The 56,604-nt window shown below is 67.9% G+C and carries 48 protein-coding genes (1 of these 48 only partly in view); 14 read left to right on the forward strand and 34 right to left on the reverse strand.

Annotation, left to right across the window (positions count from 1 at the left end; all coding sequences use genetic code 11):
- The 4 genes in view from pstB to BLR51_RS14740 are tightly spaced (at most 3 nt apart) and all read left to right on the forward strand, a layout consistent with a single transcriptional unit that may run on beyond the window.
- On the forward strand, positions 1–645 hold the 3' portion of the coding sequence (gene pstB, locus BLR51_RS14725; RefSeq protein ID WP_089848283.1) for a phosphate ABC transporter ATP-binding protein PstB. It extends 153 nt beyond the left edge of the window; the window shows 645 of its 798 coding nt (coding positions 154–798); its start codon lies off the left edge, out of view; the stop codon is at positions 643–645.
- Positions 646–648: 3 nt separating this feature from the next.
- Positions 649–1,383 (forward strand): phosphate signaling complex protein PhoU, encoded by a 735-nt coding sequence (gene phoU, locus BLR51_RS14730; protein ID WP_089848285.1) that lies wholly within the window; start codon positions 649–651, stop codon positions 1,381–1,383.
- A 3-nt stretch (positions 1,384–1,386) separates the two neighbouring features.
- Entirely contained in the window at positions 1,387–2,076 is a 690-nt protein-coding gene (gene phoB / locus BLR51_RS14735; protein WP_089848287.1) for a phosphate regulon transcriptional regulator PhoB, read from the forward strand.
- Entirely contained in the window at positions 2,063–2,791 is a 729-nt protein-coding gene (locus tag BLR51_RS14740) for a winged helix-turn-helix transcriptional regulator (RefSeq protein WP_165616828.1), read from the forward strand. Before phoB ends, BLR51_RS14740 begins: the two co-directional genes overlap by 14 nt.
- 15 nt (positions 2,792–2,806) lie before the next feature.
- On the opposite strand, the gene BLR51_RS14745 is transcribed toward BLR51_RS14740, so the two are convergent.
- The 6 genes from BLR51_RS14745 to ehuB are packed head-to-tail and all read right to left on the reverse strand — an operon-like array spanning position 2,807 to position 7,433.
- Complete coding sequence (locus BLR51_RS14745; protein WP_165616829.1) at positions 2,807–4,012, reverse strand: MFS transporter; 1,206 nt, start codon at positions 4,010–4,012, stop codon at positions 2,807–2,809.
- Complete coding sequence (locus tag BLR51_RS14750; RefSeq protein WP_089848293.1) at positions 4,009–4,308, reverse strand: ArsR/SmtB family transcription factor; 300 nt, start codon at positions 4,306–4,308, stop codon at positions 4,009–4,011. The genes BLR51_RS14745 and BLR51_RS14750 overlap by 4 nt, the downstream gene beginning before the upstream one ends.
- Before the next feature lie 59 nt (positions 4,309–4,367).
- Complete coding sequence (gene ehuA / locus BLR51_RS14755; protein ID WP_089848295.1) at positions 4,368–5,144, reverse strand: ectoine/hydroxyectoine ABC transporter ATP-binding protein EhuA; 777 nt, start codon at positions 5,142–5,144, stop codon at positions 4,368–4,370.
- Positions 5,141–5,833: an ectoine/hydroxyectoine ABC transporter permease subunit EhuD gene (ehuD, locus tag BLR51_RS14760; RefSeq protein ID WP_089848297.1), complete on the reverse strand. Its 693-nt coding sequence runs from the start codon at positions 5,831–5,833 to the stop codon at positions 5,141–5,143. Before ehuD ends, ehuA begins: the two co-directional genes overlap by 4 nt.
- A gap of 3 nt (positions 5,834–5,836) precedes the next feature.
- Positions 5,837–6,517: an ectoine/hydroxyectoine ABC transporter permease subunit EhuC gene (gene ehuC, locus BLR51_RS14765; RefSeq protein ID WP_230796493.1), complete on the reverse strand. Its 681-nt coding sequence runs from the start codon at positions 6,515–6,517 to the stop codon at positions 5,837–5,839.
- A gap of 55 nt (positions 6,518–6,572) precedes the next feature.
- Positions 6,573–7,433 (reverse strand): ectoine/hydroxyectoine ABC transporter substrate-binding protein EhuB, encoded by an 861-nt coding sequence (gene ehuB, locus BLR51_RS14770; protein WP_207543634.1) that lies wholly within the window; start codon positions 7,431–7,433, stop codon positions 6,573–6,575.
- A 195-nt stretch (positions 7,434–7,628) separates the two neighbouring features.
- Between ehuB and thpD the strand changes: the two genes are divergently transcribed.
- Positions 7,629–8,573 carry an ectoine hydroxylase gene (thpD, locus tag BLR51_RS14775; RefSeq protein ID WP_089848301.1) on the forward strand — a complete coding sequence of 315 codons (945 nt, stop codon included), beginning with the start codon at positions 7,629–7,631 and terminating at the stop codon, positions 8,571–8,573.
- 361 nt (positions 8,574–8,934) lie between these two features.
- On the opposite strand, the gene BLR51_RS14780 is transcribed toward thpD, so the two are convergent.
- From BLR51_RS14780 to BLR51_RS14795, 4 genes are all read right to left on the reverse strand, one after another.
- Positions 8,935–10,725 (reverse strand): TRAP transporter permease, encoded by a 1,791-nt coding sequence (locus tag BLR51_RS14780; RefSeq protein ID WP_089848302.1) that lies wholly within the window; start codon positions 10,723–10,725, stop codon positions 8,935–8,937.
- Between the two features lie 69 nt (positions 10,726–10,794).
- Positions 10,795–11,745, reverse strand: coding sequence for a TAXI family TRAP transporter solute-binding subunit (locus BLR51_RS14785; protein WP_089848304.1), 951 nt, complete (start codon positions 11,743–11,745; stop codon positions 10,795–10,797).
- 89 nt (positions 11,746–11,834) lie between these two features.
- Positions 11,835–14,390, reverse strand: a complete 2,556-nt coding sequence (gene secD, locus BLR51_RS14790; protein WP_089848306.1) for a protein translocase subunit SecD — start codon at positions 14,388–14,390, stop codon at positions 11,835–11,837.
- A gap of 89 nt (positions 14,391–14,479) precedes the next feature.
- Positions 14,480–14,875, reverse strand: coding sequence for a hypothetical protein (locus BLR51_RS14795; protein WP_131821819.1), 396 nt, complete (start codon positions 14,873–14,875; stop codon positions 14,480–14,482).
- Positions 14,876–14,962: 87 nt separating this feature from the next.
- Here BLR51_RS14795 and hutG point away from each other — a divergent pair, with 87 nt between their 5' ends.
- Genes hutG through BLR51_RS14810 form a run of 3 tightly spaced genes read left to right on the forward strand, consistent with a single transcriptional unit; the run spans position 14,963 to position 17,895 of the window.
- Entirely contained in the window at positions 14,963–15,760 is a 798-nt protein-coding gene (hutG, locus tag BLR51_RS14800; RefSeq protein WP_089848309.1) for an N-formylglutamate deformylase, read from the forward strand.
- Entirely contained in the window at positions 15,757–17,154 is a 1,398-nt protein-coding gene (locus BLR51_RS14805) for a formimidoylglutamate deiminase (protein WP_089848311.1), read from the forward strand. The genes hutG and BLR51_RS14805 overlap by 4 nt, the downstream gene beginning before the upstream one ends.
- A 3-nt stretch (positions 17,155–17,157) precedes the next feature.
- Complete coding sequence (locus BLR51_RS14810) at positions 17,158–17,895, forward strand: IclR family transcriptional regulator (RefSeq protein ID WP_089848313.1); 738 nt, start codon at positions 17,158–17,160, stop codon at positions 17,893–17,895.
- Here the strand turns inward: BLR51_RS14810 and BLR51_RS14815 are convergent.
- The 8 genes from BLR51_RS14815 to chvE form a co-directional block, all read right to left on the reverse strand.
- Positions 17,892–20,396: a cation:proton antiporter gene (locus BLR51_RS14815; RefSeq protein WP_089848315.1), complete on the reverse strand. Its 2,505-nt coding sequence runs from the start codon at positions 20,394–20,396 to the stop codon at positions 17,892–17,894. The two genes, BLR51_RS14810 and BLR51_RS14815, sit on opposite strands and share 4 nt — an antisense overlap.
- Before the next feature lie 111 nt (positions 20,397–20,507).
- Positions 20,508–21,557: an aldose epimerase family protein gene (locus BLR51_RS14820; RefSeq protein ID WP_089848317.1), complete on the reverse strand. Its 1,050-nt coding sequence runs from the start codon at positions 21,555–21,557 to the stop codon at positions 20,508–20,510.
- A complete protein-coding gene (locus tag BLR51_RS14825; RefSeq protein WP_089848320.1) occupies positions 21,550–22,479 on the reverse strand; it encodes a Gfo/Idh/MocA family protein in 930 nt (309 codons plus the stop codon). Before BLR51_RS14825 ends, BLR51_RS14820 begins: the two co-directional genes overlap by 8 nt.
- Complete coding sequence (locus BLR51_RS14830; RefSeq protein ID WP_089848323.1) at positions 22,476–23,351, reverse strand: SMP-30/gluconolactonase/LRE family protein; 876 nt, start codon at positions 23,349–23,351, stop codon at positions 22,476–22,478. Before BLR51_RS14830 ends, BLR51_RS14825 begins: the two co-directional genes overlap by 4 nt.
- Positions 23,351–25,099: an L-arabinonate dehydratase gene (gene araD / locus BLR51_RS14835; protein WP_089848325.1), complete on the reverse strand. Its 1,749-nt coding sequence runs from the start codon at positions 25,097–25,099 to the stop codon at positions 23,351–23,353. Before araD ends, BLR51_RS14830 begins: the two co-directional genes overlap by 1 nt.
- Positions 25,100–25,162: 63 nt before the next feature.
- Positions 25,163–26,395, reverse strand: a complete 1,233-nt coding sequence (gene mmsB / locus BLR51_RS14840; RefSeq protein WP_242656748.1) for a multiple monosaccharide ABC transporter permease — start codon at positions 26,393–26,395, stop codon at positions 25,163–25,165.
- A gap of 19 nt (positions 26,396–26,414) precedes the next feature.
- Positions 26,415–27,932, reverse strand: a complete 1,518-nt coding sequence (gene mmsA, locus BLR51_RS14845) for a multiple monosaccharide ABC transporter ATP-binding protein (RefSeq protein ID WP_089848329.1) — start codon at positions 27,930–27,932, stop codon at positions 26,415–26,417.
- Positions 27,933–28,008: 76 nt separating this feature from the next.
- Positions 28,009–29,073, reverse strand: coding sequence for a multiple monosaccharide ABC transporter substrate-binding protein (gene chvE, locus BLR51_RS14850; RefSeq protein ID WP_089848331.1), 1,065 nt, complete (start codon positions 29,071–29,073; stop codon positions 28,009–28,011).
- 127 nt (positions 29,074–29,200) lie between these two features.
- On the opposite strand from chvE, the gene BLR51_RS14855 reads away from it, so the two are divergent.
- On the forward strand, positions 29,201–30,130 hold the full coding sequence (locus BLR51_RS14855; protein WP_089848333.1) for a LysR family transcriptional regulator: 930 nt from the start codon (positions 29,201–29,203) through the stop codon (positions 30,128–30,130).
- A 3-nt stretch (positions 30,131–30,133) separates the two neighbouring features.
- Here the strand turns inward: BLR51_RS14855 and BLR51_RS27735 are convergent, their stop codons facing one another.
- Both BLR51_RS27735 and BLR51_RS28475 read right to left on the reverse strand, forming a co-directional pair.
- Positions 30,134–32,854, reverse strand: a complete 2,721-nt coding sequence (locus tag BLR51_RS27735) for a beta strand repeat-containing protein (protein WP_089848335.1) — start codon at positions 32,852–32,854, stop codon at positions 30,134–30,136.
- Positions 32,855–32,946: 92 nt separating this feature from the next.
- Entirely contained in the window at positions 32,947–35,445 is a 2,499-nt protein-coding gene (locus BLR51_RS28475) for a calcium-binding protein (protein WP_278184862.1), read from the reverse strand.
- 412 nt (positions 35,446–35,857) lie between these two features.
- Between BLR51_RS28475 and BLR51_RS14870 the strand changes: the two genes are divergently transcribed.
- Both BLR51_RS14870 and BLR51_RS14875 read left to right on the forward strand, forming a co-directional pair.
- Entirely contained in the window at positions 35,858–36,487 is a 630-nt protein-coding gene (locus BLR51_RS14870; protein WP_089848340.1) for an isochorismatase family protein, read from the forward strand.
- Positions 36,484–37,359 carry an isocitrate lyase/PEP mutase family protein gene (locus BLR51_RS14875; RefSeq protein ID WP_089848342.1) on the forward strand — a complete coding sequence of 292 codons (876 nt, stop codon included), beginning with the start codon at positions 36,484–36,486 and terminating at the stop codon, positions 37,357–37,359. Before BLR51_RS14870 ends, BLR51_RS14875 begins: the two co-directional genes overlap by 4 nt.
- Positions 37,360–37,395: 36 nt before the next feature.
- Here BLR51_RS14875 and BLR51_RS14880 read toward each other — a convergent pair whose 3' ends face one another.
- The 12 genes from BLR51_RS14880 to BLR51_RS14935 all read right to left on the reverse strand — a co-directional run bounded on the left by BLR51_RS14880 (position 37,396) and on the right by BLR51_RS14935 (position 49,622).
- Entirely contained in the window at positions 37,396–38,430 is a 1,035-nt protein-coding gene (locus tag BLR51_RS14880) for a LacI family DNA-binding transcriptional regulator (RefSeq protein ID WP_089848344.1), read from the reverse strand.
- Between the two features lie 85 nt (positions 38,431–38,515).
- Positions 38,516–39,235 carry an SDR family NAD(P)-dependent oxidoreductase gene (locus tag BLR51_RS14885; RefSeq protein ID WP_089848346.1) on the reverse strand — a complete coding sequence of 240 codons (720 nt, stop codon included), beginning with the start codon at positions 39,233–39,235 and terminating at the stop codon, positions 38,516–38,518.
- Positions 39,232–41,157, reverse strand: a complete 1,926-nt coding sequence (locus BLR51_RS14890) for a TRAP transporter permease (protein ID WP_089848348.1) — start codon at positions 41,155–41,157, stop codon at positions 39,232–39,234. Before BLR51_RS14890 ends, BLR51_RS14885 begins: the two co-directional genes overlap by 4 nt.
- Positions 41,158–41,249: 92 nt before the next feature.
- On the reverse strand, positions 41,250–42,197 hold the full coding sequence (locus BLR51_RS14895) for a TAXI family TRAP transporter solute-binding subunit (RefSeq protein WP_089848350.1): 948 nt from the start codon (positions 42,195–42,197) through the stop codon (positions 41,250–41,252).
- Positions 42,198–42,288: 91 nt separating this feature from the next.
- Positions 42,289–42,906 carry a 3-isopropylmalate dehydratase small subunit gene (leuD, locus tag BLR51_RS14900; RefSeq protein WP_089848352.1) on the reverse strand — a complete coding sequence of 206 codons (618 nt, stop codon included), beginning with the start codon at positions 42,904–42,906 and terminating at the stop codon, positions 42,289–42,291.
- Positions 42,903–44,312 carry a 3-isopropylmalate dehydratase large subunit gene (gene leuC / locus BLR51_RS14905; RefSeq protein ID WP_089848354.1) on the reverse strand — a complete coding sequence of 470 codons (1,410 nt, stop codon included), beginning with the start codon at positions 44,310–44,312 and terminating at the stop codon, positions 42,903–42,905. The genes leuD and leuC overlap by 4 nt, the downstream gene beginning before the upstream one ends.
- Positions 44,313–44,328: 16 nt before the next feature.
- Positions 44,329–45,075: a maleate cis-trans isomerase family protein gene (locus BLR51_RS14910; RefSeq protein WP_089848356.1), complete on the reverse strand. Its 747-nt coding sequence runs from the start codon at positions 45,073–45,075 to the stop codon at positions 44,329–44,331.
- A 146-nt stretch (positions 45,076–45,221) separates the two neighbouring features.
- Entirely contained in the window at positions 45,222–45,968 is a 747-nt protein-coding gene (locus BLR51_RS14915) for a maleate cis-trans isomerase family protein (RefSeq protein ID WP_089848358.1), read from the reverse strand.
- Positions 45,969–45,993: 25 nt separating this feature from the next.
- A complete protein-coding gene (locus BLR51_RS14920) occupies positions 45,994–47,190 on the reverse strand; it encodes an FAD-dependent oxidoreductase (protein WP_089848360.1) in 1,197 nt (398 codons plus the stop codon).
- 39 nt (positions 47,191–47,229) lie between these two features.
- Positions 47,230–48,117 (reverse strand): MBL fold metallo-hydrolase, encoded by an 888-nt coding sequence (locus BLR51_RS14925; RefSeq protein WP_089848362.1) that lies wholly within the window; start codon positions 48,115–48,117, stop codon positions 47,230–47,232.
- Positions 48,118–48,151: 34 nt separating this feature from the next.
- On the reverse strand, positions 48,152–48,955 hold the full coding sequence (locus BLR51_RS14930; protein WP_089848364.1) for an SDR family NAD(P)-dependent oxidoreductase: 804 nt from the start codon (positions 48,953–48,955) through the stop codon (positions 48,152–48,154).
- Positions 48,948–49,622: a GntR family transcriptional regulator gene (locus tag BLR51_RS14935; RefSeq protein WP_165616830.1), complete on the reverse strand. Its 675-nt coding sequence runs from the start codon at positions 49,620–49,622 to the stop codon at positions 48,948–48,950. Before BLR51_RS14935 ends, BLR51_RS14930 begins: the two co-directional genes overlap by 8 nt.
- 334 nt (positions 49,623–49,956) lie before the next feature.
- On the opposite strand from BLR51_RS14935, the gene BLR51_RS14940 reads away from it, so the two are divergent.
- From BLR51_RS14940 to argC, 3 genes are all read left to right on the forward strand, one after another.
- The gene (locus tag BLR51_RS14940; RefSeq protein ID WP_165616831.1) at positions 49,957–50,904 is read left to right on the forward strand and encodes a TAXI family TRAP transporter solute-binding subunit; all 948 of its coding nucleotides are present in this window, start codon (positions 49,957–49,959) and stop codon (positions 50,902–50,904) included.
- A 51-nt stretch (positions 50,905–50,955) separates the two neighbouring features.
- Positions 50,956–52,869, forward strand: a complete 1,914-nt coding sequence (locus tag BLR51_RS14945; RefSeq protein ID WP_089848370.1) for a TRAP transporter permease — start codon at positions 50,956–50,958, stop codon at positions 52,867–52,869.
- A gap of 136 nt (positions 52,870–53,005) precedes the next feature.
- Complete coding sequence (argC, locus tag BLR51_RS14950) at positions 53,006–53,983, forward strand: N-acetyl-gamma-glutamyl-phosphate reductase (protein ID WP_089848372.1); 978 nt, start codon at positions 53,006–53,008, stop codon at positions 53,981–53,983.
- 58 nt (positions 53,984–54,041) lie between these two features.
- Here argC and BLR51_RS14955 read toward each other — a convergent pair whose 3' ends face one another.
- Together BLR51_RS14955 and BLR51_RS14960 are read right to left on the reverse strand one after the other, a co-directional pair.
- Positions 54,042–55,541 (reverse strand): aldehyde dehydrogenase, encoded by a 1,500-nt coding sequence (locus BLR51_RS14955; protein WP_242656739.1) that lies wholly within the window; start codon positions 55,539–55,541, stop codon positions 54,042–54,044.
- A 6-nt stretch (positions 55,542–55,547) separates the two neighbouring features.
- A complete protein-coding gene (locus tag BLR51_RS14960) occupies positions 55,548–56,315 on the reverse strand; it encodes an SDR family NAD(P)-dependent oxidoreductase (protein WP_165616832.1) in 768 nt (255 codons plus the stop codon).
- Positions 56,316–56,604: the final 289 nt, after the last annotated feature.

The following is a 56,604-nucleotide window of genomic DNA, read 5'->3' on the forward strand; positions in this document are numbered from 1 at the left end:
TCGGGCTGCGGCAAGTCCACCTTCCTGCGCTGCCTGAACCGGATGAACGACACCATCGACATCTGCCGCGTGCAGGGCCTGATCGCGATCGACGGGCAGGACATCTATGACAAGCGGGTGGACCCGGTCCAGCTGCGCGCCAAGGTGGGCATGGTGTTCCAGAAGCCGAACCCCTTCCCCAAGTCGATCTATGACAACGTGGCCTACGGGCCGCGCATCCACGGCATGGCCAAGAACAAGGCCGAGCTGGACGAGATCGTGGAAAAGGCGCTGCGCCGCGGCGCCATCTGGAACGAGGTCAAGGACCGCCTGCAGTCGCCGGGCACCGGGCTTTCCGGCGGGCAGCAGCAGCGTCTGTGCATCGCCCGCGCCGTGGCCACAGAACCCGAAGTGCTGCTGATGGACGAACCCTGTTCGGCGCTTGACCCCATCGCCACGGCTCAGGTCGAGGAGCTGATCGACGAGCTGCGCACCAACTATTCGGTGGTGATCGTCACCCACTCCATGCAGCAGGCGGCCCGCGTCAGCCAGAAGACCGCGTTCTTCCATCTGGGCAATCTGGTGGAATACGGCGAGACCAGCAAGATCTTCACCAACCCTGTGGACCCGCGCACGGAATCCTACATCACCGGACGGATCGGATAAGCCATGAGCGACCTCAAACAACACATCGCCTCTGCCTTCGACCGGGATCTGGAGGGGATTCAGGCCCAGATCCTCAAGATGGGCGGTCTGGTCGAGGTGGCGATCCACGACGCCGCCAAGTCGCTGGAAACCCGCGACGAGGAACTGGCCGAACAGGTCCGCTCCGGCGACAAGGCCATCGACGTTCTCGAAGAGATGCTGAACGACGAGGCGGCGCGGGTGATCGCGCTGCGCGCCCCCACCGCAGGCGACCTGCGGGTGGTGCTGTCGGTCATGCGCATGTCTGCCAACCTTGAACGGATCGGCGATCTGGCCAAGAACATGGCCAAGCGCACCAGCGTTCTGGCGCAGCTGCAGCCCATCGGCAGCTCGACCTCGGCGCTGCGCCGCATGGCCCGCGACGTGGAGCACATGCTGAAGGACGCGCTCGACGCCTATATCAAGCGCGACGAGGCGCTGGCCCGCGACGTGATCGACCGCGACAGCGACGTGGACCAGATGTACAACACGCTGTTCCGCGAATTCCTGACCTTCATGCTGGAGGATCCGCGCAACATCACCTCCTGCATGCATCTGCATTTCATCGCCAAGAACATCGAACGCATGGGGGATCACGTCACCTCCATCGCGGAACAGGTGGTGTTCCTGACCTCCGGCGCGCTTCCCGTGGAGGACCGCGTCAAGGGCGACCGCACCTCGTCGGATCCGAAGCTGTCGACCGATTTCGAACTGGAGTAAGACATGCCCGCCGATCAACCGACGGTGCTGGTGGTCGAGGACGAGGCGGCGCAGCGCGAAGTGCTGCGCTACAACCTCGAGGCGGAGGGATTTCGTGTCGCCTCCGCCGGCAATGGCGAAGAAGCCATGGTCCTGCTGGATGAGGAAAATCCAGACGTCATCGTGCTGGACTGGATGCTGCCGAACCTGTCGGGCATCGAGGTCTGCCGCCAGATCAAGACCCGCCCCGAAACCCGGGGCGTGCCGGTCATCATGCTGTCGGCCCGGTCCGAAGAAGTGGACCGGGTGCGCGGGCTGGAAACCGGCGCCGATGACTATGTGGTCAAACCCTATTCCCTGCGCGAACTGATGGCGCGGGTGAAGGCGCAGCTGCGCCGGGCCCGTCCCGCCGCCGCCGGGCTGCGGCTGGAATTCGAAGACATCGTGCTGGATGCCGAAACCCATCGCGTGACGCGCGGCGGGCAGGAGCTGAAGCTGGGGCCGACCGAATTCCGCCTGCTGTCCACCTTCATGGAAAAACCGGGCCGGGTCTGGTCGCGCGAACAGCTGCTGGACCGGGTCTGGGGGCGCGACATCTATGTCGACACCCGCACGGTCGACGTGCATATCGGTCGGCTGCGCAAGGCGCTTGGCGTGCATGGCGGCGAGGATCTTCTGCGCACCGTGCGTGGAGCAGGGTATGCACTGGGATGACCCCGGTCTCATCCTCGCCCCTCTGACCACGGACAGGACGGGCGGCGCCCTGATCCTGTCCGCCGACGCGACAGTGCCCGGGGCGGTGGCCTCGGCGCTGGTGCTGGCCGGATTCCGCCCCGGCTTTGAACGCGATCCCGACCGGGCGCTGGCCCGGATCGCCACCGAAAAACCCGATCTGGTGCTGTGCGTCATGGCGGATCTGGGCCGCGATCCGCGCGAGCTTGCCGCCCAGATCGATGCCGCGCGCGCAACCGAAACCCTGCCGCTGCTGGCCCTGACCACGGACGCGGTCAGCTGCGCGCGCATGGCCCGGCTTGATCCCGCCTGCACCGAGGCCGAGGCCTTTCTCAACATCCGCGCGCTGGTCCGCCGCGAACGCCCCGCCTCGCTGCGCGGCACGCGGCAGTCGGGCCGGTTCGAACTGGACGAGGGCCGGTTCCGGATCAGCTATGACGGGCGGGTCGGCAGCCTGACCAAGATGGCGCTGTGCCTGCTGGGGCCGTTCTTTGACGTGCCCGATGCGGTGTTCGACCGTGCGACGCTGGAAAAGCTGGCCTTTGGCACCCGCAGCTGGGAAGAGGGCGCGCGCAACATCGACGCCTATGTCAGCCGCGTGCGCCGGGCCATCCGGTCGCAGCTGGGCCATGACCCGATCCGGTCGGTGCGCGGCATCGGCTACCGGCTCAACCACGATCCGGCGCCGGGGCTCTGACCCGCGCCGCCCGCGTCAGGCGCTGACCGTCAGCGCGCCCGCCCGGTCGATCTGGCGGCGCAGCATCACCAGCGCCAGCACCCCCGCCAGCGCCACGGCCAAGGCTGCGCAGATCGCGGCCTGCGCCCCAAGCTGCGCCATGGCCCATGCAAACAGGAACGGCGCCGAGGCCCCCAGCACGCTGCGGATCGCGGCAAGCCGTCCCAGCCGCTGCCCCAGCCCCGTCACCCCGAAGAGCGCCACCGGCACCGATCCGCGCACGATGCTGGACAGGCCCCCCCCGGCCCCGAAACACAGCGCAAAGGCAAAGGCCAAGAGCCCCGCAGGGCCCGGCACCAGCAGCAGCGCCAGCGCCACCGGGATCGCCGCCGCCGACACCACCGCCACCTGCAGCGGGTGCAGATGCCGCCACAGCGTCGCGTCCACCAGCCGGATCAGCACCTGCGCCGGACCCATGACCATGGCGGCCAGATAGGCGGTCTCTCCCAGCCCCCGCGCCAGCAGCACGGGCACCAGATGCACGCCAAGCGCCGAAATCGCCATGCCGGTCAGCGCAAAGCTGAGCCCCAGCAGCACGAAGGCCTGCCGTGCCGCCGCACCGGTCAGTGGCGGCGGCAGCGACAGCGGCGGTCTGACGACGGGCTGCGGCGCGGCCTCCCGGCGCGGACGGGCGGCCAGCGCCAGATGCAGCGGCACCGCGATCCCCAGATGCAGCGCGGCAAAGATGCCCTGCGCGCCGCGCCAGCCCAGATGGTCGACCAGCCAGCCGGTCAGCGGCCAGAACAGGGTCGAGGCAAAGCCCGCGATCAGCGTCAGCCGGGTGATGGCGCGGCGGGTGTCCTGCGGCTGGCGCTGCGCCAGCGTGGCAAAGGCCGCGTCGTATAGCACGGTAAAGCTCAGCAGTTCGATCAGCAGCAGCAGCGCGCCATACACCGGCAGCGACGGCGCCAGCGCCAGCGCCGCACTCAGCCCCGCCATCAACAGACTGCCCGCCGCCATGACCCGGGGCGCGCCCATGCGGTCCAGAAGCCCGCCCAGCCGGGGCGCCGCCAGCCCGCCCAGAAGCAGCCCCGCCGACAGCAGACCAAAGAGCAGCGGCTCGCTGACGCCAAATTCCTGCGCCACAGCGGGGGCCATGATCGGAAAGGCGTAATAGAGCGAGCCGTAGCCGATGATCTGCGTGACCCCCAGCGCCGCGATCATCGCCAGCGGCGATCTCATGCCCGGTCCCCCGCATCGACGCAGCATTCCGCCGCCAGATCCGCCAACAGCCCCTGCATCACCGGGTAGTTGGCGCGGCACAGCACGGTGGTGCCCTGCCGCTCCTGCAGGATCAGCGCCACCTGCACCAGCGCGCGGCAATGATGGCTGAGCGTGGAGCCGGGGATGCCCAGCTTGTCCTGCAGCTGCCCCATGCTCAGGCCCGGATCGCCCGCGCGCACCAGCAGGCGGTAAATCCGCAGCCTTGTGGCATTGCCAAGCGCGCCCAGCCGGGCGGCGGTCAGGTCGAAATCCATGGGCGGCGCTCCTGTTTCGGTATTTCTAGCAATATCGAAACAGGGCGCAAGCCCGCATCTCAGCCGTCAAGCACGGCGCGCAGGAATTCCTGCGTGCGCGGCTGCTGCGGCGCGGTGAACAGATCCTCCGGCGCGCCCTCTTCATGCACCGAGCCCTTGTCGATGAAACACACCCGGTCCGAGATCTCGCGCGCGAAGCGCATCTCGTGGGTCACCAGCAGCATGGTCAGGTCATGTTCATAGGCCAGCTTGCGGATCACCTCCTGCACCTCGCCCACCAGTTCCGGATCAAGCGCGGAGGTCGGTTCGTCAAACAGCAGGATGTCGGGGCGCATGGCCAGCGCGCGGGCGATGGCGACGCGCTGCTGCTGGCCGCCCGACATCTGGTGCGGGTATTTTTCGGCGTGATCGGACAGCCCCACCATGTCCAGCAGACCCATGGCGCGGTCCTTGGCCTCGGGCTTGGACAGGCCCAGCACCTGCACCGGGGCTTCGGTGATGTTGCGCAGCACGGTCATGTGCGGGAACAGGTTGAAGCTTTGGAACACCATGCCCAGCTTGCCGCGCATCTTGTGCAGATGCGCCTCTGACGCAGGTTTCAGCGTGCCATCTCCGGCTTTTTCGTGCCAGAGCGGTTCGCCATCCACCCAGACGGTGCCGTCGGAGATATCCTCCAGCGTCATCAGGATGCGCAGGATGGTGGATTTGCCCGACCCCGAAGGGCCGATGATGGTGACTTTCTCGCCGCGGCTGACGGTGAAATCCAGCCCGTCCAGCACGGAGATGTCGCCAAACCGCTTGGCCACCTTGTCAAATCGGATGATGGGGTCGGTCATTTCAGCGGGATTCCCGTCTTTGGCAGCGCCCGGTCCAGACGCCGCACGCCCTGCGCCGCAACCAGCGTCAGGATCAGATACAGGCCGCCCACCATGGAGAGCGGCACGAGATAGTTGAAGGTCCGGTCGCCGATAATCTTGGCGACGTTCAGCATCTCCAGCACGGTGACCACCGACAGCACCGGCACGTCCTTCATGATGGAGACAAGGTAATTGCCCATGGCGGGCACGATGCGCGGGATGGCCTGCGGCACCACGATGCGGCTGAAGGTCCGGCGCGGCGCAAGGTTGAGCGCGCGCGCGGCCTCATGCTGGCCGCGCGGCACCGCCTCGATCCCGGCGCGGTACACCTCTGACAGATAGGCCGAATATTGCAGCCCCAGCGCCACCGCCCCGGTCAGGAAGGCGGGCAGGATGATGCCGAATTCCGGCAGCACGTAATAGAGGAAGAAAAGCTGGATCAGCAGCGGCGTGTCGCGCAGGAATTCCGAAACCCCGCGCGCGGGCCATGACACCAGCCGGGAGGGTGCGGCCTTCAGCGCGGCCAACACCAGCCCCAGCACCATGGCGATGGCAAAGCCAAGCACGGTGGCCTGCAGCGTGACCCAAAGCCCGCGCATCAGGATCGGCAGGATCGACACCGCCAGCGTCCAGCCGTTGGTCGTGTCCCATTCAAAGCCAAAAAGCATGTGTTACCTCTGTGCGGGGCGCCAGCGGCCCACCATCGACGACAGCCCGCGCATGAAGGCGGTCAGCACCAGCGCCATGCCGAAATACATCAGCAGAACAAGCGTGTAGATGGTGGTGCTGTCTTGGGTGTAATTGCGCAGCTGTTCCGCCCGCATCGCCAGATCGGCGAGCGAGATCAGCGACACCAGCGCCGTGTCCTTCAGGTTCTGGATGGCCAGATTGTCGAAGGGCGGCATCATCTCGGGGATGGCCTGCGGCAGCGCGATGCGGAACAGGGTCTGGCGCGGGGTGAAATTCAGCGCGCGGGCGGCCTCGTATTGCTGGCGCGTCACGGCCTGCACCGCGCCGCGCACCACTTCGGCGCCATAAGCCCCGATATTCAGCGACAGCGCCAGAATCCCCGCCGTGACCGGCGGCAGCCGCAGGTTGATGCCGATGGCCTGCCCCACCAGCGGCAGGGCGAAATACAGCCAGAACAGCTGCACCAGCAGCGAGGTGCCGCGGAAAATCTCGATATAGGCGACGGAAAGCCCGCGAACGGCGGCGTTGCGCGCGAGCTTGCCCAAGCCTGCGGCAAAGGCAAGAAGCGCGCCAAAAAGCGTGGACCAGACGGTCAGCTGAACGGTCACCCAGGCGCCCTGCCCCAGCACGGGCAGGTAATCCAGCCAGGTCATCTCATCCATAAAGGCATATCCTCAAAAGTCGTCCGGGCCGGCGCGGGGCCGGCCCGGCGCTGGCTTACATGGCCTCGGCGGCGCACAGATCCTCGGTGGCGCGGGTGCCGGATCCCTGCACATCCGCGTCGGAGAAGCCGTAGGAGGTCAGGATTTCCGCCCATTCCTCGGTTTCCTTGAACGCGGTCAGCTCTTCGTTCACCGCGTCGCGCAGCGATTCGGAGCCTTCGGCAAAGGTGAAGGCGCCCCAGCTGCGCACAGGCTCGCCGCCGATGACGGGGTCGGTGAACTCTGCCGCGCCTTCCACCTGATCGGATTTGTCGGCAAGGCTCGCCACGGTCAGGCTGGTGGCGGCATAGGCGTCCGCGCGGCCCGTCGACACGTTGGAAATCGCGTCGGAATTGGCGGCCAGCGTCACCATGCGGTCCTCGGGCACACCCAGTTCCTGCAGCATTTCCAGCTGGTCGGCACCCGCCATGATGGCGACGGTCAGGTCGTCATTCTCCGCAAAATCGGAAAAGGCGTGGATGTCCTTGGGGTTGCCAGCCGCGACCAGCAGGCCCTCGCCATAGGAGGTGTTGGGCTCGGAAAACAGCACGCTTTCACAGCGTTGCGGCAGCACGGCCATCTCTGCGGCGACCATGTCGAAACGGTCCGCCTGCAGGCCGGGGATCAGCGAGGAGAAATCGGTGGTCACCCATTCGATGTTCTCGACGCCCAGTTCTTCCATGATGTGCTTGGCCACGTCCGGACCCGCACCCTGGGCGTTGCCCATGGGGTCGACAAAGCCATAGGGGATCTCGTTGGCGACCGCGATGCGGATGGTGCCGCTGTCCTGAATTTCCTCCAGCGTGGCGGCGGACAGCGCGGTGGTTCCCAGCAGGACAGACCCGGCAGCGAGGGTGGCAAGACGTTTGATGGTCAAAGCATTTTCTCCCAGATTGTTTGTTTTCATGCTGAATAACCTATAGTGTATCTAAGCAATGTCAAAGCGGACCCCGGATTTTTACCCGGCGCCCCTTGCGACAGGGGCCGGATTTGGCGTCCGGGGACCGACTTTGGACAGCGCGGGCAGGCCCAAGGGCCGCCCGGCGCAAGCAGTCTAAAAGGAGGAAACCCCATGAACGTCACAACCGGACCCGCGCAGTTCACCGATCCCGACGCCTACCCCACCCGCCTGCCCGATGCAGAGCGGATGACGGCCCGGCGCGACCCGGTGCTGTGGTCCGACTGGACGGACAAGGCCCCCGTCTCCCGCGAGGAGGCGGAGTTTTACGCCGAAAAAGGCTATCTGGTGCGGCGCGACCTGTTCACCCCCGAAGAGGTGCGGCTGCTGATCGACACTTCGGCGAAGCTGCGCGCCAATGGCCAGCAGATCCGGTCAGAGGATCTGGTGACCGAACCCGGATCGGATGCGGTGCGCACCGTGTTCCGGCTGGACGAGCATGACGCGCTGTTCGCGCGGCTTGCGGCGGACAGCCGTGTGGCCGATGTGGCGCGGTTCCTGCTGGGGGATGAGGTCTATCTTCACCAGAGCCGCCTGAACTACAAGCCGGGCTTCACCGGCAAGGAATTCTACTGGCATTCCGATTTCGAGACTTGGCACGCCGAGGATGGCATGCCCCGGATGCGCGCGGTGTCGGCCTCGGTGCTGCTGACCGACAATTCGGCGCTGAACGGGCCGTTGATGCTGATCCCCGGCTCGCATGGCCGGTTCATCGCCTGTCAGGGCGAGACGCCGGAGGCGAACCACGAATCCAGCCTGAAGAAGCAGGAGGTCGGCGTGCCCTCGCAGGCGGTGCTGGAACAGCTCGCGGCAGAGGCGGGCATCGATGCCGCGACCGGCCCGGCGGGCACGGTGATCTTCTTTGAATGCAACACGCTTCATGCGTCCAACGGCAATGTCACGCCGTTTCCACGCTCGAATGCGTTCTTTGTCTATAATGCCGTGTCGAACCAGCCGAAGGCCCCGTTTGCGGCAAGCGCGCCGCGTCCGGCCTTTCTGGCGCATCGGGGGGAAGCTTCACCCCTCCGCGTGGTCAGCGGCGACCTCTGTCGCGGCTGACGGTGGGGACGGATGGTGGGGGCCTGTCCCCTGCCCCTGCCTGCGGCCTGCAGCGCCCTTGGGGCGCGGGCCGCAAGGCCTCAGCAGTCTTGGTCGTTCTGGTTGCGGCGCGAGAAATAGTCCTGAGCAAACTCGACAGCGGCAGCAACGGCGATCAGGGCAACAAGGATTTCAATGTAACCAGTCATTTGCGTCTTCCTCTTAATCAGTGTCGTCTTCTGAGGATGAATATAGACAGGCGCCCTGTCTTGGGCGAGCGGGCGGAGGGATCGTTTCTAAACCCGGTGGAATAATCCCCTACCCCAAAGGATAGGGTCCGCACCCCTTCCGCCCAATTAACTGCGTCAAATCAGGCAGATAGTCAGATCCACAGCCCCAGAAACGCCACAATCATGCCACAAACGATCAGGCCCACGCGCATCGGCCACGGCCTGCGCCCGATCAGCCCGTGCGACAGCAGCGCCAGACCCAGCGCGAGCCGGGCAAAGGCGAACAGGGCCAGCGCGGGATGGCTGGTCAGTTCCAGCACATGGGGGTTGGCGATCATCCCCAGCGGAATGATGTAAAGCCCGACGCCAAGCGCCATGGCGGTCAGCGCCACCTTGACCCAGCTTTCCCCGATCATCCCCGCCGCGATGAACACCGCGCCGCAGACCGGCGGCGTGATGGTCGACAGCAGCGCGAACCAGAACACGAACAGATGCGCCTGCAGAGGCTCCAGCCCCAGCTGCGTCAGCGCGGGCCCCGCCACCGACACGCAGATCACATAGGCGGCGGTGGTCGGCACCTCCATGCCCAGCACCAGACAGGCGAGCGCGGTCAGCAGCAGCGACGGCCAGAGCAGCCCGCCCGAGCCTGACAGGATCAGCGAGGTGATCTTGACCCCCAGCCCCGTGACCCCCAGCACCCCGATCACGATCGACGCACACAGGATGATGGCCGCGATCATCGACACCTGCCGCGCCGAGGCGAGCAGCGCCAGCCCCAGCCGCCTGCGGGTTTCGGCGGCATCGAACCTCAGCCGGGCATTGGTCAGCAGCAGCACCGCCCCGGCGAGGATCGCGAGACAAGCGGCATATTGCGGCGTGTATCCGGCGGCGAACATGCCCAGCATCAGCACGGTGAAGGGCACAAGGAAGAACAGCGAGGTGATGACCACGTCGCGCCGCGCGGGCTGGTCGCCCGCCTCGATCCCGCGCAGGGGATAGCGCGAGGCATAGGCGTTGATGCCGACCCAGACCGCCCAGAAGTACAGGATGGCGGGCAGGATCGCCGCCGCCATGATCTGCGTATAGGGCGTGCCGGTCAGCTCGACCATGACGAAGGCGCCCGCCCCCATCAGCGGCGGCATGATCTGCCCGCCGCTGGAGGCCACCGCCTCGACCCCCGCCGCCAGCCGCTTGGGATAGCCGAGCCGGGTCATGGCGGGCAGGGTGATGGCGCCGGTGGAGGCGACATTGGCGCTGGCCGAGCCGGAGATGGAGCCGAAAAGCGCCGAGGAGATGACAGAGACCTTGGCCGCCCCCCCGGTCAGCCGCCCCGCCGCGGCGGCGGCAACGTTCATGAAGCCCTGCCCGGCCTCGCCCGCGTTCAGCACCGCGCCGAAGATGACGAAGATCGACACCACCCCCACCGACACGGCGGTGAGCGAGCCCCAGATGCCGCCTTCGGCAATGGTCATGGTGCCAAGGAACGAGGCCATGGGCAGCCCGGCATGGCCGAATTCGCCCGGAATGTGCTGGCCCCAGACCGCATAGGCCAGCGCCGTCACCGCCACGATGGGCAGCGGCCAGCCGATGGCCCGCCGCGCCGCCTCGATCACCGTGGCGAGCAGCACCACCGCGACGCCGATCTGGAACGGGCTTTCCAGAAACCCGTACTGATCGCCCAGCATGTCATGGTTCAGCGCCACCCACAGCGCCGCCGCCATGCCGAAGCCGGTCAGCACCGCGCCGGTGACCAGCGACAGACCGCGCGCCCCGAACAGGAAGATCCACGGCAGCACCACCGCCAGATGCAGCGGGCGGCTGACGAGGTTGGGCACCAGACCCCAGAAGATCAGCCCGATATGGTAGATCACCAGCAGCGCCGCCGCCCCGATCCAGAGCCCGCGCCCCAGCGGGCTGCGCGGCAGATCCTGTTCAGGCCCCATGCCCGTTCCTTTCGCAATAAAGGAGGGGCCGGACAGATGCCCGGCCCCCTGTTTCTCTCCGCGCCGCGCTTACTTCTGCGCGTCGGCGACCGGCATCCCGGCCTCTTCGTAATAGCGCACGGCACCCGGATGCAGCTTGCCGCGGACATTCTCCAGCAGCTGCGGGTTGACGCTGGTCCACCATGCGGATTCTGCGCCCATGCGTTCCTTTTCCTCCCAGAAGGTGCGGGTCATCTGATAGGCGGTGTCCTCGTCCATCTTGGTGGTGGCATAGGCGACCACGGGCAGCGAGGTGGTGACCACGTCGCTGTCCTGCCCGGCATAGGTGCCCGCCGGAATGACCAGCTTGGCGCTGCCCGCCTTGGCCAGCTCCTCCTCGGTCATCGACAGCAGGGTGACGGGGACCGACGCGGCAGCCTCCACCACATTCGGGGCGGGCCAGCTTCCGGCGGTCACGAAACCGTCGATCTGGCCGTTCTGCAGCGCGGGCACGGCGTTGGACAGTTCCACATCCGCGATCTCCACCTTGCCGTCCAGACCAAAGGCGGTGAGGTATTTCGCCCCTTCGCTGGCGCCGAAGCTGCCCTTGCCCAGAAGCAGGCTGTGGCCTTCAAGCCCGGCATAATCGGTGACACCGCTGTCGGCGGACATCACGAAATGCATGGTCAGCGAGGGCAGCGGGAACAGGGCGCGGATCTCGTCAAAGGCGGGGTTGCCCTTGCCGTCAAAGGCGCCGGTGCCGGACTGCGCGGCGGCCACCAGCGCGGGCGGGCTGGTGAAGACGTAATCGGCGCCGCGCGCGCGCACCTCCATCACGTTCTGCTGGCTGCCCTGGCTTTCCTCGACGGTGACGCTGATGGCGCCATCGGTGCCCGCCTTCATCGCCTCAGCCACCTGCACGCTCATCTGGTAATAGGACGACCCGGTCTTGGCCGCCTTGAACGTCACCCGCGTTTCCGCCTGCGCGGGCAGCGCCAGCACCAGACCCGCCGCCAGCGTGGCCTTGAAAAGATGTCGCATCCCCTGATCCTCCCTCGGAAATTCTGCGGCGGACTAGAACACCGCAGCCGCGCCGGGGTCAAGGCAAAGCCCCCGGCGCGGTGCGGGGCTCAGATGCGGCTTGCCGCCAGCCCTTCGGGGGTGGCGGTGTCGGGGGTGGCGGGGCGCGCACGCGGCACGCCCAGCATCAGCACGATGTTCTTGGCCACATAGATCGACGACCATGTGCCCACCACCACGCCGAAGGTGATGGCGAAGACAAAGGCGCGGATCACGTCGCCGCCCAGCACCAGCAGCGCCACCAGCGCGATCAGCGTGGTGAGCGAGGTCATCAGCGTGCGGCTGAGCGTTTCATTGGCCGAGAGGTTGAGCAGGTCGCGCAGCGGCATCACGCGGTATTTGCGCAGGTTCTCCCGCACCCGGTCAAAGACCACCACCGTGTCGTTGATGGAATAGCCAAGGATGGTCAGCAGCGCCGCCACGATGGGCAGATCGAAGCGGATCTGGAACAGCGCGAACACCCCCAGCGTCACCACCACGTCATGCACCAGCGCCGCCACGGCCCCCAGCGCGAACTGCCATTCGAACCGCGCCCAGACATAGATCAGGATGCCCAGGGTCGCCGCCCCCACCGCCAGCAGCGCCGTGGTCATCAGCTCCCCCGACACCTTGCCGCCCACGGTTTCCACCGAGGTGAAGCTGACCCCGGGATCGGCTGCGGCCAGCGCGGACTGAATCTGCGCCAGCGTCTGCGGCGGCAGCGCCTCGTCCCCCGGCTGTGCCTCGATCCGCAGCGTGGCGACATGCTGGTCGGCGGCGAAGCCCGGATCAAAGATCTGGGTGATGGTCACATCGCCCAGATCCAGCGGCGCCAGCGCCTGCCGCCAAGTGCCGATGTCCAGATCCTGCGTGGTTTCGGCCCGGATCGCGGTGCCGCCCTTGAAATCGATTCCCAGATTGAGCCCCATGCTGAAGATCAGGAAGACCGACACCACGACCGCCAGCGCCGAGGCGCCGAAACTTGCCCATTGCCAGCGGAAGAAGTTGAACGTGGTCTGCGCGGGCAGCCACGCCAGCACGCCCCTCAGATGCAGGGTGCGGGGGCGTCGCCATTCCAGCCAAGCCTGCAGGATCAGCCGGGTCAGCCAGACGGAGGTGAACATCGAGGTGAGGATCCCCAGCCCCAGCGTCACCGCAAAACCCCGGATCGGCCCCGAGCCCAGCCAGAACATCAGCGCGGCGGTCAGAAGCCCGGTGACGTTGGAATCGAGGATGGCGGAAAAGGCGTTGCTGAACCCGCCCATCACGCCTTTCCATGGCGAGGCGCCCTGCCGCAGTTCCTCGCGGATGCGTTCAAAGATCAGCACATTGGCATCCACCGCCATGCCCATGGTCAGCACGATGCCCGCGATCCCCGGCAGGGTCAGCGTGGCCCCCACCAGCGACAGCAGCCCCACCAGCATGCAGAGGTTCAGCACCAGCGCCGCCGTGGCCACCAGCCCGAAGCCGCCGTAACAGGCCAGCATCAGCGCGCAGACCGCGACAAAGCCGGTGATCGCGGCCAGCCCCCCGGCCTGAATGCTGTCCTGCCCCAGTTCCGGGCCAACGGTGCGTTCTTCCAGAAACTGCAGCTCCGCTGGCAGCGCGCCCGCGCGCAGCAGCGTGGCAAGCTCGGTCGACTGGTCGATGGTGAACTGGCCGGAGATGATGCCCGACCCGCCGGGAATATGGCTCTGGATCACCGGGGCGGAGATCACCTGATCGTCAAGCACGATGGCGAAAGGCTCGCCGATATGGGCGGCGGTGAACTCGCCAAAGGCCCGCGCGCCCGCGCTGTCAAAGCGGAAGGTCACGGCGGGGCTGCCGTTCTGGTCGAAGCTCGGCTTCGAATCCACCAGCTCCTCGCCGGTGACCACGGCGCGCGGATCGAGCGTATAGCTGGTCTGCGGATTCTCCGCCGAAGGCAGGGTCAGGCTGTCCGGCGCCGCCTTCGGCAGCACGGGGTGAAAGGACAGATGCGCGGTGGTGCCGATCAGCGATTTCAGCGCCTCGGCACTGTCGAGCCCCGGCACCTCGATCAGGAGGCGGTCTTCGCCCTGCCGCAGGATGGTGGGTTCGCGGGTGCCCGCCTCGTCGATGCGGCGGCGCACGATTTCAAGGCTCTGCGCCATGACCCGGTCGGTCAGCGCGGCCAGCCCCGGTTCGGTGAAGGCGACGGTCAGCCGCCCGTCCTTGGCGCTGACGCTCAGCTCGCCGCTGCCGTCGCGCTGCACCAGATCGCGCGCCACCTGCAGCGCGGCGGACATGCCCTCGGGCGCGGTGACGGCCACCGACAGCGTGCCCGCAGGCGCCTCGAGCCGGCGCACCGGGCCCAGCTGAGCGCGCAGCGGGCGCAGCCCGTCACGCAATTCGGGCCAGAGCGCGTCCATCTGGCGGGCGGCGACGCTGGTCACGTCCACCTCCGCCAGCAGATGCGCGCCGCCGCGCAGATCAAGGCCAAGGTTCACCAGATCATCGGGCAGCCAGCCCGGCCAGATCTGGCTTTGGGTCTGGGCGTCATGTGACGCCTCGACCCGGGTGTAAAAGGCATTGGGCAGCGCCAGCCACAGGCACAGCGCGCAGACGCCCCAGAGACAGAGGCGTTTCCACAACAGGATACGGTGCATGAGTTCATCCTGAACGCGCCCCGTCCGCACGCGGCGGCGGGGCTATGACATGAGAATGACGCCCCTTGGGGCGCCGCAAAGGTCAGCGGTCAGGCGAAGGGGGCGGCGCGGGGCGGATGCGCGCGGGGCCGGGTGGCGGGGCGCGGCGCGTCCTGTGGGACCGCGCCCTCGGGCCGCGTCAGGGCAAGCGCCACCTCCTGCACCCGGGGCGCAGGCAGCAGCGCCAGCGGCCCGGGCTGGGGCCCCTTGGCAGGCGTTTCGGCGGAACGGGCGCGCAGGCCCGCCTCGCCCATGCCCGACAGGCTTTCCCCGGAAAGCAGCGTGGCAAAGCGCGCCCCGTCGCGCGCGGCGTCAGGGCGGCTGTCCGACAGCAGCGCCAGCGCAAGCACCGCCAGCAGGGACAGGACTGTCCGCAAGGGCTGGGCAAAGGAGGCGAGGGCGCTGCGCATGGCGGATCCTTTCCACGCCGCGCGGGCAAAGTCCATCACGCTCCGCAGGGTTCAAGCTGTCGTGATGCTTGACGGCAGATTTTCGCGGGTGAATACTGTGTTTCGGATGCGAAAGGATGCGCGATGACCCCGCTTTATGACCGGATCGCGGGCGACGGCCCGATCCTGCTGAACGTGCCCCATGCCGGCACCGACCTGCCCGAGCCGCTGCGGCAGCGCCTGCGCCCCGACGCGCTGGTGCTGCGCGACACCGACTGGCACATGGACCAGATCGCCCGCGAGGTGCTGCCAAAGGGCGCAAGCCTGCTGGCCGCCCGGCCCTCGCGCTATGTGGTCGATCTGAACCGGCCCCGCGATGACGTGCCTTTGTATGCGGGGGCGACCACCGGGCTGATCTCCACCATCGATTTTGACGGGACCCCGCTTTACCGCGACGGCGCCGAGCCGGACGAGGCCGACCGCGCGCAGCGGCTGGCGGAGGTCTGGGATCCCTATCACGCCGCCCTTGCCGCCGAGATCGCGCGCATCCGTGCCGCGCATGGCTATTGCCTGCTGCTGGACGTGCATTCGATCCGCGCCCATGTGCCGCGCCTGTTCGAAGGCCGGCTGCCCGACCTGAACCTTGGCACCAATTCCGGCGCCGCCTGCGCGCCTGCGCTGTCCGATGCCGCCTTTGCCGCGCTGACGCAAAGCGGGCTGTCGGCGGTGCGCGACGGGCGGTTCAAGGGCGGGTTCATCACCCGGCATTACGGCCAGCCGCAGCAGGGCGTGCACGCGCTGCAGATCGAGATCGCGCAGGACTGCTACATGCTGGAAAGCCCGCCATGGACCCTGCGGCCCGAAGGGGCCGAGCATCTGCGCGGCGCGCTGCGCGGGCTGCTGGCGGCCATGGCGGGATTCACCCCGGAGGGCGCGGCATGACCCGTCTGGCCGGTGCCCATCTGAAACAGGCGCTGACCCCAGAGGGCTGGCAGCGCAACCTGTCGGCGGAGTTTGCCGCCGATGGCACCATCGCCACGCTGGTGCAGGATGACAACCCGCGCGGCCTGCCGGTTTATGACAACCCGGTGGTGCCCGGCATCACCAACCTGCACAGCCACGCCTTTCAATATGCCATGGCGGGCCTGTCGGAGGTGCGGCGCAACCCGGTGGACAGTTTCTGGTCATGGCGCGACATCATGTATTTCTTCGCGCTGACCCTGTCGCCCGAGGACATGCGCGCCATCGCGGCGCGGCTTTATCTGGCGCTGCTCAAGGGCGGCTATACCGGGATCGTCGAATTTCACTATGTCCATAACGATCTGGACGGCAGCCCCTATGCCCGCCCCGAAGAACTGTCGCTGGCGATCTTCGACGCAGGCGAGCAGACCGGGCTGGAGCTGACGCATCTGCCGGTCTTCTACGCCCATTCCAATTTTGGCGGCCTGCCCCCCACCGACGGGCAGCGGCGCTTCATCACCGATGCCGACCGCTACGCCGCGCTGCTGCAGGCGCTGGCGCCGCGCGCGGAAAGGGCCGGGCACCGGCTGGGGATCGCGCCGCATTCGCTGCGCGCCGCCACGGCGGAGGACATCGCGCGGCTGATGGATCTGCGACGCAGCCTGCTGCCGGGCTGTCCGGTGCACATCCATGTCGCCGAACAGGTCAAGGAGGTGGAGGATGCGCTGGCTTTCGGGCAGCGCCGCCCGGTGGAGATGCTGTTCGATCACGCCCCCGTCGATGAGGCATGGTGCCTGATCCATGCCACCCATCTGTCGGATGCCGAGGTGAGCCGGATCGCCCGGTCGGGCGCCGTGGTGGGGCTGTGCCCGATGACGGAATCCAATCTGGGCGACGGCATCTTCCGCGCGCCCGACTATCTGGCGCAGGGCGGGCGGTTCGGCATCGGGTCGGATTCCAACATCGCCACCTCTGCCGCGCGGGAACTGGAACAGCTGGAATACAGCCAGCGCCTGCGCGACCGGCAGCGCAACGTGCTGGCCGCCGAGACGCAGCCGCATGTGGCCGCCAACCTCTGGACCCGCGCGGCGGCGGGAGGCGCGCAGGCGGCGGGGCGTCCCATGGGCGCGCTGGCCGTGGGCGGCATGGCAAGCTTTGTGGAACTGACCAGCCCCGAACCCGCCGCCATGGCGGTGGTGGGTCGCGACATGGCGCTGGATTACCACGTCTTTGCCGGGCGCGGGCTGCATGTGGGCGATGTGGTGGTGCGCGGGCGCCGCGTGCTGAGCGCGGGCCAGCACCCGGAGGAGGAGGCGATCCTGCAGGGCTATGCCAAGGCGATGGCCCGCATCGGCACGCGGCTGGACGCGCGCTGAGCCATGGCGCGCGAGGCAGACTATCGCGCCAATGCGCTGGTGCGGGGGCTGGCGATCCTGCAGGGCTTCACCCCGCGCCAGCCGGAACTGACCCTGTCAGAGATCGCGGCAGGACAGGGCATCACCAGCTCCGCCGCCTATCGCGTGGTGGTGACGCTGGAACAGGAAGGCTATCTGGCGCGGCAGGGCAACCGCTACCGGCTGGCGGCGCGGGTCATGGATCTGGGCTATCGCTATCTGGGCTCGCTCGATGTCTGGGATCTGGCGCGCGCCCCCGCCGAGGCGCTGCGCAACGCCACCGGGTTCACCGTGCATGTGGCGGTGCTGCAGGGGACCGAAGCCGTCTATATCCACCGCGCGCTGTCGGAGCGGGCCATGGTGTCGAACGTGCCGGTGGGATCGCGGCTGCCCGCCTGCCAGACCACCATGGGCCGGGTGCTGCTGTGTGATCTGCCCGGGGCCGAGCTTGACGCGCGGTTCGCGGGCTATGCGTTCGGCCCCGCCCCCGACAGCCTTGCCACGCTGAAGGCATGGCTGGCCAAGGACCGCGCCCGGGGCCATGTGGCGCAGGCGTCGGATCTGGCGCCCGGCACCTTTGCCATCGCCGCCCCGATCCGGTCGCGGCAGGGGCGGCATGTGGCGGCGATCAACCTGTCCGGCCATGTCTCGCAGCTGGGGGCGGAGCCTGCGCTGGTGGCGCAGGTGCGCGCGGCGGCGGATCAGATTTCGGGGCTGCTTTAACCGTCTTCGGGCAGCAGCGCCTGCAGGTCGAGCCCGCGCTTCTGCCCGCTGTCGCGCACCGCCTGCCGCAGCTTGGGGCTGCGTTTCAGCAGCCGGACAAACCGCGTCTCGTCCAGTTCCAGCAGGGTCGAGGGCGCGATCGCCCGCACATGCGACTTGCGCGGCCGCGCCATCAGGATGGCCAGCTGTCCGCACATCTCGCCGCGTCCCAACCGCCATGTCTGGCCTGCGGTTTCCTGTTCCAGCGCGCCGGAGGCGATGAACCACACGCTTTTCGGCGGGCTGTCGCGGCGGATGATGACATCGCCGGGCCCGACATAGCGCGCGCGCAGCACCCGCGACAGGCGGCGCAGCTCGCCCTCGTCCAGATCGGCGAACAGCGGAAACTGCCGCACCAGTTCGGTGCGCTGCACATCCAGATCCAGGGGCGGGCGCCGTTCGGCGCGGGTGCGGCGCGCGGCCAGATCCTGCGTCAGCGCGGTATAAAGCTCGGGCCCGATCAGCCCGTCCTCGCGCATCGTGGCATATTCGCGCTCCTCCAGCCGCAGGGCGGTGCGGCGGATGAAGCGGCGCTCCAGCTCTTCGGCGTAACCGGGATATTGCAGGCGCAGCGCGTCGAGCGCGGTTTCCGCCGCCTCCTGCCGCCGGGCCAGCAGATCATGCAGCAGATCGGCGACGCGGCGGCCATGGATGCGGCGGATGCGCCCGTCGATGAATCCGTCCAGATCGCGCAGGATCAGCCGCTGCGACAGCAGCAGATCGAAGCGGTCCGCCGTCATCCGCGCCAGCGGGCCAGAAAGCCGCAGCCGGTTATGCGCGAACAGCGCCGAGCGCAGCGCGGGACCATAGGCCAGCGCCCGGCGCGCGGCGCGCTGATAGCCCAGCCTGCCGCCGCTGCGCGCGCCCTCGATCAGCCGGTCGCAGTCGCCAAGCGCGGTCTGCGCCAGCCGCAGCGACAGGGTGCGGTCGCGGATGCGCTGCGTGGTGGCATCGCGTTCCGCCCCCGCCAGCGCGATCAGCCCCAGCGTCACCCGGTCGCGGTCAAGGATTTCGCGGGCATCCTCCGCCGCCTCCACCGCCTTGTCGAGCCGGGCGGCAAAGCGTTTCGCCTCGCCGCGCACGATGTCGCGGTCCAGCTCATAGGTTTCGGTGGTGCGCGCCACTTCCTCGCGCACGGTCTGCAGGGCCACGGCGATGACCTGATCGCTCAGCGCCTGATCCAGCGGCGCCAGCCGGTCCAGCCCCAGCCTGCCGATCACCCAGCGCAGCGAGGTGCCCTGCACGATCAGCGTGAACAGCGTGAACCCGGTGGCAAGGATGCCGACCACGCGCTTGATCTCCAAAGGCACGCGGAAACTTTCGGTGACCGCCAGCGCCAGCGCCAGCGTGACCGCGCCACGCAGCCCGCCCCACAGGATCGCGGCGCGGTAGGGCCGTTCCACCTCGGGCGACAGGCGCAGGCGGCAGAGCAGCGGCAGCAGCCCGAACAGCACCACGGCGCGGGCGGCGATGGCGGCGCCCACCACCACGCCGACCAGCAGCAGATCGCTCCAGCGCACGTCATCCAGCAGGCGCGGGATCAGCAGCGCGGCAAGGATGAAGATCAGCGCGCCCGCCCAATGCGCCAGCAGATCCCAGACCTCGTTGAGGTTGGTCCATGCGGCGGGCGGCATCCGCCCCGGCGCCACGAGGTTCAGCGTCAGCCCCGCCGTGACCACCGCGATCACCCCCGAGGCGCCGAAAAGCTGTTCCGACGCGACATAGGCCAGATAGGGCAGCGCCACCGACACGCTGATCTGCGCGCGTTCATATTGCGCCAGCCCCGACATGGCGATGACGCCCGCCTGCGCCATGACCCAGCCGGTCAGCGCCCCCGCCCCCAGCAGATAAGGGAACCGCGCCAGCGCGCTGCCCAGCGTCGGATCCGGCACGCCCATCATGACAAAGCCCATGAACAGCCCGAACAGCGCAATGGCGGCGGCATCGTTGAGCAGGCTTTCGCCTTCGATGATGCGGACCAGACGGCGCGGGGCCGCGATGGAACGGAATATGCCCACCACCGCCGAAGGGTCCGTGGTCGACACGATGGCGCCGACCAGCAGGCAGGCCATCAGCGGCAGCGTGCTGGTATAGGCCAGCGCATAGCCCACCCCCAGCGTGGCCACCACCACGGCCACCACCGCCAGCACGAGGATCGGCACCCAGTCATCCAGCATCCGCCGCAGGTTCATGCCCAGCGTTGCCTGAAACAGCAGCGTCGGCAGGAAGACATAGAGGAAGACGTTGGACCGGATCGGCAGGTTGATGATGACCTCGGCCACCGGGTTCAGCGCGTCGGTGATCTCGGTCTGCAGGAAGAAGATGGCACCGCCGCCGATGAGGATGCCCAGTAGCGCCAGAATCGCGCTGTAGGGCAGGCGCAATCGGGCCGCCAGCGGTTCCGCCGCCGCGATGACAAGAAACAGACAGGCAATGACAGCGGTGACAAGAACGACATCCATGCCGATCTGATACTGCGCCTTTGCGCCTCAGAGAACAGGGTTTTGCCGAATATTTCGTGATATGTCAGCGGGCTGGCGAAAGGGCGCGCAAGCGCGCGCGCCCCTGCCCGCTCAGGGGGCGGGAAAGCTCAGATCCAGCCGGGTTTCGGCGCGGTCGCCGGGGCGCAGCACCGGATCGGGCGCACCCCAGTCGGCGGGCATGTTCACGGCATTGGGCCAGTGCTGCGGTTCCAGACAGATGGCATCATGACGGCGCGGCGCGTGGCCCGCCTTGCCGGGCACGGATCCGTCCAGATAGTTGCCGGTATAGACCTGCAGCCCGGGCAGGTTGGTGTGCATCACCATGCGCCGCCCGCTGACCGGGTCGGTCAGTTCGATCCGGTCGCCGTCAAGACACAGGCAATGGTCATAGCCCACCAGCGCCCCCGACCGCATCGCGGTCAGCGGCATCCGCCCCTCGCGGAAATCGAAGGGCGTGGCCCCGACCGAAGCAACGCCGGTGGGCAGGCTCAGATCATCCACTGGCAGATAGTGCGCGGCGGGCACGGTCAGCCGCATTTCCAGCGCGGAATTGGGCCGCGTCACCAGCGTGGCAACCCCGGCCAGCGCAAAGAAGCTGTGATTGGTCAGCGACACCGGGCAGGGCGCGTCGCCTTCGGCCTGCAGCGTGATCGTCAGCCGGGGCGTGCCCTGCGGATCCTCGCGCAGCGCGTAATGCGCCGTCACCCGCAATTCGCCGGGAAAGCCCTGATCGCCCTCGGGGCTGACCAGCCCCATCACCACCTCATCCTCGCCCATCCCCAGCAGCGTCCAGTTGCGGCGGTCGAACCCGTCCGGCCCGCCATGCAGGGTGGTGCTGCCTTCGTTGGTCAGAAGCTGGTGGTCGGCCCCGTCCAGCGTGAAGCGCCCGCCCGCGATGCGGTTGGCGACCCGGCCCACCGTCGCGCCGTAAAAGCGGCGATGCGCCAGATAGGGGGCAAAGTCGTCATGGCCCAGCACCACATCCTGCAGGTCGCCGTTGCGGTCGGGCAGATCCAGCGACTGCAGCGCCGCGCCATAGGTCATCACCCGCGCCGTCACGGCGCCCGCGCGCAGCGTGATGCGGGTGACCGGGCTGCCATCGGGCATATGGCCAAAAGTCTCGGAGACGGGATCAGTCATGGAAAGGCTCCGTCATCTGGCGTTCCCCCAGCAGGAAGGCATCGGCCACCAGCTGCAGCGGCGCCAGATCGACATCGCGCTGCCCGGCGGCGATCAGCTCGGCGAAGCGGGCGTAAAGCCTGCGGTATTCGCGATCTTCGGCGCTGATCCGCGCCGCGCCATCGACAAAGAGCTTGGCCCCGCCTTCGCGCAGCAGCACCTCCGGCCCGTCGGTTTCCACATGGATGTCCCATGTCTGCGGCCCGGTCTGGCGCCAGTCAAACTCTGCCTCGACCGGCGCGCCGCGGCTGGTCTGCAGGGACAGGCGCGCGGCGATGGGGGCCTGACAGTTTTCCGGCACCTCCAGCAGCGCCGACAGCGGAAAGACCGGATCGGGCAGGATGCGGGTCAGGATCGACAGCGCGTTGATGCCGGGATCAAAGACGCCCAAGCCCCCCGCCTGCCAGATCCATTGCTGGCCCGGATGCCAGTGCCGCACATCCTCTTTCCAGTCGATGCGCACGCGGCGGATCGTGGCGCCTGCCAGCAGCGCGCGGGCCTCTTCGACCGCGGCCGCCTCGCGCGAATGCCATGTGGCGAACAGCGTGACGCCCTGCGCCTGCGCCAGCCGGTCCAGCGCCATGACCTCGGACACGCTGGCGCCGGGGGGTTTTTCCAGCATCACATGCTTGCCCGCCCGCAGGGCCGCGGCGGCCTGCGCAAAACGCCCCTGCGGCGGGGTGCAGAGCGAAACGGCGCCCAGATCCGGCTCTGCCGCCAGCATCGCGTCGATGTCGGCATAACCGGGCAGACCGTCAAGGCTGGCATTGCGGCTGGCGATGGCGGCCAGACGGAAGGCGGGCACATCTTCGAGCGAGGGCAGATGCTGGTTGCGGGCGATGGTGCCAAGCCCGACAAGGCCCAGCGGGATGGCATGCGTCATGGTCTGTCTCCGGTGAGCAGAAAGGCGGGTTCGGCGCGGCCCTGTCCGGCCTGCGGCAGCGCAAAGGTGGCCCCCGACAGCGGATGTTCGGCCCGCGCGGCATCGGTCAGCCCCTGCGTGGCAGAGGTGACGTAAAGCGTGGTCAGATCGGGGCCGCCAAAGGCGGGGCAGGTGCTGTGCGGGGCGGGCAGCGTGACCCGGTCCCCCAGCGTGCCGTCCGGGCTGACCCGGATCACCGCACCCTCCCCCCAGAGCGCGACCCAGAGCGTGCCCTCGGCATCGGTCACCGCCCCGTCGGGCGCGAGGCCAAGGCGCGAGAAATCCACCAGCACCCCCGGCGCCTTGACCGGCCAGCCATGGTCATCCAGCCGGAAGCGGTAAAGCAGCCCGGCGGCGGTGTCGGCGAAATAGGCGCGGCTGCGGTCGGGGGCAAAGCAGATGGCATTGGGGATCGAAAGCCCCGCCGCCAGCCGCCGCAGCTCACCCTGATGAAAGCGGTAGAGCGCGCCCGCCCCGTGTTCGGCGGATTTGCCCATGGTGCCGATCCAGAACCCGCCCCACGGATCGCAGCGCCCGTCATTGGACCGGGTGACGGGATTGTCCGCCTCCAGATCCACCAGCGGCGTCAGCGCGCCGTGGCGCAGATCCAGCACCAAAAGCGCGCTGTCAGAGGCGACCAGCAGGCGGTCGCGGTCGATCCATGCGGCGGCGGAACACATCTGCGGCAGCGCAAGATCATGCCGCGCGCCGCTTTCCGGATGGTGCGACAAGAGCCGCCGTCCGGTGATGTCGAACCAGAACAGTTCCTGCCGGAGAGGGTGCCAGAGCGGCCCCTCCCCCAGCGCACAGATCCTCTGGTCGAAAGGCTCCATCAGTGGCTGTCCTTGCCCACGTCATTGCCCCGGCAGCCGCGCAGGAAATCCAGATCCGCGCCGGTATCGGCGCCCGACACATGCGCCTGATGCAGCCACGCATAGCCGCTGGCGGGCAGGTCATGCGACGGCGCCCATGCCGCCAGCCTTTCGGCCAGCTCTGCCTCGGGGATGTCCAGATGCAGGCGGCGGTTCGGCACGTCGACCTCGATCATGTCGCCGGTGCGGACCACGGCCAGCGGCCCCCCGGCGGCAGCCTCGGGCGAGGTGTGCAGGATCACCGTGCCATAGGCGGTGCCGGACATGCGCGCGTCGGAAATGCGCACCATGTCGGTGATGCCCTTGCGCAGCACCTTGGGCGGCAGGCCCATATTGCCGACCTCGGCCATGCCGGGATAGCCCTTCGGCCCGCAGTTCTTCAGCACCATGACGCAGGTCTCGTCGATCTCCAGCGCCTCGTCGTCGATCTTGGCCTTGTAGTCGTCGATATCCTCGAACACCACGGCGCGGCCGCGATGGGTCAAAAGGTGCGGCGAGGCGGCGGAGGGTTTCAGCACCGCGCCCTTGGGCGCCAGATTGCCCTTCAGCACGGCGATGCCGCCCTGCGGGGTCAGCGCGCGGTCCAGCGGCAGGATCACGTCTTCGTTGTGGTTGACCACATCCTTGACCTCGTCCCAGATGGTCTGGCCCGACACGGTCAGCGCGTCCTTGTGCAGCTGCCCGCCCTCGCCCAGCCGTTTCAGCACGACGGGCAGGCCCCCGGCGTAGAAGAATTCTTCCATCAGGTATTTGCCCGAGGGCATCAGGTTGACGATGGTCGCCACGTCGCGGCCGCAGCGGTCCCAGTCTTCCAGCGTGATGTCGACGCCGACGCGCCCCGCAAGGGCCAGCAGGTGGATCACCGCATTGGTGGATCCGCCGATGGCGCCATTGGTGCGGATGGCGTTTTCGAACGCCTCCTTGGTCAGGATGTCGGAGGGTTTCAGATCGTCCTTGACCATCTGCACGATGCGCCGCCCCGACAGCTGCGCCATGACGCGGCGGCGGCTGTCCACCGCCGGGATCGCGGCATTGCCCGACAGCGCCATCCCCAGCGCCTCCGCCATGGAGGCCATCGAGGACGCGGTGCCCATGGTGTTGCAGGTGCCCGAGGAGCGCGACATGGACTGTTCCGCGTCAAGGAATTCGTCCTGAGTCATCTCTCCGGCTTTGACCATCTCCGAGAATTTCCACAGATGCGTGCCGGATCCGACCCGCTCGCCCTGGAAATAGCCGTTGAGCATCGGCCCGCCGGTCACCACGATGGAGGGCACGTCGCAAGAGGCGGCGGCCATCATCAGCGACGGCGTGGTCTTGTCGCAGCCGACCAGCAGCACGGCGCCGTCGATGGGCTGGCCGCGCAGCTGTTCCTCGATGCTGAGCGCGGCAAGGTTGCGGAACATCATCGCCGTGGGGCGGAAGGTGTTTTCCGAGGCGCTGAACACCGGCACCTCGACGGGGAAACCGCCCGCCTCCCAGACGCCCGCCTTCACCTTTTCGGCCAGTTCGCGCAGATGGCCGTTGCAGGGGGTCAGATCCGACCAGGTGTTCAGGATGCCGATGATCGGGCGCCCGTCGAACAGGTCATGCGGATAGCCCTGATTTTTCAGCCAGCCCCGGTGATAGATCGTGTCGCGCGAGGTGCCGGAATACCAGTGCGTGGACCGCAGCTTGCGCGGCCATGGGGCGGGGGTGAAGGTCTTGGACATGGGTGCTCCGGTAAGGAGGGACCGGGACAGGAGTCCCGGCCCGTGAGATCGGGCAGGCGGGGGTCAGCCCTGCTTCTGCCGGTTGTAGACGTCGAAGATCACGGCGGCGAGCAGCACCAGCCCCTTGATCATCTGCTGGTAATCGATGCCGATGCCCATGATCGACATGCCGTTGTTCATCACGCCCATGATGAAGGCGCCGACCACGGCCCCCACGATCTTGCCAGAGCCGCCGGACATGGAGGCCCCGCCGATGAACACCGCCGCGATCACGTCCAGCTCCATGCCGAAGCCCGCCTTGGGGGTCGCGGTGTTGAGCCGCGCGGCAAAGACCAGACCGGCCAGCGCCGCCAGCACGCCCATGTTGACGAAGGCAAGGAAGGTCAGCCGTTCGGTCTTGATCCCCGACAGCTTCGCCGCCTTGCGGTTGCCGCCAAGCGCGTAGATGCGGCGCCCGATCACGGTTTTCTGCGTGACGAAGGCATAGATGATGATGAGCACGCCCATGGTGACCAGCACGTTGGGCAGGCCGCGGAAGGTGGCGATCTTGTAGCTGAGAAACAGCAGCGCCCCCAGCACGATGATGTTGCGCACCCAGAAGAAATTGATGGGCTCGCCTTCGATGCCATAGGCCTTGTCGCGGGCGCGTTCGCGCAGCCCCAGCCAGACGATGACGGTGGCCACGATCACGCCCAGCCCCATGGCCAGCACGTTGAAATTGCGCACGCCGAACAGCTCTGCCAGACCCGCCGTCGCCTCGCGCGGCAGGATGTCGGGCACGAAACCGGTGGACAGCAGCTGGAATTCCGCCGGGAACGGCCCCACCGACTGGCCCTGCAGCAGCAGCAGGGAGGCGCCGCGGAACACCAGCATCCCCGCCAGCGTCACGATGAAGGACGGGATCGCCCAATAGGCCACCCAGTAGCCCTGCGCCGCGCCGATCAGCCCGCCCAGCACCAGCGAGGCGAAGATGGTCACCGAAATCGGCATGTCCCATTCCACCACCATGACGGCGGCAAAGGCCCCGATGAAGCCCAGGACCGAGCCCACCGACAGGTCGATATTGCCCGACACGATGACGATGAGCATCCCCAGCGCCATGATGATGATGTAGCTGTTCTGCAGGAACAGGTTGGTGATGTTCACCGGGCGCAGCAGCGTGCCGCCGGTGACCACCTGAAAGAACGCCATGATCGCGATCAGCGCGAACAGCAGCCCGTATTCGCGCATGTGGCGCCGCAGATAGGAGCGCAGGCCCTGCGGCTCTGCCTGTCCCGTGCCCTCTGCCGTGTGCATGGTCATAACCCTGCTCTCCTTATTCCGACACGATGAGCGACATGATCCGCTCCTGGCTGGCCTCGGCGGCGGAAAGCTCGCCCACGAAGGCCCCTTCGTTCATCACATAAATGCGGTCGCACATGCCCAAGAGTTCGGGCATCTCCGACGAGATCATCACCACCGCCTTGCCCTGTGCGGAAAGGTCGTTGATGATGGAATAGATTTCGTATTTCGCGCCCACGTCGATGCCGCGCGTGGGTTCGTCAAGGATCAGCACCTCGGGGCTGGTGAACAGCCACTTGGCCAGCACCACCTTCTGCTGGTTGCCCCCCGACAGGTTGCCCACCTCCTGCATCACCGAGGGCGTGCGCGTGGCCAGCGCCCGGCGGTAGCGTTCGGCCACCTCGGTCTCCTCGGCCTCGTTCAGCACGCCGCGCGCCGACACGCCGTCCAGATGCGCCAGCGTGGTGTTGAAACGGATGGTCTCGTCAAGGATCAGGCCCAGCGTCTTGCGGTCCTCGGTCACATAGGCAAGCCCGGACTTGATGGCGCGGTCCACCTTGGACACGTCCACCGGCTGGCCATGCAGCCGCACCTCGCCCGAGATGCCGCGCCCCCAGCTTTGCCCGAAGATCGACATCGCCAGTTCGGTGCGCCCCGAGCCCATGAGCCCGGCGATGCCCACCACCTCGCCCGCGCGGACGTTGAAGGAAATGTCGTGGATCACCTGCCGTTCGGCATGTTCGGGGTGCCAGACGTTCCAGTCCGCCACTTCCAGCACCGTTTCCCCCGCATGGCGGGGCCGGTCGGGATAGCGCTGCGACATGTCGCGCCCCACCATGTCGCGCACGATCTGGTCTTCTTCCAGACCCTGCGCCGCATCCAGCCGCGACACCGCCATGCCGTCCCGGATGACGGTCACGGTATCGGCGACATAGCGGACCTCGTTCAGCTTGTGGCTGATGATGATGCAGGTGACGCCCTGCGCCTTCAGCTCCAGCATCAGATCCAAGAGCTTGCGGCTGTCGTTTTCCTGCAAGGCCGCGGTCGGCTCGTCGAGGATCAGCAGCTTCACGTCCTTGGACAGCGCCTTGGCGATTTCCACCAGCTGCTGCTTGCCGACGCCGATGCTGTCGACCAGCGTGCCGGGCGCGTCGCGCAGCCCGACCTTGGCCAGAAGCTCCTCGGTGCGGCGGAAGGTTTCCTGCCACTGGATGACGCCGCCGGTCTGGCGTTCGTTGCCCAGAAAGATGTTCTCGGCGATGGACAGCTGCGGGACCAGCGCCAGTTCCTGATGGATGATGACGATGCCGCGATCCTCGCTGTCGCGCAGGGTGCGGAACTGCGCCAGCGCGCCGTCATAATGGATTTCGCCGTCATAGCTGCCTGCGGGATAGACCCCCGACAGCACCTTCATCAGCGTGGATTTTCCGGCGCCATTCTCGCCGCAGATGGCGTGGATTTCGCCCTTGCGGACCGAGAGATTCACCCGGTCCAGCGCCTTCACCCCGGGAAACTCCTTGGTGATCTCGCGCATTTCCAGAAGCAGCGTCATGGGGTTGCCTGTCCTTGCGCCCCGGACCCGCGCCGGGGATGGGGGACTCCGCCCGCAAGGGGCGGAGCCTTTGGGATCACTTGATCTGGTCTTCGGTGTAATAGCCCGAGCCGATCAGACGCTCTTCCCAGTTCGACGCGTCGACGGGCAGCGGCTCCAGCAGGTAGGAGGGCACGACCTTGACGCCGTTGTCATAGGTGGTGGTGTCGTTGACTTCGGGCTCGGAGCCTTCCATCACCGCGTTGACCATGCCCACGGTGACGCGGGCCAGTTCGCGGGTGTCCTTGAAGATCGTCGAATACTGCTCGCCGGCAAGGATCGACTTCACGGACTGCACTTCGGCATCCTGACCGGTGACGATGGGCATCGCCAGATCGCCGGAGCCATAGCCCACGCCCTTGAGCGAGGAGAGGATCCCGATGGACAGGCCGTCATAGGGGGCGAGCACGCCGTGCACGTCCTTGTCGGTGTAGTTGGCGGACAGGATGTTGTCCATCCGCGCCTGAGCCACGGCGCCGTCCCAGCGCAGCGTGCCGACCTTGTCCATGCCCATCTGGCCGGACTGCACCACGATGTCGCCCGCGTCGATCAGCGGCTGCAGCACGGACATGGCGCCATCATAGAAGAAATAGGCGTTGTTGTCGTCCGGGCTGCCGCCGAACAGTTCCACGTTCCACGGCTTGCTGTCGGGGAAGCGCGATTCCAGACCCTCGACCAGCGAGGTGGCCTGCAGCACGCCGACCTTGAAGTTGTCGAAGGTGGCGTAATAGTCCACATCGCCGCTGTCGCGGATCAGCCGGTCATAGGCCACGATGCGCACGCCGGAGGCGGCGGCATTGGCCAGCGCGTTCGACAGGGTGGTGCCGTCGATGGCGGCGATCACCAGCACGTCGACGCCCTTGGTCACCATGTTCTCGATCTGCGCGAGCTGGTTGGGGATGTCATCCTCGGCATATTGCAGATCGGTGGCATAGCCCGCTTCTTCAAGCTGCTTGACCATGTTGTTGCCGTCGTCGATCCAGCGCGCCGAGCTTTTGGTCGGCATGGCGATGCCCACGGTGCCCTTGTCCTGCGCGAAGGCCGGAGCGGAGATCGCAGCAAGGCTGACCGCGAGCGCGCCCGCGAGTTTCTTCAGTTTCATCGGTATCCTCCCTAGGGGCCGCCCTCACGGCCCGAGACTCCCTGACGGGGTGACGCCGTTTTAGCCTTGCGCGACATACCGACCAAATACCAATATCGGCAATCTGTATAACAGAAAGGATATGCACATGGCGGGATCGCTGACCGACCTCCGGCCCGCGCAGGCGCGGCTGATCGCGGCCATCGCCGATCACGGGCAGCTGCAGGTGGCGGCCTCGCTCTGCCGGATGACCCAGCCTGCCGCGTCGCGGCTGCTGACCGATCTGGAACGCCAGCTTGGCACCAAGCTGTTCCAGCGCACGCCCAAGGGGATGGAGCCCACGCCCGCGGGCGCCCTGCTGGCCCGGCACGCGCGGCGGCTGCAGCACGATCTGGCGCGGCTTGCCGATGATTTCACCGACCTGCGCACCGGGCGCGGCGGCGTGGTGCGGGTGGGGGCGGTGACCGGCCCCGCGCTGGGGCAGCTGGTGCCTGCGGTGCAGCAGCTCAAGACGCAGACGCCCTCGGTCGACGTGTCGATCGAGGTGGCGCCCTCGCTGACGCTGGTGCAGGCGCTGGACCGGGGGGAGCTGGATTTTGTGCTGGCCCGGCTGCCGCCGCAGATGGACGAACAGGATTTTGTCGTGGAACCCGCCCGCGACGAGATCGTGCAGCTGCTGGTGCGGGCCAGCCATCCGCTGCTGGACCGGGGTCCGGTGGGCATGGCGGCGCTGCGCGACATGCGCTGGATCCTGCAGGTGCGCGGCGCGCCGATCCGCAACGCCATCGACACCGCCTTTCACGATGCGGGGCTGGCAGCGCCGCAGGACGTGATTTCCACCTCCTCGCTGCTGGCGATCATCGCGCTGCTGAAAGACAGCGACGCCGTGGCGCCCATGTCCAAGGAGGTGATCGACCTGATGCTGGAACCGCCCGTCTCTGCCGATCTGCGGCGGCTGGAACTGGACCGGCTGCTGACCGTGGCGCCCTATCTCATCATGCAGGCGCGCGGGCGGGTGCTGCCGCGCGCCGCCGAACGGCTGCTGCTGCTGGTGCAGGCCAGCATCCGCCAGATGTGAGGGTCAGAAGATCTCGATATCCGCCGCCGTCACCTGCGCGTTCTGCTCGAACGTCGCGACCAGAATCTGGTCGGCGGCCCCGGTGCCATCGGCATCGAACCAGAGCTGCCCCGAGGCGCGGTCAAAGATGAAGCGGTCATCGTCCTCCTGCGCCCGGGGTCCGGCCACGAACAGATCCGCGTCCAGCAGCCCCGCCGCCAGCCCGCCAAAGAGCGCGCCCTTCATCTTCAGAAGATCGCCCTCGTTCGCCTCGTTCACGTTGAAATCGATGATGCGGTCGACATTGCCCGCCCCCGGCGCGCGGTCGAAAACGAAACTGTCGGCGCCGCCCTGCCCGTTGAGCGTATCGCGCCCCTCGCGCCCGGCAAGGGTGTTGGCAAAGGGCGTGCCGACAATGGTGTTGGCAAGCCCGTTGCCGATGCCGTTGACCGCCACCACATCGCCCGCCGAGCTGCGCACCACCTGCAGGAACAGGTTTTCCACATTCGCCTCCAGCGCGTGAGAGCGGAAGGCGCGCACGGTGTCGATGCCCTCACCGGCCAGTTCCACCGCCGTGTCGCCGGGGGCGCGGATGAAATAGGTGTCGTTGCCCAAGCCCCCCACCAGCGTGTCGACGCCGCGCCCGCCATCCAGCAGGTTGTCCATGGCATTGCCGGTGATCACATTGGCCAGCGCATTGCCCGCGCCCAGCACCGCCTCTCCGGTCAGGGTCAGGTTTTCCACCCGCACCGCGTCCAGCCGGAAATCGATGCTGGCCTCGATCGTGTCGGTGCCGGTGGCGCCGCGGCCTTCCCGCACCTGATCGCCGATGTGATCGACGCGGTAAAGATCGCCGCCATCGCCGCCCACCAGCACATCCGCCCCCGCGCCGCCATCCAGCGTGTCGGCCCCGGCGGACCCCACCAGCGTGTCGTCAAACTCCGTGCCCTCCAGCCCCTCGAAGCCCGACAGATGCAGCAGGCCGGTGGCTTCGGCGGTCGGCTGCTGCGCCGTGCCCTGCGGGGTCAGCGACAGGCTGACCGCCGCACCATACCCCGCCAGCGACAGCGTGTCGGCGCCCGTGCCCCCCAGCAGCACCATGCGCGCGGCGGCATCGATGGGCGCCAGCGTCACGCGGTCATCCCCCTCGCCCAGCGACAGGCTGCCCAGACCCCGCGCGCCCAGGCTCACCACATCGTCGCCGCCGCCCAGCTGGACCGCCCCCGCGCCCCCCGTCAGCACCAGCGTGGTGCTGGCGCGGCCCGTGACCTGCAGGCTGCCGACATAGCCTGTGGCGGCGATGTCCTGCACCGTGCCGTCGCCCGACAGGGTGATCTGCTGCGCCCCGCCCGCCCCAAGGCGCAGCGTGTTGTTGCCCAGATAGGAGTAGACGGATTCGACATTGCCGCCCGCCGTGGTCAGCACATTGTCGCCCTGCCCCAGCTTCAGCATGAAGATCCGCGCGGTGCCGCCCAGCACCACCGTGTCATCGCCATCGCCCATCTGCAGGCTGTTGATGCGCGCAGCGCCCCCCAGCGTGACCGAATTGCCGCCATGGCCCAGCTGTGCGGTGTCGATCCACGCATCGTCGCGCAGCGCCAGCACCGCCCCGCCCCATGTGGTCAGGCCCGACAGGCTGGCCTGCGCCGTCAGGGTCACGCTGTCGCGCCCGTCGCCCAGATCGGCGCTGCCCACATAAGACGCGCCCTCCAGCAGCAGGGTGTCGGCGCCGCCATAGCTCAGCACCTGATTGACCTGCGCGCTGTCCGACAGGTGCAGGCTGTTGTCCCCCTCTCCCAGCTGCAGGCTCTGGCTGCGGCCGGTGCCGGTATAGCGCGCGGTATCATCGCCGCCAAAGGCGGTGACCGACCAGACAAAGCTGCCCGCTGCCACCTCCAGCAGGTTGTCGCCGCCGCCAAGCTGCGCGGCATTGGCGCTGCCGCCGCTGCGGATCTGCAGCGTGTCGTCGCCCTCTCCCAGCCCCAGCTGGTCGACAAAGCCGCCCGCCACCACCACCCGGTCGCGCCCGCCGCCCAAGGCCACCGCCCCGGCAGAGGCGCCCGCCGCCACCGTCACCACGCTGTCGCCCGCGCCGCTGACCGAGGCGGCAAACCCCGCCATCACCGCCAGCGTATCGCTGCCGGTGCCAAGGCTGACGCTTTGCGCGCCCGCGTTCAGCGTGACCGTGTCATCGCCATCGCCGGTGACCAGCGCGCCCAGAAAGCCGCTGCCGCCGATATAGGTGTTGTCGCCTTGCCCCATGCGGACCGAGCCCAGAAACCCCGCCCCGCCGCGCAGCAGGTCATCGCCAGCGCCAAGGCTGACCGACCCGACGCTGCCCGCGCCGGTGGTGATGTCATGATTGCCGTCGAACAGGTCGATGGCGCTGACCGGCTGGTCGCCGGTGCGCAGCGTCACGTCGCGGTCGCCGCCGGTGATGAACCGCACCTGCGTGGCCTTCAGCGTGATGTCCTGCGCGGCGCCGCCCAGATCCAGCGTGGTGATGCGCCGCGTGCCGCTGGCACTGTCGGTCAGCGTGACGCGGGTCTGCGGTTCGGCATCGGTGCGCAGGCGCAGCAGCCCGATATCCCAGTCGCCGGTCAGATCCAGCGTCACGCGGTAGGACGCATCGCCCAGAAACCCCGCCAGCGACAGCGCGTCGATATTGCCCGCCGTCCAGGGCGTGGTGGTGCCAAAAGCGCTGACCGGAGTGACGCCGTCCAGCGCAAGAGTTGCCGTGGCCATGTGGTCCGTCTCCCGCAGGGTGCCGGGGCTGCCTGCCCCTGCGGGGATAATGCCCGGATTTTCCAGACATTCGAGCCCCTATCGACGGGGCGTCAGACGAAGAAGATGTCCTCTGCCGTGACCACGGCCCCCTGATCGAAGGTCATCAGCAGGGTCTGCGCCCCGCCGCCGCTGCCATCGGCATCATACCAGAGCCGCCCGCTTCCCGCGTCAAAGATGAAGCGGTCACTGGCATCCAGCGCACGATCCCCCGCCACGAACTGCGACGGCGCAAGCCCGCCCGCCCCGATCCCGTCGAAGAGCGCGCTGCGGAACAGCAGGCTGTCGCCCTCATCCGCCGTGTTGGTGTTGAAATCCAGAATCCGGTCGACATTGCCCGCACCGGGGGCGGAGTCGAAGACGAAGGTATCGGCCCCCGCCTGCCCGCGCAGCGTGTCATTGCCCTCGCGGCCGGCGATCACGTTGTCATAGGGATTGCCGATGATGACATTGTCGAGCGTGTTGCCGATGCCGTTGATCTGCACCGCCTCCCCCGCCTGCGTCAGCACGCTTTGCAGATACAGCCGCTCCACATGCTCGGGCAGCAGGGTGGAGCGGAACGCCTTGACGGTATCGGCCTCCCCGCCGCCCGCCGCCTCCACCACCGTGTCGCCGGGGCTGCGCACCAGATAGGTGTCATTGCCCGCGCCCCCGATCAGCCTGTCCACGCCCTTGCCGCCGTCAAGGATGTTGGCGCCGCCATTGCCCCGGATGACATTGTCGAGCCCGTTGCCGATGCCGCGCACATCCGCCGTGCCGGTCAGCACCAGATCCTCGATATGCTGGCGGCCCATGAGGAAATCGACGCTGGAATAGACGGTGTCATGCCCCTCCCAGCGGTAGCTTTCCGCCACCCGGTCGCCCGGATTGTCGACATAGTAGGTATCCGATCCGGGCCCGCCATTCAGGATGTCAGCCCCCGCGCCGCCGATCAGCACGTCATCGCCCGCATTGCCGTACAGCGTGTCATTCCCCGCCTCGCCCTGCAGGGTATCGTTGCCCTCGGCGGCGTGCAGCGTGTTGCGCCCGGCATTGCCGATCACGAGATTGTCCAGATCATTGGCCACGATCACCGCATCGGCGCTGCCGGTCAGCTTCATGCGTTCCACCGCAGCACCGCGCAGGTTCATGGACACGGTGCCAAAGGCGCGGTCGATGCCCTCGTGCTCCAGCCGTTCCACCACCACATCGCCGGGATGGTCCAGATAATAGATGTCGCCGCCATCGCCGCCCACCATCACATCGGCGCCCGCCCCGCCGTCAAGCCGGTCTTCGCCGGTGGTGCCAAGCAGCAAGTCATCACCCGCGCCGCCCTCTGCCCGCGCGCCGTCGCCGGTCAGCCGGATCAGGTCGCTGGCCGGAGTGCCGGTCACATCCTCCCCCGACAGGCGGCTGTCGGGCAGCGCGCCAAAGCGGAACACCGCCGCATCCTGACCGCCGCCCGCCTCGCCCAGCGTCTGCGCCACGATCACGCCGCCCCCCGGACGCGCGGTCAGCGCCACGGGCCGCAGGTCACGGCCCAGCGGGCTGTCATCGGCAGACAGATCTCCCGCCTCATAGGACAGCAGCACCGCCCCGGCCGTGTCGCGCCAGTCCAGCACCGTGGCATAACCGCTGGGAAAGAAATCGTCGAAGCTTTCATAGATCGGCTGCTGCCACAGCAGGGCATAGCTGTCCGGCCCGGCGGCGGCGATGTCGAAGGGCGTGCTGTCATAGAAGCCCACCTCCAGTTTCGGGGTGGCGGCGCTGCCTTCCGCGTCAAACCGCTGCCAGTAGGTGCCGCCATAGAGGCTGCCCCAGAACGCCGCAAAGCTGCCATCCGGGGCCGCCGCCACGCTGGGGTCATAGGCGCCGCTGCCTGCAACCTCGAAGGGGAAATCGCCGGTGATCTCGATCCGGTCGCCGACAAAGGCGCCGCTGGCATCAAGCCGCTGCAGATAGGCATTGGTCAGCGCGGAGCTGGTGGCCGTGTCATCCTCGGTCGTCTCGGTATAGGCGATGACAAAGCCGCCGCCCGCCAGTTCGGCCATGTCGCTGATCCGGTAATCGGCACCGTCCATCTGCGGCAGGGCCACGGCGGGCCCCTCCGGCTGGAAGGTGGCATCCAGCCGCTGCGCCGCGATCTCTGCCCCGGCCTGTGCGACGACGGTGCGCAGCAGCAGGTAGCCGCCGCCGTCCAGCGCCACCAGACGGCTCTCCGCCGCGACGGTCCGTCCGGGCAGGTCAAGCGTGATGTCCTCTGCGGCGATCTCGCCACTGGCCGCATAGCGTGTCACCGTCGCGCGGGTATCGGCGCCCGCCGCGGCCAGCGTCATCACCGCAAAACCGGCCCCCGGCGCGGCGGCAATCGCCACATCCGGTGCGCCAAGATCAAGACGCCCGGAGACGAAGGCGCCCGCCCCGGTCAGGACGCGGCCATAAAGCGTGCCGCCCTCCTCCCATGTGGCCAGCAGGCGCGACGATTCGAGCGGCACAAGACCCTGCGCCTGCTGGTCGCCGGTCTGGGGAAGGCTGGTGCGGATGGCGGTGGGATAAAGGTCTTTGAAAGGCATAAAACGTCCTCCAAGAAGCGGGTCATAAAATCCTGAAGGAGGATGCATGGCGGCGCGGGGCAAGTCCAGCGCCCTGTGCCGCGCCTCGGTCGGGCCAGCGCCGAATTGCGATTGAATGCGCATTCAATAAGATCTAGTCTCCGCCGCAAGACAGCGACAGGAGGCCCGCCGTGGCATTCGACATCTCCCGCAGGGCCCCACGCCCCGGCCCCGGCGCCCTCTCGGCCGGGGTGGGTCGATTCCGGTCGCAGACACAGTGTCTTTCCGGGACATCCCGCCAGACCGGGCCCGTCGCGCCGCCCCCGGCGCGGCCCTTTCCATGCGGAGGGGTGGCGGCGCTGCAAGCGTATTCGACAGGCGGGCGCCCGCAGGGCCCCACAGATCCAGAGCACCGAGACGGAGGACAACAGGGATGAGTGAAGATCTGGGCGAAAACTACGCCCGCGCCTATGGCGGGCGGCTTGGCTTCGGCAAAAGGCCCGCGCTGATCCTGATCGATCTGGTCCGGGGCTATTTCGACCGGGACTGCGATCTCTGGGCCGATTGCGACGACGCGCTGGCCTCGGCGATCCGCCTGCGCGACGCGGCGCGCGCGGCAGGGGTGCCGGTCATCTATACCAATGTCGTCTATCACCCCAAGGCGCTGGATGGCGGGCGGTTCTACCAGAAGGCGCTGCCGCTGCGGCATTTCCTGAAGGGCAGCCCATGGGCGGACTGGGCCCCCGGCCTGACCCCCGCCGAGGATGAACTGGTGATCTCCAAACAGCATGCCAGCGCGTTTTTCGGCACCTCCCTCGCCCCGACCCTGACCACATGGGGCGTGGATACGGTCATTCTCAGCGGCGTTTCGACCTCGGGCTGCGTGCGCGCCTCCTGCGTCGATGCCAATGCGCATGGCTTCATCCCGATCATCCCGCGCGAGGCGGTGGGCGACCGCCACCCCGCGCCCCACGAGGCCAACCTGTTCGATATGAACGCCAAATACGGCGATGTCGTCTCGGAGGCCGAAACACTGACCTATTTTGCAGGAACGACAGCATGAAGAAGACCAGCCTGAAATCCGCCCTCGCCTCGGGCAAGTTCGTGGCGGCCCCCGGCCTGCATGACATGATCGCCGCCGTGGTCGCCAACACGTTCGACCTGCCCTTCGCCTATGCCTCCGGCTACTGGACCACCGCGTCGGCGCATGGTCTGCCCGATGCGGGCATCGCCACCTATTCCGAAATGCTGGACCGGGTCACCACGCTCTGCCGGGTCAGCAATGCCGCGATCATCGCCGATGCCGATACCGGCTATGGCGGGCTTCTGAACGTGCATCACACCGTGCGCGGCTATGAACAGGCCGGGGTGGTCGCGATCCAGATCGAGGATCAGGAATTCCCCAAGAAATGCGGTCACACCCCCTACCGCCGCGTGGTGCCGGCGATCGACATGGTCGAGAAGATCAAGGTCGCCTGCGAGGCGCGCAGTTCGGACGAGACGCTGATCATCGCCCGCACCGATGCCCGGCAGAGCGAAGGCTTTGAAGGCGCCGTCAAACGTGGTCTGGCCTATGCCGAGGCAGGGGCCGATGTGGTCTTCCTTGAATCGCTGGAAAGCACCGAGGAAATGCGCGAGGCCTGCCGCCGCATCACCGCGCCGATGATGGCGAACATGGCGGATGGCGGCCGGACCCCGATCCTGTCCGCGCGGGAGCTGGAAGAGATCGGCTATGCCATGGCGATCTATCCGTCGATGACCGGGCTTGCGGCGGCGCAGGCGGTGCAGACCGCGATGGCGGCCTTTGTCGAACATGGCACCTCGCAGACCCCGGCGCAGCCGCTGTTCGATTTCTCGGAATTCAACCAGCTGATCGGCTTCCCCGAGGTCTGGGAATTCGAACGCCGGTGGGCGCGCGACCGCAGCGCGGGCTGAGCCGCCACCCCCCTCCCCCCGCTGCGGGGGAGGGGATCACAGGTCGACCGGCCTTGGAATGGTGCTGCGCCAGACGATCCGGCCCGGCACCTTGATGTCGATGCCGGGCTGGATGGCGGCGCCGGGATTGTCCAGATCCAGCAGGTTCAGCGCCTCTTCGGTCATCTCGTCGACGGGCTGGCGCACGGTGGTCAGCCGGTAGGGCCAGCGGTCGGCCTCGTCGATATTGTCAAAGCCGCCCACCATCAGATCCGCCGGGATCTTCACCCCCATCTCGCCGCGCAGCGCGTCCATGGCGCCCATGGCCATGATGTCGTTGATGCCGAAGATCGCATCGGGGATCGGGTGGCGCTCGTCCAGAAAGGCGCGCAGCGTCGCGGCATGGCCGCCGTCATAGGTGGACTGCCCCTCCAGTTCCAGAATGTCGGCGGGGGGGATGCCGCGCTCCAGCAGGCAGTCGGTGAAGCCGCGCTGCCGGTCCTGACTGGTGGTGCCGTTGGGATCGCCCTTCAGCAGCGCGAAACTGCGCGCCCCCGCCCCCAGCAGCGCCTCGGCCATCAGCCGCCCGCCCGCCGCATTGTCGCAGCGCACCCCCGAGGCGGAGGATCCCGGAATGTAGCGGTTGAAGAGCACGATGGGGATGCCCCGGTCATGGCAGATGCCGGTCATCCGGGTCGACAGCTGCGCCGAGGTCAGGATGATGCCATCCACCTGATAACGCAGCACCCGCATCAGCGCGTCATCGCTGTTGGAGCCGTTCTTGACGGTGAAGGTCAGGATCTGCACGCCGCGCGCCTGCAGCCGGGTGATCAGCGCCTTCAGCACCTGCACGTAAAACGGATTGTCGAGATTGCCGAGGATCACCGCCACCATATTGGTGCGCCGCGTCGTCAGGCTGGAGGCGATGGAATTGGGGACGTAGTTCAGCTTCAGCGCGGCGTCGAGGATCGCCTTGCGCTTGGCCTCGGAAATCGACGAACCTTCGGTGAAGGCGCGCGAGACCGCCGATTGCGACACGCCCGCCAGAGCTGCGACATCAAGCGAGGTAACACGGCCGGACAGGGGCTTCATCTCGGTCTCCTTGCCAAGGGAGGCCAGAATATAGGCCCCGTTCCGGCGGTGCAACCGTATTCAAAAACCGCCGCCGCCCTGGCCCCTAGATCACCGGAACCGCGCCGCCATCTGCGGCGATCACGGTGCCGTTGAGCATGACCGCGCCGTCACCGGCAAGGAAATGCACGATCTCGGCCAGCTGTTCGGGGGTCGGCACGGCACCTGCGGGCAATCCGGCGGTGACGGCGCTCCGCGCCGCCTCCGCGCTGATGCCGTCCTGTGCGGCGCGCGCGGCCAGAAGCTGGTCGAACCGCGCGGTGGCCACCGGGCCGGGATTGACCCCCACCACCCGGATCCCCGACGCGGCATAGGCATGGCCCAGCCCCGAGGTCAGCAGCATCAGCGCCGCATTGGCCGCACCCCCCGGCAGATGCGTGGGGGAGGCGACCTTGCCCCCCATGCCGATCACCGGCACGATCACGCCGCGCCCGCGCGCCGCCATGCCGGGCAGCGCTGCCATGATGATGTTGGCATAGGGGAAATATTTCGCCTCCATCCCCTCGCGCAGCGCGGCGGCATCGAGCGCGCTGGTGGGGGCCTGCCGTGCGGCCCCTGCGGTGCAGACCAGCACATCGGTCGGGCCCTGCGCCGCCTCCGCCTGCTGCAGCGCTGCGGCAACCGCCCCGGCCTCGCGCAGGTCGACCCGGATCCCTTCGCTGCGCGACAGCACGCTGACCCGGTCGCCTGCCGCGGCGAAGCGGGCAGCACAGGCGGCACCGATCCCCCGGCTGCCGCCCGCGATCACCACATGGCGCGGCGTCATGACGACACCTCCGCCCGGACCGGCGCGGCCTCCCGGCGGGCCGAGAGCAGATGCGCGCCCAGCACGACGGCGGCAGCGGCGGCGACGCCATATTCGGCCAGCGGGCTCAGCATCTGGCTCAGCGGGATGATCACCGCGATCCCCAGCAGCACCCACAGCGCCCGCTGCGCCAGCGACAGCGCCTTGTGGCCATGGCCCAGCACGCCCCCCGCGATCAGCGCCAGCGACACCGCCGTGGAGACGAAGACATAGGCCGATTGCATCCATGACGTGTCCATCAGCAGCCCCGGCTTGTAGATGAAGTAGAAGGGCAGGATATAGGACGCCCAGCCGAACAGGAAGGCGGCAAAGCCGGTGCGGTACTGGTCCGCCCCGCCGATGCTGGCGGCGGCATAGGCGGCGATGGCGATGGGCGGCGTGATCATCGACAGCATGCCGTAATAGAGCAGGAACATATGCGCCGACATCGGCGGGATGCCAAGCTGCACCAGCGCCGGGGCGGCCAGCGTCGCCAGCAGCAGGTAGACGGCGGTGGTGGGCAGGCCCAGCCCCAGCACGACCCCGATCACGGCAGACAGCAGCAGCAGCAGGAACATGCTCTCTGACCCGAAGGACATCAGGTAATAGCTGAGCGTGAAGCCAAGCCCGGTCAGGGTCATCAGCCCGATGATCATGCCCGCCGCCGCGCAGATCAGCAGCACGTCGCAGGTGGACCGTCCGGCCTCGATCAGCGCGGCCAGAACCTGCCGCGGGCTCATCGCGCCATAGCGCAGCTTCAGCGCCCATGCGACCAGCGCCAGTGCGACGATGATCAGCGTGGCATAGACCACCGAAATCTCCGCCGCGAGGTCGAAGCCGAAGATGCCGCCCATCAGCGCCACGATGGCAACAAGACTGACCCAGCCTTTCAGCAGGATGCTGGCGAAGCTGCCCTGCACCTCCTCCCGCGCCGAAGGCAGGCGGTCGCGCCGGGCGATGAAATCGATCTGGATGTAGAGCGACAGGAAATACAGCAGTGCCGGCAGGGCGGCGGCCACGATGATGTCGCGATAGGGCACCTGCAGGAATTCCGCCATCAGGAAGGCGGCAGCCCCCATGATCGGCGGCATCAGCTGCCCGCCGGTGGAGGCGACCGCCTCGATTGCCGAGGCATGGGTGGCGCTGAAGCCCGCGCGCTTCATCACCGGAATGGTGATGACGCCGGTGGTCATCACGTTCGACACGGCACTGCCAGAGATCATGCCGGTAAGCCCCGAGGCGGTCACCGCGACCTTGGCGGAGCCGCCCGGACCCTTGCCCGAGATCCGCCCCGCCACGCTGGAAAAGAAATCCGACCCGCCGGTGCCCATCAGGAAGGCGGCAAAAAGCACGAACAGCACCACCACAAAGGCCGCGATCTGCAGCGACTGCCCCCATGTGGCCGAGGAATCGGTGCCCAGATATTGCAGCACGTCACCGATCGGCTGCGGACGGCCCTGCAGCGCGCCGGGCACCCATTGCCCCGCCACCGCGTAAAGCACCAGTGCCGCGAAGATGATGATCAGCGTGATGCCGATCACCCGGCGCAGCCCCTCCATCACCAGCAGGATGACCGCGACACCGACGGTCGCCGCCTCCACCGGGTGATCCCATGCCCGTTCGGACAGGACGGGAAAGCGGACGAAGACATGCGCGGCCAGCGCCAGCGAGGCGGCGGCCAGCAGCCGGTCCAGAAGGCCAAGGCTGGTGCCGGGCCGGGGCCGCAGGAAACAGACGGCCAGCGACAGCCCCAGCATCAGCGCCACCATCTGCTGCGGAAAGATCATCAGCCCGGCGCGCTGCGGCAGCGCCAGAACCCATGCCATCGCCAGCAGCGGCACCGCCACCGCCAGCACCGCCGAGACATGCCGCCCCGGCGCGGTGTGTGTTACGGAATCGTCCATTCCAGCCCTTCCCTGTCATAGGTAGATGGACTGCCCGCCCGGGCCGCCGGGCGGATGCCCGCCACGGCCTGCCGGACGGGCAGGATGACGCGTTACTGCTCGGTCCAGATGCCGCGCTCGCGGAAGAACGCCTCGGCGGCAGGGTGATAGGGCAGCGTGGTGACCCGCGCCAGCTGGGTTTCGTCATATTCCGACCACAGCGCCCCGCCCGCGCGCGCCGCATCGGCGCTGGTGTAAAGCGCCTCGAGGGCTGCGGTCACCACCTCGTCGGGCACGTCCTTGTGGGCGAACAGGGTGTAGTCATAGAACAGCACCACGGTGTCGGGGGTGACACCCGCCGCCTCGCCGCGGTCGCCCCATGTGGTCAGGCTGGTGCCGGGCAGATAGCGCGACAGGATATCCTCGTCGCCTTCCTTGAAGGACAGATACCGCACCTCGCCGCGCGATGCCTCCACATCCATGATCGACTGCGCGCCGACAGACCCGATGGTCACGTCGGTCAGGCCGGACTTGATGTTGTTGAACTGCTCGCCAAAATTCGAGGTCGGCACCGGCTTCACCTCGTCATAGCTGACGCCGCCCGTTTCCATCGCGGCGGTGAAGAAGAACTCGCCCAGCGAATTGGCCGGAAAGCGCGGCACGGCTTGGCCTTCCAGATCGGCAAGGCTTTCGATCCCGGTCTCGACCGGCACCACCAGCCCCGCGTTGAACGGCAGGATCGTGGCGATCATGCGCAGGTCGGGATTGGCCGAGCCTTCGGACATGCCGATGCCTTCCATGGCATGGGCGACCTGCGGGTAGTTGGCGATGCCGAACTCCACCCGCCCGGCATTGACCATGGGGATGTATTGCGAGCTGTTGGCCATGACCTGCGGACGGATCACCAGATCGCTGTGATCCGACAGCACGGTGGCCAGATGCAGGCCGATCTGTTCGGTGGCGCCGCCGGTAGTGGTGGCAAGCCCCACCATCTGGGCCGATACCGGTGCCGCCGCCATCAGTCCCGCCGTCACGACTGCGGTTTTGAGGATATGTTGCATGGTCTTCTCCTTGTTGGGGTCTTGTCGTTTCTTGTTCAGGTCGTGTGGCGCGGGCCGGGGCCCGCCGCCGTGCCGGACGGGCCGCAGCCCGTCACGAGGCCGCGAACAGCCACGGCTGGCGGGCGCGGTGGCCCGTCTCGAAGTCGCGGATGCTGTCCATGTCGCGGTTGAGGATCACGTCAAGCTCGTCCCAGCCGTTCAGGAACGCCTCCTGCGCCTCGCGCGCAAGATCAAGCCCGCAGACCAGACGCCCGCCCACGTGCAGGGTCTGCGCCCGCATGTCGAGCGTGAAGGTCTCGCCCGCCTCCGCCTGCTGGCCAAGCCCGGCGCAGGTCTCGGGCGGCAGGCGCAGCACCAGAAGCCCGTTCTTGACGGCATTGCCCGCGAAGATCTCGCCAAAATCGGGGGCGATGACCAGACGGATGCCGATATCGACCAAGGCCCAGACCGCATGTTCCCGCGACGAGCCGCAGCCGAAGCCCGCGCCGCCCACGATCACCTGCGCGCCGCGCCAGCCGTCGCGGTTCAGCGGAAATTCGGGGTTTTCGGCGCCGTCCTGCGTAAAGCGCCGGTCGGCGAAGGCACAGTCGCCCAAGCCCTCGCGGTCGGTGCGCAGCAGGAAGCGGGCGGGAAAGATGATGTCGGTGTCGATGTTGGTGTCGGGCAGATGCACGGCACGCGAGTTGAGATGGATCAGGGGCGCGCTCATGTCAGGATCTCCAGCTTGCGCACATCGGTCAGATGGCCGGTCACGGCGGCGGCGGCGGCCATGGCGGGGCCCACCAGATGCGTGCGCCCGCCCCGGCCCTGACGGCCCTCGAAATTGCGGTTGGAGGTGGAGGCGCAGCGCTGGCCCGGCTCGATGCTGTCACCATTCATGGCCACGCACATGGAACAGCCCGCGTCGCGCCATTCGAAGCCCGCATCGCGGAACACCTGCGCCAGCCCGCGCGCCTCGGCCTCGGCCTTGACCAGACCGGAGCCCGGCACGGCGATGGCGCGCACGCCCGGATGCACGCGGCGCCCGCGCAGCACCTCTGCCGCCGCCTCCAGATCGGCGAGCCGCCCGTTGGTGCAGGATCCGATGAACACCACATCCACGGCGAGCCCGTCCAGCGCCTGCCCCGGTTCCAGCCCCATATAGTCCAGCGCCCGCTGCCGCCGCTGCGCCCGCCGCGCGTCATCGTCCTGCGCCGGATCGGGCACGGTGCCGGTGATGGGCAGCGCATCCTCGGGCGAGGTGCCCCATGTCACATGCGGGGCAAGCGTGGTCAGGTCCATCTCCACCACGCGGTCATAGCGGGCCTCGGGGTCGCTGCGCAGGGTCTGCCAATAGGCCACCGCCGCGTCGAAATCGGCCCCCTTGGGCGCCATGGGCCGCCCGCGCAGCCAGTCGACGGTGATCTGGTCGGGGGCCACCAGCGCCACCCGCGCCCCCGCCTCGATCGCCATGTTGCACAGGGTCATGCGCTGTTCCATGCCCAGCCCGGCAAGGGCGGCGCCGACATATTCGATGGCATGGCCGCTGGCGCCATTGGCGCCCAGCACCGCGATCAGCCGCAGCGCCAGATCCTTGGTGGTGACGCCAAGGGGCAGATCGCCGCTCAGCCGCACGCACATGGTGCGGGCGCGGCGCTGCACCACCGCCTGTGTCGCCATGACGATGCCGCATTCCGACGCGCCGATGCCGAAGGCCAGCGCGCCAAAGGCGCCATGGGTGGAGGTGTGGCTGTCGCCGCAGGCCAGCGTCATGCCCGGCAGGGTGAAGCCCTGTTCGGGGCCGATCACATGCACGATGCCCTGCCGCCGGTCATCCAGCGGAATATAGGGGATGTTGTGCTTTGCCACGTTGCGCTGCAGCAGCGCGGTCTGCCGCGCCGCCATCGGGTCGGCAATGGGCCGGTCGCGGTTCAGGGTCGGCACGGCGTGATCGGCCACCGCCAGATTGGCCTCGGGGCGGTGGACCGACAGCCCGCGGGAATCGAGCGCCTGAAAGGACTGCGGGGTCGACACCTCGTGCAGCAGGTGCCGGTCCACATAGATCAGCGCGCTGCCATCGTCATAGCTGCGGACCACATGGCTGTCCCAGAGCTTGTCATAAAGCGTGCGTGGCAAAGGATCCTCCGGATGTTCAGGGATGCGGGGTCTGGGGCTGCGCCAGAAGCCGCCCCGCCCCGGCAAGTGCGTCACCGATCCCGGCGCGGCGCAGCGCCGCCCACAGGGTCGCGGTGTTGGAACTGACCACCGGGATCCCCAGCGCGGCTTCCAGCGGCGCGATCAGCGGCAGGGTGGGAAAATCGGTGCAGGTCAGCAGCAGCGCCTCCGCCTCGGGGCGGTGGACGCGATGCGCCAGCGCCTCCACCTCCGGCAGGGGCGTGCGGGCGATGCGCGGGAAATCGACGGGGCCGTTCGCGCCCAGCCCCAGCCCCTCGATGGCAAGCGTGGTCACGCCATGCGCCGCCAGAAAGGCCACCTCGTGATCGTTGAGCGCCTGATGATAGGGTGTCGCGATCGAGACGCGGCGCACCCCCAGATGGCGCAGCGCCGCGACGATGGCGGCGGCGGTGGTCAGCACCGGGCGGCCCAGCCGGTCGCTGGCCGCCTGCGGCAGGCTGTCGGCGGGCGTCACCATGGATCCCGCCGTGCAGGCATAGGCCACGACATCGACATCGGCGCGCGCCAGAATCCCGGCGCTGCGGGTGATCTGGTCCAGCAGCGGTTCGCTGTCATGTGCATCCGCATTCATATCAATGCGATGGCTGTGACAGGTCACGCCCTCGGGCAGCAGCCGCGCCCATTCCGCCTCGTTCACCGTGTTGGTGGCGGGGGTCAGAAGGCCGATCTTGGCGCGGTAGCTGTAAACGGAGTGGTGCCGCATTCTGGTGCTTGCTCCCTTCGGGCGGGCTATGCCTGCCCCGGCGCGGGGCGCCGGGGCGATTCATTTGCATACGCTTTCAAAGATGACCCTAATCGCGCCGCCCCGGCGCTGTAAAGGCCCCGGCCCGCGCAGGGGCCCAAGACGGACTAGTGATGCGTCAGAAGCGAGCCGAAGCCCTGCACCTTGTCTTCGATGCCGTTCATGCGCAGCGCGTGCCAGTAGGTCGCGGTGTTGATCGCCACCACCGGCTTGTCGAGCCAGAATTCCGCCATCGCCCCGACCCGCGCCATGGCAAGGTTGGTTCCGGCCTGCACGATCGCCTCCACCGAGGGGTCGTTCACCTCGATGATCGCGTCGCGCAGCGTCTGCTCGGTCTCATGCGCGATCAGCATCGGGCTCTGGCATTTCAGGCCCTTGATGGTCACCACCTCATAGCCGCAATCGGTGAAGAAGCGCCGCACCTGCTCGTCGCCCACCGGCATGTAGGGGGTGATGACCGCGATGCGCTTGACGCTGCCGAAGCGCGACAGCGCCGCCTGACAGGCATCCGACCCCATGGCGACCGGCATGCCCGCCCGTGCCTCGATCTCGCGCTTCAGGTCATCGGCGCGCTCCTTGCCGTCCCAGAAGGTTTCCGCCGACATGCCCATGACCAGCGCGCCGGGCGAACAGGTCTTGACCGCGTCGATGGCATCCATGGTGGCGGCGCGGATGCGCAGCACCAGCTCGTTGAAATCCGCGTCCGACTGCACCGGATCGTCGGGGATCACGATCCGCGAGAAATGGTTGGTCACGCCCACCGGGCGCATGTCGTCGAATTCCGGCTGGACCGAGGTGTTGGTGGAGGGCGCGATCACGCCGAACTTCATGCGGTAGCCAAGACTGTCTGTCATCGTTCAAACCCTTCGTGGTCAGATGTTAGGCGATCTGTTCAAGATCCTGCAGCGACTGGATCATGGAGGAGCGCATCAGATACGCCTTGTGCCGCACCGGATCGGCGGCGATGGCGCGCAGCTCGTCGTGATGGGCGGCCCGCGCGGCGGGGTCGTTTTCCGCCATGATCTTGCGGTTGCGCAGCGACTGTTCCTGCACGGTGTCGATGGCCACCTGCCGCCGCTGCCGCTCGTAGCGGGTCATGCCCTCCAGCGGGGCGCCGTTCCAGACCTCGATCAGCTTTTCGGTCAGGTTGATGGCGTCATGGATGCCGCCATTCATCCCCATGCCGCCCAGCGGGTTGTTGAGATGCGCGGCATCCCCGGCAAGGAAGATGCGCCCCTCGACATAGCGTTTGGCGACGCGCTGGTGGACGCGATAGGCGGTGGCGTGCACGATCTCGTACTTGCCCTCGCGCGGGCAGATCTTCTGCAGGCGCTGCTGCATCACCTCCGGATCCTTGATCTCGGCCTCGGACAGGCCCGGATCGGTGGGCAGCAGCACCCGCCACAGGCTGGGCGTGCGCAGCAGCACCGCCCATTCGTTGGGATCGGTGATATAGGCGATGGGGGCCAGATCGCCGAAAGCTTCGGCAAAGTCGTAATCCGTCGACATGGACAGGAAGATCTCGGGGATGGTCAGCCCCTCGAATTCGATGTCGAGCGATTTGCGCACGGCGCTATGCGCGCCATCAGCGGCGATCAGGTAGCGCCCGGTCAGGATCTCGGTCTCGCCCTCGGGGGTTTCCACCGTCAGCGTCACGCCATCGGCATCCTGCGTCACCGCCTGCGCGCGGGTGTGATAGCGGATCTGCACGTCGCTGCGCCCTTCCATGCGGTCGCGCAGCGCCTCGCCCAGCTTCCACTGCTCGCATTGCAGCCGGTAGGGGTGGCGCGTCTCGTCGCGCAGCAGGCCAAGGTCAAACTCCGCCACCACCCCTTCGGAGCGGTCGCGGAACTGCCATGTCGGGCAGACCAGCCCGCGCGCCACCAGCTCGTCAGAGATGCCGAAACGGTCCAGCATATCGAGCGTGGGCGGATGGAAGGTGGAGGCGCGCAGATCCTTCGGCACCTCGCCATGGGCCTCGACCACGGTGACGGGGATGCCCGCCTCGGCCAGACACAGGGCGGCAACCAGCCCGACCGGCCCGGCCCCCACGATGATGACGGATTGCTGGCTCATGGACGTTTCCCTTTGTTCTTTGTCATGTCTTCGCCTTGTTCAGAAAAGCGGCGCAGGCCGGAAGCCGCCGCCATGGCCGCGCACGCGCAGCCCCAGCGCCCCGCGCAGATGGGCGGGGATCAGCGCCAGATCCTCCGCCACCGCCTGCTCCAGCAGGGCGCGCCGGGTGCGGCGGGCCTGATCGGGGTCGTGGCAGAAACGGCTGCTCCAGTCGGGGCGGAAGATCTGCAGCGGCGAATGGATCGCGTCGCCGCAGAACACCACCCGCCTGCCCTGCAGGTCGAGCGCAAGCCCGGTCTGGCCGGGGGAATGGCCGGGCAGCGGCAGCACGCTCAGCCCGTGATGCAGATCCGCGCCATCCTCGACCAGATCGGCCTGCCCCGCCACCACCACCGGCAGCACGCTGTCGGCATAGGCGCCGTGGTTGTGCTGGCCGGGGGCCTGCGCCTCGGCCTTCTGCCAGTGGTCGTGTTCCGCCCGGCCCATCACGTAGCGGGCGCGCGGAAAGGTCGGCACCCAGCGGCCATCCTGCAGCCGGGTGTTCCAGCCCACATGATCGGCGTGCAGATGGGTGCAGAACACCATGTCGATGTCTTCGGGGCCAAGCCCCGCCGCCGCCAGCGCCGCAAGATAGCCCTGCGCCTTGCGCGCATGCCATTCGGGCCGGGCCGGGCGCGGCTTGCAGGCGCCGACGCAGGTGTCGATCAGCACGGTCAGCCCGTCGAGCCGCAGCAGCAGGCTATGCACCCCCAGCAGCACGGCGCCCGCGTCGAAATCGTAATGCCACGGCGCCAGATCGGCACGGAACGGCTCCAGTTCCTGCTGTCGCGCCTCGGGGAACAGCAGCGACAGCGGCAGCGCGAACCGGTCCAGATCGGTGATCCGGCGCAGATGCGCGCCGCCAAGATCAAGGTGATCGGGGCTCATCGGGCCCTCCCTGTCATCCGCATGTCTGTGCCGCTCACATGATCCGCGGCTTGTCGACGGGCGGGCTGACCGCCGCCGCATCGGGGCCGGGGCCCGCGCCCCAGTGCGCCGCGATGAACCGCCCGCCGGTCACCGCATCCGAGGCGGGCGAGCACAGCCAGACGATGCCGCGCGCCATCACCTGCGGCGACAGCAGCTTGCCATCCGCGCCTTTCTTGTCGGGGGCGGGCGGCAGCAGATCGGTGTCGGCGGCACCCCCGGGCAGGAAGACATTGACGGTGACGCCGGTCCCCGCCAGATCCTGCGCCCAGACCCGGCTTGCCGCCTCCAGCGCCGCTTTCGACGGGCCGTAGGGCGCATAGCCGCGCCGCACCATGGTCTGGTCCGAGGTCGAGATGTTGATGACCTTGCCCTGCCCGCGCGCCACCATGCCCGGCACCAGCGCCCGCGCCATGTAGAAGGGCCCGTTCACATTGGTGTCGATCACCTGCGCCCATGCGGCGGGATCGCTTTCCCAGAACCGCGTCGGCACGGTGTTGAACGTCTCGGAAATCAGCCGCATGCCGCGCCCGGCATTGTTCACCAGCACGTCGACAGGGCCCAGATCCTCGGCCGCGCGCTGGCAGGCCGCCGCATCCGACACGTCGAACAGACAGGTCCGCACCTGCGCCGCGCCCGCCTCCGTGCAGTCGCGGACGGTCTGCGCCAGCGCGTCAGAGGCGGTGGCGCCGGTCAGCACCAGCCGCGCGCCGCAGGCGGCCAGAGCCCGCGCCATGGCCCGGCCCAGCCCGCGCCCGCCGCCGGTGACGAGGATGGTCTTTGCGGAAAGGTCAGTCATCGGCAGGGGCCTTCCGGAACGGTTTGGTGGAAATCACATGCGCCTTGACCGCCGCCTCCGCCCAGTCGGGATTGCCGCTGGCAAGGGCGCGGTGAATCTCGCGGTGCTGGTCGTTGGAGGCGCGGATGCCGATGGACTGCGCCATGATATGCCGCTTGAGCAGCGCCACCGGCGCCGACATCACCGGACGGATCATCATGCGCAGCTGCGTGGACCGGGTCGCCTGCAGGATGCAGTTGTGAAAGGCGTCGTTCAGCACCAGAAATTCGTCTGTCGCGTCGCGCCCGCCCGCCATGTCCAGCGCGTCGATCTCCGCGATCAGCCGGGCCAGCTCGTCCAGTTCGGGGGCGGTGATCCGGCTGGCGGCAAGCCGCGCCGCATAACCTTCAAGGCGGGCGCGCAGGTCGAACATCACCATGATTTCGGAGGGCGAAAAATCCGCCACATAGCGGCTGCGGTTTTCCTCCACCGCCAGCCCCTCGGCCACCAGACGGCCAAGCGCGTCGCGCACCGGCGTGCGGCTGGTGCCGGTCATGCTGGCCAGCGTCTCTTCGCGCAGATGCGTGCCGGAGGCGAGTTCCCCCGACAGGATCGCGTCGCGGATGACCAGATAGGCCCGCACCGCCGGGCGCAGCGCCCCATCCTCGATCTGTTCGGCTTGTGACATGGGAGACCCTTTCCTTGTGCACAAACAGCGCGGCCTGTTCGGTGCCATTTCCGGAGTTTGTGCACAAAGATTCGGGTATGCGTCAAGCCCCCGAACCGGATCAACAGGCGATCAGATAATTTTATTGCCGAAATCGGGCATCTTGGCACCCGATAATTCCAAAATATGGGCATATGCGCTGCGAAGATGACCAGAGATGCATCATTTATTCACGTTTAATGCCGGACAGCCCTTGACTCAGCGCGGAGCCCGTGCAGGCATGTGTCCAAAGTTCGTATACAAGGTGGATCAAAAAACACCGCGGACTTTCCATCCCCCCAACGGAGAGGTTCCCATGTCGATACTGAAGAATTTTGCCGCGGCCGCCGCCCTGTGCCTTGGCACCGTGCCGCTGGCCCATGCCCAGAACGTGGCGCTTGGCACGCTCAGCGGGGCGGCCACCGGGCAGATCGGGATCGCGATCGCCAGCGTCGCCTCCAGCGCGGGCGAGATCCGCGTCATCCCGCAGGAAACCGCCAACACCGCGCAATATATCCCGCTGGTGGATCAGGGGCAGCTGGAGTTCGGCATCGCCAACTACCCGCAGACCTATTTCGCCATGACCGGCACCGGCCTCTCCGAAGGCCAGCCCGCCGACAACCTGCGGCTGGTCGCCTCGCTGATGGATTTCACCTCCGGGATGCTGGTCATGGACGACTCGGGCATCGCGACGCTGGAGGATCTGGCGGGCCGCAACGTGCCGCGCTTCCCTGACAATTCGCTGGGCGACTATGTGATGCGGGCGGTGATGGCCACGGCGGATCTGACCTATGACGACGTGCGCGCGGTGCCGACTGCCAATTTCCTGTCCATGTATGACGGGTTTCGCGACGGCATCCTCGACACCTCCATCGCCACCATCGGCTCGGCCTTCGTGATGGACATGCAGGCCAGCGTCGGCAAAGTGCGCTATCTGCCCCTGTCCGAAGAGGATGAGGCGGTGATGGACGAGATCCTGCCCGGCACCCGCATCTTCGACGTGTCCGGATCCGGCGAGGCGGCGGTGACCGAGGATACCAAGGTCTTTGGCTATGAATACCTGCTTTTCGCCAATGCCGACGTGCCGGATGCGGTGGTGACCTCGATGGTGCGCGCGCTGCATGACGGGCGCGAGGATCTGCTGGCCACCAGCCCGATGTGGGAAAGCTTCGTGCCCGAAGGCATGGCCCGCGCAGGCGGCATGACCTATCACCCCGGCGCGCTCGCCTTCTATCAGGAACACGGGATCCCGGTCGCGGAATGACCGCGACCCGCCCCTGCCTGTCCTTCTTTCCTTTAGACACCGGGATGAGTGATGACGCTGTTCACTGACACCCCCCTGATCCCGCGGATCGCCCAGATACTGGGCGCCGCGGTGCCGGTGCTGGCGCTGATCTGGGTGCTGCGCCTGCCGATGCGCGCCGGGATGCTGGTCTTTCCCGAACAGATCGCGGCGGTGATGCTCGCCATCTCCATGGCGGCGATCTACCTGCGCACGCGGGGCACGGCGGGCCTGCCCGTCTGGCTGGACATGGCGGGGGCGCTGGCCTCGCTGCTGATGGGCGGCTGGGTCTATGCCCGCTTTCAGGTGCTGTCGGAAATGGCCGCCTTCCACCCGACCGAGGCGCTGATCCTTGGCGTCTGCGTGGTGCTGCTGGTCATGGACGTGCTGCGCCGGGTGGTGGGCTGGACGCTGGTCGCCATCTTCGCGGCCTTCTTCGCCTATGCGCTCTGGGGCGACCTGATCCCCGGCCCGCTGTCGGGCCGGGCCATCCCGCTGGCGCAGGTGTTCCGCTATCTGGGCACCGACAGTTCCGCGACATGGGGCGCCTCGCTGCAGGTGGGCGCCTATGTGGTGGCGGTCTTCGTGCTGTTCGGCGGCTTCCTGATCGCGGTGGGAGGAGGCGATTTCTTCACCCAGCTGTCGATGCGGGTGGCGGGCAAGGGGCCGGGCGGCTCTGCCAAGATCGCGGTGACCGCCTCGGGGCTGTTCGGCTCGGTCTCGGGCAGTGCTGTGTCCAATGTCATGTCCACCGGGGTCATCACCATCCAGATGATGATGCGCACCGGGTTCAGCGCCCGGCAGGCGGGCGCCATCGAGGCGGTGGCCTCCACCGGCGGGCAGCTCATGCCGCCGATCATGGGGGCGGCGGCCTTCCTGATGGCCGAGATCATTCAGGTGCCCTATCGCGACATCCTCGTGGCGGCCCTGCTGCCTGCGTTCATCTATTACCTGTCCATCTTCATCCAGATCGACTTCCTGTCGCGGCGCGACGGCGTGGGCACGCTGGCGGGGGAACGGCGGGTCGCGATGCTGCGGGTGCTGGCCAATGGCTGGACGCCGATCCTTGGCTTTGTCGTGCTGCTGTCGGGGATCTTCATGCTGAACCTGCAGGCGCAGGTCGCAGCGACCTGGACGATCTTCGTCCTGCTGGGCGTGGCGCTGCTGGCCCATGTGCTGCGGCCCGGCATGCCCGGATCGCTGTCGCCGCGCGCGGCATGGGACGCGCTTGCCACCACCGGCATGGCCACGGCAGAGGTGCTGCTGGTCACGGCGGCGGCGGGCATGATCGTGGGGATCCTGTCGGCCACCGGGCTTGGCTTCTCGCTGTCGATGATGCTGCTCGACATCGGCGGCGCCTCGCTGTTCGGGATGCTGGTGGTCACGGCGCTGGTGGCGATCCTGCTGGGGCTGGGCCTGCCCACCACCGCCGTCTACCTGCTGCTGGCCTCGCTGGCGGCCCCGGCGCTGGTGCAGCTTGGCATCGCCCCGATCCCGGCGCATATGTTCGTCTTCTATTTCGGCATGCTGTCCATGATCACGCCGCCGATCGCGCTGGCCTCTTTTGCGGCGGCGACCATCGCCGGGGCGGGGCAGATCCAGACGGCGGTGGAATCCTTCCGCGTCGGCTGGGTCGCCTATCTGCTGCCCTTCCTGTTCATCTACAAGCCCGCGCTGCTGATGGAGGGCAGCTGGCCCGAGATCCTGTATGTCGCGGTCTCCTCGGTGCTGGCGCTGGCGCTGGTCTGCGGCGGCTGGCTGCGCCACGGCTTCGTGCCGGTCGAAGGTCTGCTGCGCCCGGTCTGGATCATCGTCGGGCTGCTGACCATCACCCCGCTGTCGCAGATGGGCGGCTACGGGCTGGAACTGGGCGTCTCTGCCCTTGGCGCGGGGCTGATGCTGCATCACCTGATGGCGGTGCGGCGGCACAGGCAGGTTCCGGCCTGACCCCTCCCCCGGCCGGACCCAAAGGCCGCCCCACCCGGGGCGGCCTTTCTGCATCGGCGGCTTGACAGGCCCCCCCATCTGCGCGACCCGGTCTGCCGGACCGGCACGGCGCCGGAGGCAGGCAGGAGCAGGACAGATGGGCATTCGTGCAGGGATCGTGGGCATCAGCGGGTTTGGCGGCGGCGAGGCGCTGCGCCTGATCGCGGCCCATCCCGCCTTTGATCTGGTCTATGCTGCGGGCGAGGGCAGCGCGGGCAGCCGGCTGGTGGACCGCTATCCGGGGGTGCCTGCCAGGCTTGCCGGTCTGGTCATCGAAAAATGGGATCCCGACACCCTGCCAGAGCTTGACCTGCTCTTCGCCTCGCTGCCCACCGGCACCTCGGCAGAGGCGCTGGCGCGGGTGCCGCCGCAGGTGAAGATCGTCGATCTTGGCGGCGATCACCGCCATGTCGAGGGCTGGACCTACGGGCTCGCCGATGTCTGGCCCGACCGGATCAGCGGACAGAGCCGCATCGCCAATCCCGGCTGCTTTCCCGCCGCCACGCTGACCGCGCTGGCGCCGCTGCTGTCCGGCGGGCTGATCGCCCCGGACCGCATCGTGATCGACGCCAAGACCGGCATTTCCGGCGCGGGACGGGGCGGCGCCGACACCCGCTTCGGCTATGCCGAAACCAATGAAAACCTGCAGCCCTATGGCCTGCTGCGCCATGTACACATGCCCGAGATGGCCCACACCATCGAAGCGCTGAGCGGCGGCAGCGCCGCAGGGCTGGTGTTCACGCCGCATCTGGTGCCGATGACGCGCGGCGTGCTGGTCACCATCTACTGCCGGGGACAGGCCAGCACCGACCAGTGCCTGACCGCCGCGCGGGAGTTTTATGCCGACCGTCCCTTCGTCCGGGTGACCGACCGCCCGCCGCAGACCAAATGGGCCAGCGGGTCGAACCTTGCCTTTGTCAGCTATGCCGCCGATCCGGAGCGCGATCTGGTCATCGCCATGGGCGTGGTCGACAATCTGGGCAAGGGGGCCGCAGGCCATGCGGTGCAGAATGCCAACCTGATCTGCGGCCTGCCCGAAACCGCCGGGCTGGACGGCGCGCCCGTCTGGCCCTGACCCGTCTGGCCCTGACCCGGCAAGGAGGCCGCCCCGCCGGAGGGGGGCGGCCCGTCTCTCAGCCCGGCAGGCCGATCTGGCGCAGGGTCACGGGGCGGTCGGGGATCGTGACGGTCTTGACCTCGGTATAAAACGCCTCGCAGGCGGCGCCGCCCTCGCGGCCCACGCCGGAATTCTTGTAGCCGCCAAAGGGCGCGCGCAGGTCGCGGGTCATCGGCGTGTTGACCCAGACCACGCCAGAGCGCAGGTCGCGCGACGCCGCCTCCACCGTGGGCAGGTGATCGGACCAGACATAGGACACCAGCCCGAATTCGGTGTCATTGGCCATCTGCATCGCCTGATCGTAGCCTTCGAAGGTCAGGAAGGTGGCGAAGGGGCCAAAGATCTCTTCCTGACAGACCCGCGCCGCGTTGGAGGGGGCAAGCACCGCCGTCGGCTCGATGAAATAGCCGCCCGCCAGATCACCCGCCATCTGCGGCACGCCACCGCCGGTCAGCAGGGTCGCGCCATCCTCCTGCGCGACCTTGACATAGGACAGCACCCGGTCGCGATGCGCCGCCGATCCCAGCGGACCCATTTCGGTGCTGTCGAGCATCGGATCCCCGATGCGCAGCTGCCGGGCGCGGTCGACAAAGCGGGCAAGGAAGGCCTCGCTGATGGATTTCTCCAGCAGGATGCGCGACCCGGCAAGGCATTGCTGGCCATTGCCGGAAAAGATCGCCAGCAGCGCCGCATCCAGCGCCCGGTCCAGATCGGCGGAGGCAAAGATGACATTGGCGCTTTTGCCGCCCAGTTCCAGCGAACAGGGTTTCAGCCGCTGCGCCGCCCCGGTCATGATCCGCCGCCCGGTTTCGGTGCCGCCGGTGAAGCTGACCAGATCCACGCCCCTGTGCGCCACCAGCGCCTCGCCCGTCACCGAACCGCGCCCGTTCACCAGATTGACCACGCCTTCGGGCAGGCCCGCCTCGTGCAGCAGTTCCACGAAGCGGCGCAGCGCCAGCGGTGTCTGCTCTGACGGTTTCAGCACGCAGGTATTGCCGAAGGCCAGCGCCGCCGCCACCTTCATCGAGGCAAGGGCGGTGGGGGCGTTCCATGGCGCGATCAGCGCCGCGACCCCCACCGCCTCGCGCACCACGACCGACCGGTAGCCGGTCACCTGATCGTAAACCTCGCCGCTGCGCTGGCCCAGATATTCCGCGAAGAAGCGGAAGTTGTAGGCGGCGCGGGTCATCTGGATCTGGCGCAGTTCGCGCAGCGAGATGCCCAGATTGTAGCATTCCAGCAGCGCCAGTTCATCGGCATGGGCCAGCAGCGTTTCGCTGATGGCGAGCAGCAGCGCCTGCCGCCGCTCCACCGACCAGCGCGGCCAGTCGGTGGTGTCGAAGCTGCGGCGCGCGGCGGCCACGGCCAGATCGACCTCGGCGGCATCCGCCTCGTGCAGGGTGCTGATCTGCGCGCCGGTGGCGGGGTAATAGACCGGGATGCGGTGGCCGCTGCCGGTGACGTCCTTGCCGGCGATCAGGCTGCCGACGCTTTGGGGAAGGGTATGCGTGTTCATCATTTCTCAGGCCATGAAGGTGCCGCCATTGACGTGCAGGGTCTGACCCGTGACGTAGCCGGCGGCGGGGGAAAGAAGGAAAAGCACCGGACCCACCACATCCTGCGGTGTGGCAAGCCGGGCCAGCGGGATGCTGCGGACATAGGCCCCGACATCCAGATGGCTGTCGGCGCGGTCCTCGCCGCCGCGCCCGGTGCCGCCGCGCAGGAAGGCGGTGTCCACGGCAGAGGGCGCCACGGCATTGACCCGGACCTGCGGCGCGTTCTCCTGCGCCAGAACCCGGGTCAGCGCGAGGATCCCGGCCTTGGACGCGGCATAGGGGCCGTAACCGGGCGTGGATTTGACCGCGAGTCCGGAGGAGATGTTGACCAGCGAGGCCGCGTTGCTGCGCCGCAGCAGCGGCAGCGCCGCCCGGGCCAGAAAGAAGGCGGCCTGCAGGTTGCCATCGATCATCTCGGACCAGAGGTCATCGGGGGTTTCGGCCAGCGGCGCGGGATCCCGGGTGAAGCCGACAAGGTTCACCATGCCGTCAAGCGCGGGCCAGTCCTGCGCCAGCGCGGCAAAGGCCGCCTCGACGCTGGCAGAGCTTGCGGCATCAACCGGATGGCCGCGCACCGGGGCGGGCGGGGGGTGGCGCGTCAGCGACTGCGGCAGATCCAGCACCGCCACCTGCGCGCCTGAATCGAGCAGCGCTGTCACCACCGCCCTGCCGATGCCGCCGCAGCCGCCGACGACCGCGATCTTCTGTCCTGCGAGGTCTGCCCAATGGCCCATGCCTGTCCCCTGCCCTTTCCGAACGCTGGCCGCTGCGGGATGCGCCGGGCCGGGCTGGCCCGGATGCGGCCGGTTTTCCGCACAGTTTATGAATACGCTTGCAAAGGCAAGAGACCGCGAGGCGGAGCGGCGTTTTCCTGTGCCCTCTGCCCAAGGCATGGGCATCTGCCCCCTGCCCCACGCCCGACAAGCCTTGCCAAGCCGGGCATTATCCCGGAAACTCCGCGCAGTTTTGCCGGACCGGGCGCGGGGATGGCGGCGCGGCGTCACAGGCCGCCCCGGGACCAGG

It is taken from the genome of Salipiger marinus (assembly GCF_900100085.1).
Classification (GTDB): domain Bacteria; phylum Pseudomonadota; class Alphaproteobacteria; order Rhodobacterales; family Rhodobacteraceae; genus Salipiger; species Salipiger marinus.

Excerpts from the sequence above, each read along its gene's own strand:
- BLR51_RS14880 (WP_089848344.1), bottom strand. The coding sequence starts at position 38,430 with ATGAAGCCCCTGTCCGGCCGTGTTACCTCGCTTGATGTCGCAGCTCTG.
- BLR51_RS14895 (WP_089848350.1), bottom strand. The coding sequence starts at position 42,197 with ATGCAACATATCCTCAAAACCGCAGTCGTGACGGCGGGACTGATGGCG.
- mmsB (WP_242656748.1), bottom strand. The coding sequence starts at position 26,395 with ATGCACACGGCAGAGGGCACGGGACAGGCAGAGCCGCAGGGCCTGCGC.
- mmsA (WP_089848329.1), bottom strand. The coding sequence starts at position 27,932 with ATGACGCTGCTTCTGGAAATGCGCGAGATCACCAAGGAGTTTCCCGGG.
- BLR51_RS14935 (WP_165616830.1), bottom strand. The coding sequence starts at position 49,622 with ATGTCACAAGCCGAACAGATCGAGGATGGGGCGCTGCGCCCGGCGGTG.
- BLR51_RS14830 (WP_089848323.1), bottom strand. The coding sequence starts at position 23,351 with ATGGAGCCTTTCGACCAGAGGATCTGTGCGCTGGGGGAGGGGCCGCTC.
- ehuD (WP_089848297.1), bottom strand. The coding sequence starts at position 5,833 with ATGCTTTTTGGCTTTGAATGGGACACGACCAACGGCTGGACGCTGGCG.
- BLR51_RS14955 (WP_242656739.1), bottom strand. The coding sequence starts at position 55,541 with ATGAACACGCATACCCTTCCCCAAAGCGTCGGCAGCCTGATCGCCGGC.
- BLR51_RS14925 (WP_089848362.1), bottom strand. The coding sequence starts at position 48,117 with ATGAGCCCCGATCACCTTGATCTTGGCGGCGCGCATCTGCGCCGGATC.
- BLR51_RS14745 (WP_165616829.1), bottom strand. The coding sequence starts at position 4,012 with ATGAGATCGCCGCTGGCGATGATCGCGGCGCTGGGGGTCACGCAGATC.
- BLR51_RS14875 (WP_089848342.1), top strand. The coding sequence starts at position 36,484 with ATGAAGAAGACCAGCCTGAAATCCGCCCTCGCCTCGGGCAAGTTCGTG.
- argC (WP_089848372.1), top strand. The coding sequence starts at position 53,006 with ATGGGCATTCGTGCAGGGATCGTGGGCATCAGCGGGTTTGGCGGCGGC.
- BLR51_RS14930 (WP_089848364.1), bottom strand. The coding sequence starts at position 48,955 with ATGACTGACCTTTCCGCAAAGACCATCCTCGTCACCGGCGGCGGGCGC.
- BLR51_RS14810 (WP_089848313.1), top strand. The coding sequence starts at position 17,158 with ATGGCGCGCGAGGCAGACTATCGCGCCAATGCGCTGGTGCGGGGGCTG.
- BLR51_RS14960 (WP_165616832.1), bottom strand. The coding sequence starts at position 56,315 with ATGGGCCATTGGGCAGACCTCGCAGGACAGAAGATCGCGGTCGTCGGC.
- BLR51_RS14750 (WP_089848293.1), bottom strand. The coding sequence starts at position 4,308 with ATGGATTTCGACCTGACCGCCGCCCGGCTGGGCGCGCTTGGCAATGCC.
- BLR51_RS14795 (WP_131821819.1), bottom strand. The coding sequence starts at position 14,875 with ATGGACTTTGCCCGCGCGGCGTGGAAAGGATCCGCCATGCGCAGCGCC.
- ehuC (WP_230796493.1), bottom strand. The coding sequence starts at position 6,517 with ATGGATGAGATGACCTGGCTGGATTACCTGCCCGTGCTGGGGCAGGGC.
- chvE (WP_089848331.1), bottom strand. The coding sequence starts at position 29,073 with ATGAAACTGAAGAAACTCGCGGGCGCGCTCGCGGTCAGCCTTGCTGCG.
- phoU (WP_089848285.1), top strand. The coding sequence starts at position 649 with ATGAGCGACCTCAAACAACACATCGCCTCTGCCTTCGACCGGGATCTG.
- hutG (WP_089848309.1), top strand. The coding sequence starts at position 14,963 with ATGACCCCGCTTTATGACCGGATCGCGGGCGACGGCCCGATCCTGCTG.
- BLR51_RS14915 (WP_089848358.1), bottom strand. The coding sequence starts at position 45,968 with ATGACAGACAGTCTTGGCTACCGCATGAAGTTCGGCGTGATCGCGCCC.
- BLR51_RS14870 (WP_089848340.1), top strand. The coding sequence starts at position 35,858 with ATGAGTGAAGATCTGGGCGAAAACTACGCCCGCGCCTATGGCGGGCGG.
- BLR51_RS28475 (WP_278184862.1), bottom strand. The coding sequence starts at position 35,445 with ATGCCTTTCAAAGACCTTTATCCCACCGCCATCCGCACCAGCCTTCCC.
- BLR51_RS14890 (WP_089848348.1), bottom strand. The coding sequence starts at position 41,157 with ATGGACGATTCCGTAACACACACCGCGCCGGGGCGGCATGTCTCGGCG.
- BLR51_RS14940 (WP_165616831.1), top strand. The coding sequence starts at position 49,957 with ATGTCGATACTGAAGAATTTTGCCGCGGCCGCCGCCCTGTGCCTTGGC.
- BLR51_RS14740 (WP_165616828.1), top strand. The coding sequence starts at position 2,063 with ATGCACTGGGATGACCCCGGTCTCATCCTCGCCCCTCTGACCACGGAC.
- BLR51_RS27735 (WP_089848335.1), bottom strand. The coding sequence starts at position 32,854 with ATGGCCACGGCAACTCTTGCGCTGGACGGCGTCACTCCGGTCAGCGCT.
- BLR51_RS14855 (WP_089848333.1), top strand. The coding sequence starts at position 29,201 with ATGGCGGGATCGCTGACCGACCTCCGGCCCGCGCAGGCGCGGCTGATC.
- araD (WP_089848325.1), bottom strand. The coding sequence starts at position 25,099 with ATGTCCAAGACCTTCACCCCCGCCCCATGGCCGCGCAAGCTGCGGTCC.
- BLR51_RS14780 (WP_089848302.1), bottom strand. The coding sequence starts at position 10,725 with ATGGGGCCTGAACAGGATCTGCCGCGCAGCCCGCTGGGGCGCGGGCTC.
- thpD (WP_089848301.1), top strand. The coding sequence starts at position 7,629 with ATGAACGTCACAACCGGACCCGCGCAGTTCACCGATCCCGACGCCTAC.
- BLR51_RS14910 (WP_089848356.1), bottom strand. The coding sequence starts at position 45,075 with ATGCGGCACCACTCCGTTTACAGCTACCGCGCCAAGATCGGCCTTCTG.
- phoB (WP_089848287.1), top strand. The coding sequence starts at position 1,387 with ATGCCCGCCGATCAACCGACGGTGCTGGTGGTCGAGGACGAGGCGGCG.
- ehuA (WP_089848295.1), bottom strand. The coding sequence starts at position 5,144 with ATGACCGACCCCATCATCCGATTTGACAAGGTGGCCAAGCGGTTTGGC.
- BLR51_RS14785 (WP_089848304.1), bottom strand. The coding sequence starts at position 11,745 with ATGCGACATCTTTTCAAGGCCACGCTGGCGGCGGGTCTGGTGCTGGCG.
- secD (WP_089848306.1), bottom strand. The coding sequence starts at position 14,390 with ATGCACCGTATCCTGTTGTGGAAACGCCTCTGTCTCTGGGGCGTCTGC.
- BLR51_RS14920 (WP_089848360.1), bottom strand. The coding sequence starts at position 47,190 with ATGAGCCAGCAATCCGTCATCATCGTGGGGGCCGGGCCGGTCGGGCTG.
- BLR51_RS14945 (WP_089848370.1), top strand. The coding sequence starts at position 50,956 with ATGACGCTGTTCACTGACACCCCCCTGATCCCGCGGATCGCCCAGATA.
- BLR51_RS14820 (WP_089848317.1), bottom strand. The coding sequence starts at position 21,557 with ATGACTGATCCCGTCTCCGAGACTTTTGGCCATATGCCCGATGGCAGC.
- BLR51_RS14805 (WP_089848311.1), top strand. The coding sequence starts at position 15,757 with ATGACCCGTCTGGCCGGTGCCCATCTGAAACAGGCGCTGACCCCAGAG.
- leuD (WP_089848352.1), bottom strand. The coding sequence starts at position 42,906 with ATGAGCGCGCCCCTGATCCATCTCAACTCGCGTGCCGTGCATCTGCCC.
- BLR51_RS14885 (WP_089848346.1), bottom strand. The coding sequence starts at position 39,235 with ATGACGCCGCGCCATGTGGTGATCGCGGGCGGCAGCCGGGGGATCGGT.
- BLR51_RS14825 (WP_089848320.1), bottom strand. The coding sequence starts at position 22,479 with ATGACGCATGCCATCCCGCTGGGCCTTGTCGGGCTTGGCACCATCGCC.
- BLR51_RS14815 (WP_089848315.1), bottom strand. The coding sequence starts at position 20,396 with ATGGATGTCGTTCTTGTCACCGCTGTCATTGCCTGTCTGTTTCTTGTC.